The organism is Bradyrhizobium sp. UFLA05-125, from assembly GCF_059803515.1.
On sequence record NZ_JBANBJ010000053.1, the window covers coordinates 1 to 57,671 of the forward strand.

Consider the following 57,671-nt stretch of genomic DNA (forward strand, 5'->3'; position numbering starts at 1 on the left):
GCCCGATCTCTGTGCCCTCGCCGATCACGGCGCCGTCTTCCACGCGCGCGGTGGGATCAATCTTGCTCATTAAGAAGGTCTGACTATCCGTTGAAGTTGCTCGGTTTTCCGGTGGTTAGCGCGACTTTGCGTGATCTGTCCAGTGACGTATCATCTCGGCGTATTTCCACCTGATCGTCATTCCGGGATGCGTGCAAAGCACGCAGGCCCGGAATCCATCTCACCGCTCGCACCGCGACCCAATGGATTCCGGGCTCGCGACGGAGCCTGTCATCGGGCCGCGCTTCGCGCGGACCCGTTGGTCGCGCCCCGGAATGACGAAGAAAACAGGATAGTTCGAACGTAATCCGGCAAAGCGCAGCTTTGCTCAGTCCGTCAGCATCGCGCCGACGTCGGCTTCGGCAACGACCTGGCCGTTGACCTTGGCGTCGCCGTGAAACCACCACATCGCCTTGCGGCGGCCAATCGAGCGCATGTGGTATTCGATGGTGTCGCCGGGCAGCACGGGCTTGCGGAATTTGCACTTGTCGATGGTGAGGAAATACACCGCCCGCGGCTTCTCGGTACCATCGACCGACGTGATGCCGATCACGCCCGCGGTCTGCGCCATCGCCTCGATCATCATCACGCCGGGATAGACCGGCCGCTCGGGGAAATGGCCCTGGAACGCCGGCTCGTTGAAGGTGACGTTCTTGATGCCGATGCCGCTATAGTCCGTGCGGATGTTGATCACCCGATCGATCAACAGCATCGGGAAGCGGTGCGGAAGTGTGCGGAGAATCGCGTTGATGTCCACGAGCTCGAACCTGACCGGTGCTTCCTCCATTACTCCTGTCCCTCGTCCTTCGCATCGGCCTTGCTGTTGCGTACCAGACGCTCCACCGCGATGATTTCCTTGAACCACTGCTTGGTCGGCTTGGCAAAGAAGCCGCCCCAACGTCCGCCTGCCGGGATGTCGTCCTTGACGCCGCTCATCGCGGTGACCTGAGCCCCATCGCCGATCTTGAGGTGATTGTTGATGCCAACCTTCGCTCCCAGCGCAACGTTGTCGCCGATCGTCAGGCTACCGGCGAGGCCGATCTGAGCGGCCAGCAGGCAGTTCCGGCCGATGGTCACATTGTGGCCGATCTGGACCTGGTTGTCGATTTTGGTGCCCTCCCCGATCACGGTGTCACGCAACGACCCACGATCGATGGTGGTGCCGGCGCCGACCTCGACGTCGTTCTGGATCAGCACCCGTCCGGTCTGCGGGACCTTGAGGTGACCCTCGGGACCGAAAAAGACGAAGCCGTAGCCGTCCTGACCGATCGAGCAGCCGGGGTGGATCAGCACGTTGTTGCCGATCAGGGCGCACTGGATGGCCGTACGGGCACCGACGTCGCAGTCCCGGCCGATCTTGACGCCGGGGCCGATCACCGCGCCGACGCCAATCACCGTGCCACTGCCGATTTCGACCTCCGGGCCGATGACGGCCAGCGGATCGACCACGACGCCGTCCTCCAGACGCGCCGTCGGATCGATGATCGCCGACGGCGCGATGCCGTTATTGCCGACCGAGGATTGCGGCCTCAGCGCGTCGCCATGCCATTCCCGGGCGATCCTAACGAAGGCGCGAAACGGCTGCGCCACGCGCAGCGCGGCGACGTGGGCCGGCACCTGCGCCTCGAAGCGCGGGCTGACGAGGCACGCGCCGGCCTTGGTCGCCTTGAGCTGGTCGACATATTTGAGGTTGTCGAAGAACGTCAGGTGCATCGGACCGGCTTCGTCGAGCGAAGCCAGGCCCGTGATGATGTGGCCGGCCCGGGCCGGGTCGACCAGCTGAGCCTTCGTCAGCGTGGCGATATCAGCCAGCGCCGACGCAGGCGGCTTCTTGAAGAAGGACGGCTGTGCCATTCCACCCCGTCGAGGTCCGGCCGGAGATCGGCTTAGAACGACGTACCGCCGCCGAACCGGAACTGCTGCACGCGGTCATACGCGCCCTTGGTGAGCGGCACTGCGTAGTCGAAGCGCAGCGGTCCGAACGGAGACTGCCAGATCAGACCGACACCCACCGACGAGCGGACGACGTTACCATTGTCATACACCAATCCGGTACAAGTTCCAGCCGTGGCCGGGTTGACGGTCGACGGAGTACAGTTCGAGTTCTTCGTCGTCGTCGTTTCGCCGGTGAGCGCCCAGGTCGTCGGGCCCTGGTAGTCGTAGAGACCGCCGGCGTCGGCATAGACCGCACCCTTCAGGCCCACTTCCTTGGGCAGGAACCAGAACGGCATCTGCAATTCGAGCGAAGCGCCCCAATACTTCGTGCCGCCAAGCGCGTCCTGCGTGCCAAAGGGATTGAGGTCGCGGGGACCGATGCCGTTCGGCGCAAAGCCGCGGACGAGGTTCGGACCCATCTGGAAGTGATCGAGCATGCGCAGCTCGGTGCTGCCCCACTTGTTCAGGATACCGCCCTGCAAGTGGACCAGGCCGACGAGATCGGACACCAGCGACTGGTAGTACTTCGCATCGACCGCCGTCTTCAGGTAGGAGACGTCGCCGCCGACGCCGGCGAAGTCCTGCCGGAAGTCGACCAGGAGGCCGTCAGTCGGGTTCTTGTTGTTGTCGAGCGTGTTGTAGGTCAGCGTGTAGCCAAGCGCCGAAGTCAGCGTCGCGCCGTTCGCCAGCTCCTTGCGCACCGGCAGCGAGGCTTCGCCGTTCTGGTAGCACCCGAGGCCGTTCGTGGAGCTGAGATCCGGGACACCGCCGTTTGCGGCGGAGAAAGCCGGGCTTGTATTGGCCGCAGTGCCCAACGTGTTGTTACAGTCCTGCAAATAGGACGGCAGCGTGATTTCCTGACGGTAGACCGAGTAGCGCAGCTGCAAGGCCAGATCTTCGCGCAGGCTGAAGCCGAGCCGCGGGCTGAAACCCAGCGTCTTGGTGCCGTAGGAGATGTAGCTGTTGGACAGCTGCGTGCGCTGATAGAGGTCGAGGCCGAGCGCGACGCGGTAGTCGAGCAGGTACGGTTCGACGAACGACAGCGAATAGCCGCGTGCATACTGGCCGTAGGTGACCGCGGCCTTTGCGAACAAGCCGCGGCCGAGAAGGTTGCGCTCGGAGATCGAGACTTCGGCCAGCGCACCGTCGGTCGTGGAGTAGCCGCCCGACACCGAGAAGTCGCCGGTGGACTTTTCCTCGAGATCGACGATCAGGACCACGCGGTCGCTGGACGAGCCCGGCTCTGTAGTGATCTTGACGCTCTTGAAGAAGTCGAGGTTCTTCAGGCGGCGCTCGGCACGATCGACCAGCGCACGGTTGTAGGCGTCGCCCTCGGAGAGGTCGAATTCGCGCCGGATCACGTAGTCGCGCGTGCGGACGTTGCCGCGAATGTTGATGCGCTCGATATAGGTGCGCGGACCTTCGTCGATGTTGAACACGACAGAGACTGTGTGCGCATCGAAATTACGGTCGCCGCCGGGCCGAACCACGGCGAAGGCATAGCCGCGACGCGAGGCCTCGATCTGCATCTCCTCGACCGACTTCTCGACCGCTTCGACGTTGTAGAGCGAGCCGACGTTGACGCGCGAAAAGCTGCGCAGCACGTTGGGATCGAAGTTCGGGATGCTCGTGCGGAAGTCAACCGATCCGACGCGGTACTGCTGGCCTTCCTCGATCTTGAAGGTGACGAGGAAGCCCTTTCTCTCCGGATCGTATTCGGTGATCGCGGCGACCACCTGCACGTCGGCGAAGCCATGCTTGAGGTAGAAGCGGCGAATCAGGTCGCGGTCGGCCTCGACCCGGTCCGGATCGTAGACGTCGGCACTGCCGAGGAAGCTCAGGAGATTCGTCTCACGGGTCTTGATGACGTCCCTCAGGCGATAGCTCGAATAGGCAACGTTGCCGACGAAGTCGATCGACTTGATGCCGGTCTTGGCGCCCTCATCGATCGTGAAGACCAGATCGACGCGGTTGTTCGGCTGCTCGATGATCTCGGGCGTCACGTGCACGTCGTAGCGGCCGGAGCGACGATAGATTTCGGCGATGCGCAGCGTGTCCGACTGCACCACGGCACGCGAGAACGTGCCGCGCGGTTTGGACTGGACTTCGGCGGTGAGCTGCTCGTCCTTGATCTTCTTGTTGCCCTCGAAGGCGACGCGGCCGATGACGGCGTTTTCGACCACCGAAACCACGATCCGGCCACCGACGCGGTTGATCTTCACGTCCTGGAACAGGCCGGTCTCGATCAGCGCCTTGAGGCCGTCGTCGATGGCGGCCTGGTCAAGGCGTCCGCCAGGACCCGGCTTGAAATAGGAACGGATGGTCTCGACCTCGACACGGCGGTTCCCCTCCACCGAGATCGAATCCACGGTCTGGGCCGCAGCCGGCGACGACACGAAAGCGGCCCCGACCGGGGCCAGCACCGGCACGCCGAACATGATCAGGGTGGCGAGCAGGCCCCCCCGGACCTTCATACCAAAAATCATGCGCAACGACGCCCTTATCATTCCAGTGCCAGACCCAACCCCAACGCCGGTCTGGGAGATTCCCCAAGTTTCATGCCGCTTGTAGCTAATTTCACCGACGCCGCAAACGGCCGAGCGCGCCGTAATTTCATTTCAGTCCAAGACGTTGCCTAAGAGCAACGTCACAAAAAAGCCCGCTTCACGATGCCGCCAGATGGAGAATGTCGTTGTAGGTCGCAAACACCATCAACATCAGTACCAAGCCGAGCCCGATTCGAAACCCCATCTCCTGCGCGCGTTCCGACAAAGGCCGGCCCCGGACCGCCTCCACCGCGTAGAACAAAAGGTGCCCACCATCGAGCAGCGGAACCGGAAACAGGTTCAACAGCCCGATCGAGATCGACAGCACCGCAGCCAGGTGCACCAGCGCCGCAAGACCGATGGTCGCGACCTGCCCGGAGATCTGGGCGATTCGCAAGGGACCGCCGACCTGATCGGCCGCCTCGCGGCCCGTAAAGACCCCACCGATATAAGCGAGCGTGCGGTCGATCACGAACCAGGTTTCCTTCACGCCCAGCCACAGCGCCGTAGCCGGATCGACCCGTTCGGTGACCGTGTCACCGGCCGCTGTCTGCCGGGTGATTCCGAGCACGCCGAGCCGATGCACGTTGCCGAATGGGTCCTTCACCTCGCGCAGTTCCGGGGTCCCGGTCAGATCGACCTGCGAATCGCCTCGCTTCACGCTGAAGGTCAGCTTCTCGCCGGCATGCGTGCCGACGATCCGCTGCATGTCGGAGAAGCTTCCGATCTTGGTTCCGTCGATCGTGGTCACGACGTCGCCGACCTGGAAGCCGGCCGCAGCCGCGGCGCTGCCGGCCTCGACCTTGTCGACTCGCGCCGTCGTCGATGGCTTGCCGAAAAAGGTGAAAAGACAGGTGAAGATCACGATCGCGAGCAGGAAGTTCGCGATCGGTCCGGCCGCGACGATCGCAGCCCTCGGGCCCACCTTCTTGTGATGGAAGCTGCCGGCGCGTTCCTCTGCCGACATCGCAGCCAGCGTCTCGGCCGACGGCGTCGAGGCCTCGGTGTCGTCGCCGAAGAATTTGACGTAGCCGCCGAGCGGGATCGCCGAAATCTTCCAGCGCGTGCCATGGCGGTCGTTGAAGCCGACGAGCTCAGGGCCAAAGCCGAGCGAAAAGGTCAACACCTTCACACCGGCCCAGCGCGCAACCAGAAAATGGCCGAGCTCATGGAAGAAAACAACGATAGTCAGGACGAATAAAAAGGGGATCGCGTAGCCGATCAGCCCATGGCTCAACGTATTGAAGCTATGGAGGAAAAACTCAGTCATCGATTCCTCTTAACCCGGCGCCTCGCGGCCCCGGTTCCGAACCTACTAGGATGCCTTTGAGGCAATTTGAGGCAATAGGGTGGCCGCCCTATTTCGCGCAACATGGTCAACGGTGATCGCATCATCCGCGGAGGACAAGGGCGCCAGATTGCCACCCCTGATCCAGTCTTCGAGCGTCGCTTCGACCAGCCGCGCGATGGCGCCGAATCTGATCTTGCCGGCGATGAAGGCCGCCACCGCGACCTCGTTCGCCGCATTATATACCGTAGTGGCGCCGCGTCCCGTCCTTAAAGAATCGTAAGCGAGGCGCAGGCCCGGGAAGCGCTCAAAGTCAGGCGCCTCGAAGGTCAATTGCCCGATCTTGGCGAGGTCGAGCTTGGCGGCGGGTCCCTTGATGCGGTCGGGCCAGCCGAGGCAGTGCGCGATCGGCGTGCGCATGTCGGGGGCGCCGAGCTGCGCAACGACCGAGCAGTCGGAGAATTCGACCATGCCGTGGATGATCGACTGCGGATGGACCAGCACGTCGATCTCGTCCGGCTTCAAGGCGAACAGATAGGACGCCTCGATCACCTCGAGGCCCTTGTTCATCATCGAGGCGGAATCGATGGTGATCTTCTGGCCCATGCTCCAATTCGGATGCTTCAGCGCCTGGGCCAGCGTTGCCTGCTCGATGTCGGTGCTCTTCCAGGTGCGGAACGGGCCGCCCGAGGCGGTGATGATGACGCGCACGAGCTCGTCGCGATTGCCCGAGCTCAGCGCCTGGAACAGCGCGTTGTGCTCGGAATCCGCGGGCAGAATGCAGGCACCCGCCTTGGTGGCGCGCTGCATGAAGAAATCGCCGGCGCAGACGAGACATTCCTTGTTGGCGAGCGCGACATGGGCGCCGCGATCGACCGCGGCGAGCGCGGGCTTCAGTCCCGCCGCACCGCTCACCGCCGCCATGACCCAGTCGGCCGGCCGCGCACCAGCCTCGATGACGGCGCTTTCGCCGGCACCGCATTCGGTCTTGGTACCGGCGAGCGCATCCTTGAGCTCGGCAAGTTTGGAGGTGTCGGCGATGGCGACGAAGCGCGCGGAAAACTCCTTCGCAAGCTTTGCCAGCGCCTCGACGTTGCCGTTGGCGGTCAGCGCCTCGACGCGATAGCGCTCGGGCGAAGCGCGCAACAGATCCATCGTGCTGTCGCCGATCGAGCCGGTGGCGCCGAGGACGCTGACGCTGCGCACCGCAGATGCCGCGGGCTTGTTGTTACGCAAAGGGACTGGGCTCATTGTTTCACCAAACCATAAGACCGCTTCCCGCGCTATGCACACCATGGCGCAGGTAGCCGAAAATCCAGGCCACCAGAATGGCGGCGATGAAGCCGTCCAGGCGGTCCATCAGCCCGCCATGTCCGGGGATTAAGTGACTGGAATCCTTGACGCCGAACCGGCGCTTGACGGCGGATTCGAAGAGGTCGCCGGCTTGCGAGACCACCGACAAGATGGCGCTGAGGGCTAGCAATGGAACCGCCTTGCCGAACCCGGAGGCGGCAAAACCGCCTGCGACCGCCAGACTCGCGACGAAGCCGCCAATCGCGCCGGCCCAAGTCTTCTTGGGGCTCACGCTAGGCCACAATTTTGGACCGCCGATGCCCCGGCCCGCAAAATAACCACCGATGTCGGTCGCCCACACCACGAGCAGCACGAACATCAGTGCAACGAATCCGTTCACCGGATCCTGCCGCACCAGGATCGAGGCAAGCAGCGCAGCCACCGCATAGGCGAAGCCGGCCCCCGCCCAGGTAAACCTGTCTTTCGCCAGCAGCATGATCACGACGCCGCCGATGGCGCCAATCGCGACCGCAGCCTTGAGCGCCCCGAAGGCGACACAGAATCCCATGATGGCGAGGACGATCGTCCCGCACGCTGTCAGGACAACCCGCCCTGCCCCGACCACCGTCAGCCATTCCACGAACAACCCGATCGAGGCGAGCGTAACCAGGAACGCCCAGAGCCAACCGCCGGCATAGGCGAGCGCGATCGCCAGCGGCGCCAGCACGAGGGCCGCGAGGACACGCATCATCAGGTTGCTTGAAGCCGGCTTTGAGCCCGCCGGCGCGGCATCGTTTTCGGTCACGAGGCGGTTTTCGCGACCAGGCCGCCGAAACGGCGTTCGCGTCTGGCAAATTCGGCGATCGCGCCTTCGAGCGCAGCCTTGTCGAAATCAGGCCAATGGATCGGCACGAACACGAGCTCGCTATAGGCGGCCTGCCACATCAGGAAATTGGATAGGCGCTGCTCGCCGGAGGTGCGGATGATGAGATCGGGATCGGGAATCTCGGGTGCGTCGAGATAATGCCCGAGCGCTTCGGCATCGATCGAGGCCGGATCACGCTTGCCCTCGGCGACTTCGCGCGCGAGCTTTTGCGCGGCTTTCGCGATCTCCTGCCGCGAGCCGTAGTTGAACGCGACGATGAGAGTGAGACGCGTGTTGTTGCGCGTCAGCTCCTCGGCCTCGTTCAAGAGGGCGCAGATGTCACCTTCGAGTCCCTCGCGCTCGCCGATGATGCGCACCTTGACGCCATCACGGTGCAGGCTCGCGAGGTCGTTGCGGATGAAGCGTCGCAACAGGCCGAAGAGATCGCCGATCTCGCTCGCCGGACGCGACCAGTTCTCGGAGCTGAAGGAGAAGATGGTGAGATAGCGGATGCCGAGTTCATGCGAGGCACGGACGACGCGGCGCAACGCTTCCACGCCGCGGCGGTGGCCCTCGGCGCGCGGCAGGCCACGTGCAGCCGCCCAGCGCCCATTGCCATCCATGATGATGGCGACATGCGCAGGCGCCTCGGACCTTTCCGGTCCTTCCGTGACGGGCGCGGCGGCGTTGGACATGAAGGCGATGCCTTAGACGGTGAGAATTTCTTTTTCCTTGGCCGCCAGCAACTGGTCGATCTCGGTGATCGTGCCATCGGTCGCTTTCTGCACCTCGTCGGCGTGACGCTTCTGGTCGTCCTCCGACATCTCGTGATTCTTCTCGAGCTTCTTGAGCACGTCGAGACCGTCGCGACGGACATGGCGCGCGGCGACTTTGGCAGCTTCAGCGTATTTGTGCGCGACCTTGACCAGTTCCTTGCGCCGCTCCTCGTTGAGCTCGGGGATGCGCAGGCGCAGCACCTGGCCTTCGGTGGCGGGGGACAGGCCGAGATTGGAATCGACGATTGCCTTCTCCACCGGCTTGACCATCGACTTGTCCCAGACCTGCACCGAGATCAGCCGCGGTTCCGGCACGCTGACGGTGGCGAGCTGGTTGAGGGGCATGTGGCTGCCGTAGGCTTCGACCTGAACCGGATCGAGCATCGAGGCGGAGGCGCGCCCGGTGCGCAGGCCCCCGAGCTCGTGCTTGAGGGACTGGACGGCGCCCTGCATGCGGCGCTTCAATTCGTTGAGGTCGAAATTACCCGTGGCCATCACGCTCTCCCTTCAGATACTCGGCCGAACCGCGCGAGCTGCGCCCGGCGGCCGTCAGCCGGCGACGATCGTCCCGTGGCCGATGCCGCGCAAAATCGCCCCGATCGAGCCCGGCTCGGCGATCGAGAATACGATGATAGGCAGTGACGTCTCGCGGGCAAGCGCGAAGGCGGTCGCATCCATCACCTTGTAGCCGCCCTCGATCGCCTGCGAATGCGTCAGCCGGTCGAAGCGCTTGGCGGCAGGATCCTTCTTGGGATCGGCCGAGTAGACGCCGTCGACATTGGTTGCCTTGAGGACGGCCTCGGCGCCGATCTCGGCGGCGCGCAGCACCGCGGTCGTGTCGGTCGTGAAGAACGGATTGCCGGTTCCACCCCCGAGCAGCACGATTCGGCCCTCGGCCAGGTATTTGTGCGCCGCAGCGCGGGTGAACAGCTCGGAAATCTCGGGCATGACGAAGGCCGACAGGGTACGCGCCGGCGTGCCCTTACGCTCGATCGCCGCTTCCACCGCGAGGCAGTTCATCACGGTGGCGAGCATGCCCATGGTGTCACCGGTCGGGCGCGACACGCCACGGGAGGACACCTCCACGCCACGAACGATATTGCCGCCGCCGATCACCACTGCGACCTCGGCACCGAGATTGCGTGCGGCGATCAGATCGTCGGCAACCCGGTCAACCGTCGGCTGGTCGATCCCAAAACCCTGCTGTCCCGCGAGATATTCGCCGGACAGCTTGATCACCACGCGACGGTAAACCGGATCAGTCATGAGCACTTTCCCTCTCCGGGCGCCGCTTCCGGCGGCAGGCCGGAAGGAACCGTCCCGGCGCTTACTTCTTGCCGCTGGCGGCCGCGACTTCTGCCGCGAAGTCGCTTTCCTGCTTCTCGATTCCCTCACCGAGAGCATAGCGCACAAAGCTGGCGATCTTCACGGGCCCCCCGACCTTGCCCTCAGCTTCCTTCACCGCCTGCGCCACCGACTTGCCGGTGTCGTGAATGAAGGCCTGCTCGAGCAGGCAGACTTCCTTGTAGTAGGTCTTCAGGCCGGACTCGACGATCTTCTCGATCACATTCTCCGGCTTGCCCTGCTGGCGGTACTTGTCGGCGAGCACGTCCTTCTCGCGCTTGACGATCGCCGGATCGAGACCGGCAGGCTCGAGCGCGAGCGGGTTGGCGGCCGCGACATGCATGGCGAGCTGGCGGCCGAGCGCTGCGAGCTCATCGGCCTTGCCGGACGATTCGAGCGCGACGAGGACGCCCATCTTGCCGGCACCATCGATGACGGCACCGTGGACGTAGCTCGACACCACGCCCTGGCTCACTTCGAGCGAAGCCGCGCGGCGCAGCGTCATGTTCTCGCCGATGGTGGCGATCGCGTCATTGATCGCAGCTTCGACCGTGACGTCGCCGACCTTGCTGGCCTTGATCTTCTCGACATCGGCGCCGGCATCGAATGCGACCTGGGCAATCATCTTGACGAGGCCCTGGAACTGGCCGTTGCGCGCGACGAAATCGGTCTCGGAGTTGACCTCGACAACGACGCCCTTGGTGCCCTTGGTGAGCGCACCGATCAAACCCTCGGCCGCGACGCGGCCGGACTTCTTGGCAGCCTTCGACAGACCCTTCTTGCGGAGCCAATCCTGAGCCGCTTCCATGTTGCCGTCGTTCTCGGTGAGTGCGGCCTTGCAGTCCATCATGCCCGCGCCGGTCGACTCGCGCAGGTCCTTGACCATTGCAGCTGTGATCGTAGCCATCGTTGAAAATCCTTCTTGCCTGCCGGTTAACCCGCGGCGCGGCGCTGTCTCGCCCCACCGCGGTCCATCACAGGACGTCGCGTCAACTGAAATGGTGGCCGGAATGATCCGACCACCCCTCGACTGTTATTCCGCTTCCGCGGTGAGCGCCTTGGCCTTGGCCACCCAGGCATCCGCACGGCTGGGCAGACCAACCTCTTCGCCGATCTTGTGCGCGGTGGCGTGATCGAGCTCGGCGAGCTGCCAGTAGTGGAAGATGCCGAGGTCGTTGAACTTCTTCTCGATCGCACCCGACACGCCCGGGAGCTTCTTGAGGTCGTCGGCGGTGCCGCGCGGACCTGCAAGGCCCTGGAAACCGCTGGTCGACGGAAGCTCTTCAGCAGCCGGCTTGACCGAAGCGCCGATATCGATGCCCGCATCGCCCTGGGCGCGCGAGATGCCGTCGATCGCCGCACGCGCGATCAGATCGCAGTAGAGCGAGATCGCGCGGCCCGCGTCGTCATTGCCCGGGACCACATAGGTGATGCCCTTGGGGTCGGAATTGGTGTCGACGATCGCCGCGACCGGGATGTTGAGCCGCTGGGCTTCCTGGATCGCGATGTCTTCCTTGTTGGTGTCGATCACGAAGATCATGTCGGGTAGACCGCCCATGTCCTTGATGCCACCGAGCGAGCGGTCGAGCTTGTCGCGCTCGCGCTGGAGCGTCAGGCGCTCCTTCTTGGTGTAGGAGTTGGCTTCGCCACCAGACAGCACCTCGTCGAGATGACGCAGGCGCTTGATCGACGCCGAAATCGTCTTCCAGTTGGTCAGCGTGCCGCCGAGCCAGCGCGAATTGACGAAGTACTGCGCGCAGCGCTTGGCCGCATCGGCAACGCCGTCCTGCGCCTGGCGCTTGGTGCCCACGAACAGGATGCGGCCACCCTTCGCGACGGTGTCGCTGACGGCCTGGAGGGCATGGTGCAGCATCGGCACGGTCTGCGCGAGGTCGACGATGTGGATGTTGTTGCGGGTCCCGAAAATGAACGGTGCCATTTTCGGATTCCAGCGGTGCGATTGGTGACCAAAGTGCACGCCAGCTTCGAGCAGCTGACGCATGGTGAAGTCGGGTAGCGCCATAGTGATAATTCTCCGGTTGGTTCCTCCGGAAACGTGTGAGCAAGACGGAGCGTTCTCGCCCCGGCTGCCACCGGACGGCCTTTTGAGCCATGTTTCCGTGTGAGATGGCGCGCTATATAGCGCGATTTCGGCCAGAAGCAAGGAAATAAGGGCTTTTGGAGGGCGTTTTGGCGCCCTGCCTCGAGCCCTTTTTTCCGCAGTTCCACGCCTTCCCTAGCACTTTGGGTGGTTCGGGGGACATTTCTTCGGGGCTGCCGCCGCAGGATGCGGCGGAGCAGCCGGACGGGGCGGCGGAGCCGCGGCCACCCGCGGTGGGGGTGGCGGCGCCGGGTGGGCCGCTGGTGGCGGAGCCGGCCGCGCCGCAGCGACAGGCGGAGCCGCGGCGTGGGAGGGCGGCGGTGAGGCCGCTCGCGGCGACGGTGCCGAGGGCACGGGTTTCGCGACGGCTTGGGGATGGGCCGGCTTGGCCGCCTGCGGCGGCGGGGTGATCGCACGCTGATTCTGCGGCTTGACCTGCTCGCGCGCCGTGGGCTGCACCGCGCCGACCACGGGCTTGCCGGCTGCTGCGCCTGCGGGCGGCGGCGTGGTCCCCTGCTCGCGGATTGCCGACTTCGTACGGCTGTTCGGAGCGGTCCCCGCCGCCGTCCCGGCGACCGGCGGCTTGGGCGCCTGACCCGGCGCCGTGGTGGCGTTTGCGGTGGGCGCCGTCGTGGACGGCGCCGTTGCGGTGGCCGCGTTCGGATGCGTGCCGTTGACGGGCGCGGTCGCAGTCGGCGCGAGCCTGCCATTCGGCGTCTGGGCCGCGGTCGGCGCCGCCCCTGTCCCGGTGGGCGCGGGCGGCGTCCCACGGGTTCCGGGGACCGGCAGCGTGTTGGCCTCGGGCAGCCTGCTCGGCGGCGCGGCTGCGGTCGGCGCGACATTCGCTGGTGTCACAGCCGGTGTCCCCGGCCTCGCCGCCGGCGTGATCGTGGCGCTCTGCGGCATCGGCAGCTTGCCCTGCTGGATCAGGGCGGCGCGCTGTGCGACCGCCTGCGGCACAGCCGGTCCCGCCGCCGTGGCACGGCCGGCGACGGCCGGCGCGAGGCTGCCGGGCGCGAGACCCGCCGCGGTCGCCGGCGGCCGGTTGATGACGTTGTTGATCACCGTGGTGTTGTGAATGTTCTGGTAGATGATGTTGTTCGGCGGCGGCGCGACATAGATCGGCGGCCTGACGAACACCGGGATCGGCACGAAAACCGGCTGGGGCAGCACGAACAGTCCAACCACGGGCAGCGGCGGCGGCAGCACGATGAAGTCCGGCGGCGGCGGCGGGCAGAAATAGATCGGGGGCGGCGGCGGCGGCACGAAGCCGAACACGGGATCGCTGAACAGGAGCACCGGACGATCGACATAAACGATCTCTTCCGGCGGCGGCGGCGGCACGTCGTAATCCATCATGGCGAAGCTCGGCGGCGGCTCGAGCGGCGCGGTCAGGATCGCAAGCCTGCGCCGTGCATCGCCAGCATGCGGCCCGCGCGGATAGCGGCGCAGATAGGACCAGTAAGCGTCCGGCGTGTCGGCGCGATAGCTCCGCCGCCAGGTGATCGCCTCTCGGCGCGCCGCGACGATCGCCATCACGCGCTTGGCCATCGGATCGCCGGGATAGGCGGCGAGGAAATCCTCATAGGCCGGCAGCGTGTCGCGCTCGAGCGCGGCCGCATAAGCGTCCTGCACGCCGAGATCGCGGATCGGCTTGTTGCGGATCGCGGCGACCTGATCGGGCGCGGCCTGCGGCGGCGGTGCGTCAGGTCCGCGCTCGAAGAACGAGAACTGCGCACTGATCTTCTGATCGTCCCAAGGCACCTGCGCGCCCTTGCTGGTGTCGTTGACGCGCAGGCGCACGCGGTCGAAGACCTCGGGCAGCGACAGGCCCCCGGTGCGGATCATCTCGGCGAGCGACTGGGCGTAGATGCCATAGGGCCCCGGCTCTTCCGGCGCCACGGTGCCGGGCGCGGCGTTATAGGCGATCAGCATGTTCGCGTCAGGCTCGACCAGCGCGAGTCCGCTTGCGATCGGCTGGCCGCCCTCGATGAAGGGCTGCGCCCGGGCCGCATCGAGCACGACGATGTTTGCCTTCAGCGGCAGCGCGGCGAGCTGGCGGACGTAGTCGCTGATACGAAGCGCCTCGGTCGGAACATCGGTATCGCGCATGATGTTGGAATCGACCGGGATGAAGTAGTTCTCGCCGGCGAGTTGCACGCCATAACCGGCGAGATAGATCATCGCGACCGTGCCGGGTCCCGATGTCTGTGCCTTCTGAAGAAAATCGCGAAAGCTCTTGCGCAGCGTGTCGCCGTCGAGGTCGCGGGCGCCGACCACGTCGAAGCCGGCGGCCTGGAGCGTCTGTGCGATCAGGCCGGCATCATTGGCGGTCGTTGCCAGCGGCGACTTCGCGTAGGCGCCGTTGCCGACCACCAGCGCGATGCGCTTCTCCTGCTGCTGGGCGTAGGCCGGCTCGAACAGTCCACCTGCCGCGAGCAGCAGGCTCGGAAGAAGCAGACCGAAGAAATATCCAAGGAAAGATTGTCGTGTCCCACGCATGGCTTTCGCGCCCGCTAGTGTTGTTGAGCTTCCCACCGCACATGAGGCGCACGGCCGGCTGAACGGCGTTTGAACGAAAAGCGCTTGGAATGAGGCGACCGCATGACCGCTGGCCGCAGTCCGTCAGCTCCATGTCAGGTTCGCGATTGCGAGTTCCTGGCCGCATGATCCTGATCCTGGCCCCCTACCCCTGGGAGATCAGGTCGACGGTGCCCGTGGCCAGCCGGTAGATGCCGCCGACGACCTTGAGCTTGGCCTGCTCGGCCGCGGCATTGAGGATCGGCGCCGCAGACTTCAGCCTGGCAACATTGTCGATCACGTTTTGCCGGATCGCCTTGTCGAGCACGTCCCCGCCCTGCTGCATGGCCGCCTTGGCGGCGGGCGCGATCGCTTCGACCAGCTCGGGAATGTGTCCCGGCGGCGGCTTGTTGTCCTTGATCGCCTTCAGCGTCGCATCGACGGCGCCGCAACTGTCGTGGCCCAGCACCATGATCAGCGGCGTGTTCAGCACGGCCACCGCATATTCCAGGCTGGCGATGGTCTCGTCGCCGGCGAAATTGCCGGCCACGCGACACACGAAGAGATCACCGCGGCCGCTGTCGAAGGCGTATTCCGGCGCGATGCGCGAGTCGGCGCAGCTCAACACGGCCGCGAACGGATTCTGGCCGCCGACCAGCGCTTCACGCTCATGCTTGAAGTCGTGGCGCCGCGTCACGCCGTCGACATAGCGCGCATTGCCGTCCATCAGCCGCTTCAGCGCCGCATCCGGCGACAGCACGTTCTGCGGCTTGGGCGGCGTCTTCGTCTCCTTGGCGAAGGCCGTCGAACCGAACATCAATGCCGAAGCGGCGAACAGCATCATCGAGCGTCGCGAAGGCACGAGCGGATGATGCAAATAGTCAGAGCATTTGTCGCACATATCTTTCCCCTACCATCTCAGTACATATCTGCATGAATAGTACAGGACGCAAATGACAGCGACACTTCGCCGCCGACAAAACCATGTACCGGCACCGCCGGACTCGATCGGCGGATGCTACAATTGCTGCACGTCGACCACGCCGGCGACTGCCTTGATCGCGCCTGCGATCTGCGGCGAGACCTTGAAGCGGCCGGGCAACTTCATCTCCACCTCGGTTTCGAGATCGAGCATCATCACCAGCGAGACCTCGCCGTCGCCGTTGGAACGCGGCGCGATGCCGGGGCTGCCGACCTTCGGCGCTCCGCCGTTTGATGGCGCAGCGTCCGGACCTGACAGCCGCCGCGCGATCGATTCCAGCGGCTTGGTGTCGCGCAGGAAGATGCGCAGGCCTTTTTGCGTCTTGGCGGCGGCGTCATCGAGCGGTTCGGCGTGCAGCACGCGCGCACGCACGTCCTCGCCCTGCAATTCGGCTCCGAGCTGCAACAGCACCGCCGCGCCCGGCTCCAGCACGTCGCGATATTGCGCGAGCCCTTCGGAGAACAGCACCGCCTCGAAATGGCCGGTCGGATCGGACAACCCCATAATGCCCATCTTGTTGCCGGTCTTGGTGCGCCGCTCCATGCGCGACACCACCGTCGCGGCGACCTTGCCGGCGGTCGCGCCGGTCTTCACCGCGCGCGAAAATTCCGCCCAGCTCTGCACCCGCAGGCGCTTGAGGATCGTCGCGTAGTCGTCGAGCGGATGGCCGGACAGGAAGAAGCCGATCGCATCATATTCGCGCCGCAGCCGTTCGGCCGGCAGCCATGGCTCGATCTGCGGCAGCATGATGGTCGGTGCATCCGCCGCGCCTCCGAACATGTCGTTCTGACCGATGGTCGCGGCCTCATTCGCGCGCTGGCAGGCGGCGAGGATCGCATCCGCACCGGCAAAGACACGGGCGCGGTTCGGCTCCAGCGTGTCGAAGGCGCCTGCGGCGGCGAGACTTTCGATGATGCGCTTGTTGATCGCGCGCGGCGACACGCGCGCGGCGAAATCGGCGAGCGAGGTGAACAGCCCGTTCCTGGTTCGCTCTTCGATGATCTGCTCGACGGCCTGAAGGCCGACGCCCTTGAGCGCTGCGAGGGCGTAATAGATGGTCTTCTCGCCGACTTCGAAGGTCGCCCCTGAACGGTTGACGTTCGGCGGCTCGACCTTGATGCCGAGACGCTGCGCCTCGGAGCGGAATTCGGAGAGCTTGTCGGTGTTGTTGAGATCGAGAGTCATCGACGCCGCGATGAACTCCACCGGATAATGCGCCTTCATGTAGGCGGTGTGGTAGGACACCAGCGCATAGGCCGCCGCGTGGCTCTTGTTGAAGCCGTAATCGGCGAATTTGGCGAGCAGTTCGAAGATCGTCTCGGCCTGCGCCTTCGGCACGCCGTTCTTCACCGCGCCGGCGACGAAGATGTCGCGCTGCTTGTCCATCTCGGCGCGGATCTTCTTGCCCATCGCGCGGCGCAGGAGGTCGGCGTCGCCGAGCGAATAGCCCGACATCACCTGCGCGATCTGCATCACCTGTTCCTGGTAGATGATGACGCCGAACGTCTCCTTCAGGATCGGCTCCAGGACGGGGTGCAGATATTCCGGCTCCTCGTCGCCGTGCTTGCGCGAACAATAGGTCGGGATGTTCGCCATCGGGCCTGGGCGATAGAGCGCGACCAGCGCGATGATGTCCTCGAAACGGTCGGGGCGCATGTCGATCAGCGCGCGCCGCATGCCCTGGCTTTCAACCTGGAACACGCCGACCACGTCGCCGCGCGCGAGCATCTGGTAGCTCTCGGCATCGTCGATCGGCAGCGTCGCGAGATCGACATGGATGTCGCGCGGCTTGAGGAGCTTCACCGCGACGTCGAGCACGGTCAGCGTCTTCAGGCCGAGGAAGTCGAACTTGACGAGGCCCGCGGGCTCGACCCATTTCATGTTGAACTGGGTCACCGGCATGTCGGACTTGGGATCGCGGTAGAGCGGCACGAGCTCGCTCAAGGGGCGATCGCCGATCACGATGCCCGCCGCGTGCGTCGAGGCATGGCGCGTCAGGCCTTCGAGGCGCTGGGCGATGTCGAAGGCGCGCGCCACGACCGGGTCTTCATCGCGAAACGCCTGGAGCTTTGGCTCGCTCTCGATCGCGGCGGCCAGCGTTACCGGTGCGGCAGGATTCTGCGGCACGAGCTTCGTGAGCTTGTCGACCTGCCCATAGGGCATTTGCAGCACGCGCCCGACGTCGCGGAGCACGCCGCGCGCCTGCAGCGTACCGAAGGTGATGATCTGCGCGACCTGGTCGCGGCCGTAGCGCTGCTGCACGTATTGGATCACCTCGCCGCGGCGGTCCTGGCAGAAGTCGATGTCGAAGTCCGGCATCGAGACACGCTCGGGATTGAGGAAGCGCTCGAACAGCAGCCCGAACTTGATCGGATCGAGATCGGTGATGGTCAGCGCCCAGGCGACCAGCGAGCCCGCGCCGGAGCCGCGGCCCGGCCCGACCGGAATGCCCTGCGACTTCGCCCATTTGATGAAGTCGGACACGATCAGGAAGTAGCCCGCATATTTCATGCGGGTGATGACGTCGAGCTCGAAGGCGAGCCGCTTGTTGTAGTCCTCCTCGGTCGTGCCCTGCGACAGGCCGTGCACGCGCAGGCGGTTCGCAAGCCCCTCCTCCGCCTGCCGCTTCAATTCCCCCGCCTCGACCGCGGCCGCATCGGAGCTGCCCGCGGCGCCGACGGTGAAGAACGGCAGGATCGGCTTGCGCGTCATCGGTCGGAACGAGCAGCGCTCGGCGATCTCGATCGTCGAGGCCAGCGCCTCCGGAATGTCGGCGAACAGCACGGCCATCTCGGCGCGCGTCTTGAAGCGGTGGTCGGGCGTGAGCTGCTCGCGATCGCTCTCGGCGATCAGTCGCCCGCCGGCGATGCAGAGCAGCGCATCGTGCGCCTCGTAGTCGTCGGTCGAGGCGAAGTACGGCTCGTTGGTCGCAACCAGCGGCAGGCCTTTCGTGTAGGCGATGTCGATCAGCCCGCTCTCGATGCGGCGCTCCTTGTCGATGCCATGGCGCTGCAATTCGATGTAGAGCCGGTCGCCGAACAGGGCCGCGAGTCGCTCGCAGCGCGTGGCTGCGAGCTCGGCATGGCCGGCCCCGAGCGCAAGCGAGATAGGCCCGTCCGGCCCACCCGTCAGCGCGATCAGGCCTTCAGTCTCGCCGTCAAGCCAATCGAACTTGATGAACGGCGCGTGGCTGTCGGGAGTCTCGAGGAACGCGCGCGAGTTCAGCCGCATCAGGCTGCGATAGCCGCGCTCCTGCGCGGCCAGCAGTACGACCCGCGAGGGCAGAATCGCATTGCGCGCATTCGGATCCTGGTCGCCGAAATCGATCGCGAGCTCGCAGCCGACGATCGGCTGGATGCCGGAACCCGCCATCTTGTCGGAGAACTCCAACGCACCGAACATGTTGTCGGTGTCGGTCAGCGCCAACGCCGGCTGATGGTCCTTTTTCGCCAGCTCCGCGAGCTTGGCGATCTTGATCGAGCCCTTGAGCAGCGAATACGCCGAGTGAACATGAAGATGGACAAATCCGGCGGTCGGCATGGTCGCTTACGGCCTCTTGCATATGAGATGGAGCGGTCGCCGGCGCCGGAGGCATCCTGCACTCGCTTGCCCGACTCGCCTCACAATGGTGAGGCGTCGCCGCGCCAGAGTCCACGCCGGAGCGGCCGATCGGCCGCGTCGTCCCGCTTTTCCCCAAAGGCCACCCGCGAGGAACTCTCAACGGGGCGCCGAGCAGCGGTTTACAGAACCGCTGGCTAAAGCTGCGGAATCACCTGCGCCCAGATCGCGATCATCCCGACGAACAGCGTAATCGACGCCAGTGCAGCGGCTTCTTCCACGAAGATCTTCAACATGGCCTTGCTCCCTCACCAGAACATAGAGAGAACATTGTTCTATTTTTGTTCTGAGAGTCAAGCGCCGCAAACGCCGTCGCGGCCCGGCTTCGCACCCAATGGTTAACTCGGTGAATTCCTGAAAGAAAAAAGCCCCGGCACAAGGCCGGGGCTTTCGCGACCGCTCCGAAGGAGCGACCTTATCGGTAGTTGATATCAGTACTTGGCGATGATCGGGCCGCCGAACTTGTAGTTCAGGCGGACGAGACCCATGTCGACGTCCTGACGGATGCGGTCGGTACCCACGAGACCCGTGAAGGTGATGTCCTTGTCCTGCAGGAAGATGTGGTTGTACTCGACGCCAACCGACCAGTTCGGAGCGAAGCCGACTTCGAGGCCGGCACCGACCGTGCCACCCCAACGGGTCTGGCTGGTCGAGGCGAGCAGCGCGCCGGTCGTGGTGCTGTAGACGTCGAACTTGTCGCCGACCACAGCGGCACCGCCCTTGACGTAGACGAGCACGTTGTTCCAGGCGTAGCCGACCTGACCCGTGATCAGACCGAAGGAATCGATGCGGCTGCGGTTGCGATCAGCGAACAGCAGGCTGACGTTGTCGCCGGAGAAGTCGGCCCAGTTGCCCTGACCTTCCACGCCGAACACCCACTGGCCGGTCTGCCAGCGATAGCCGACCTGACCACCGACGGTGCCGCCGGTCGCGTTGTGCGAACCTTCAGTGCCCGTGCCGACGAAATCCCAGGTCGTGTGAGCCGAACCGCCACCGCCGTTGATACCGATGTAGAAACCGCTCCAGTCGTAGATCGCGGCGACCATCGCGGGCGGCGCCTTCGTGTAAGGACGCGCAGCGAGGTCAGCAGCCACCGCCGGCGCAGCCGCGCTGATCGCGACAAGGCTCGCAGCAGCAAGCAACACAGTCTTCTTCATTTGAATTCCCGTTCCAGTTTCTTCGTAAGGGCCCCCGGGCCATGGGCACCTCATAACAGCGATCGAAGGAATTGCTGTAACCGCAACGCAACAGTCCTATCGAAAGGACCTGCTAGGTAAATGAATGTTTCCCACGCCCGCCTGAAAGTCGTTTGGGTGCTATTTTTACAGTCGTTCCAGTGTTAATCGCGTCTCTCTGTTCACAGAAAAAGCGTTCACATCTTGGTGTGAACGCGAGTGTGGCGCGCCAACTTTTTGTCACCGCATTGATGCCACAATTGCGCCAGCGCTGTTCCACAATGCGGCTCGTTCACACCGCTCGCTCACACCGGAAGTGATTCTGGTCGAACGACGTCATTGGCGAGCGCGCCAAACAGTCTTGGCGAAACATCGAATCCAGGACCTTCTGGGATCTTGAGGTTGATGGATCCCCTCGTTCGATTTCTGCACCGGGGGCGTGGTCAGTGCCCCATGCCTGGCATCACCTTGCCGTTGAAGATTTCGGGGTTGGGGGGACCTTCGACGCTCAGGATGCCCGACAGCCCGCGCTCCACCCGCGCGAGCGCATGATCCACCAGCGTGTAGTTGCCCGGCACCTGTGCCCTAAATTCAGTGATAGCCGCTCCGCCCGGCGCCACGGTGACCGTCTGAATTCCCTCAAGCGGCGGGCTTTGAAGTCCGCCAGCCGTGTAGACTCTGTCGAAGATCGTCCCGATGACGTGGAATGACGATGTATAGTTCGGCCCGCCGACACCGAAAAAAACGCGCACGGTTTCGCCGACCTTTCCCTGCAAGGGGTGGAGACGAGACAGCGCTCCGACTGAGCCATTGAAGACGAAGTATTCCGGACGTTCGTTCAGAAGCTTCTCCACGCTGAACTCTGCGCTTCCCCGCTGGCCATAGGGCATGTCGGAATAGATTTCCCCCTGCATGATGTAGAACTCGCGATCCACTCGCGCCATGCCGCTCTCGGGCTCCACAAGGATCATGCCGTACATGCCGTTTGCAATATGCTCGGCGACCATTGGAGTGGCGCAGTGGTAGACATAGAGGCCTGGCACCAGCGCCTTCCACGTCATTGATTTCTCCTGGCCGGGATCGACCTGAAGTACCGCTGCGCCGCCACCCGGGCCCGTCGCGGCGTGGAAATCGACTGAATGGATCATCGAGCTGTCGGCGGAATTCTTCAGATGAATGTCGATGGTGTCGCCGACACGCACCCGGATCATCGGGCCCGGCACCTTGCCGTTGAAGGTCCAGTAGCCGAACGTCGTTCCTTCCGCGAGCCGGCCTTCGAGCTCGACGCTCAAGAGGTCGACACGCACGGTTTGCGGATCGCGTTTGCCGACCGGCGGCGGCACGTCAGTGGGCTCGCGCGAGATATCGGCTTCCACCACCGTCTGAGGCGGCGGGCGCGGGGTGACGAGGAACTGACCTTCCATGCCGGCTTGCCGATGGCCGGGCACGCTGCAAAAATAAACGAAGTCCCCGGACTTATCGGCGCGGAATGCGATCGTCGTGCTTGCGCCCTTTCCGGTAACGCGTGGCGAGGTGGTGTTCTGGTCGGGAAAGGCGATATCGTGCTGCGCCCCTTCGCCATTGATCAGAGTGAGTTGAACCACCTGTCCCTCAACGGCGGTCAGGACCGGATTGACCTTGCCGTCGATCGCGCCACCCTCGCCGATAAAGACCATACGCCCATCCGCAATCCCCGAATGCAGCGTGTATCGCGCGTCGGGAATGTAAGTGATGTCGGTGCCGGGTGCGCCTTGCGCCGCCTGCGTCTGGGCCGGCTGTGGCGTGGGCGACGCCGCAGCCTGCGAAGGTTGCTGCGCGGTGGCTGCGGGCTGCGCGCCGCCTGCGAGATACGCGATCACGTCGGCCCGGTCATGATCGGTCTTAAGGCCAGGAAATGGCATCTTGTTGCCCGGCACGACCTTCGCCGGGTCGGTCAGGTATTGGTCGAGCGTCTGCGCACTCCACACGATATCGGCCGATTTCATCGCGGGCGAATAGTTGTAACCGGCTTCCGTGCCGGCCTTGCGGCCGATGACGCCGGCCAGCGACGGGCCGAGCATGTTCTTGCCGGGCTCGATGGAATGGCAGGCCTGGCACTTCCGGAAAACCAGACGGCCTGCCGTAGCATCGCCGCCACCCGGCACGGCATTCGAGGTGGCGGTTGTAGCATTAGACGCGGGCGGCGGAGCGTTGGGGCCGGGCGCCGCAGGTGACTGTCCGGTCGTTGCGCTCACCTGCGGCCTGTTGCCCTGTGCCATATGGTCATGAGCGGATGGTGATGGGGTGACTGGCTGTGATGGCGCTGCGCCTGGCGACGGGGGGTTCGCCGCCATTTGGTTATCGGCGGAAGGCGAGGCAGCGGCGGCCGGAGATGGCGCGGCTGCGTTCGCGGATGGCTTTGGGGGCGGCGCGGGATTGTTCTGATCGGCCGGCGGCTGAGCAGGCGCCTTGCCCGATTGAGCGAGCTGCTGCGCAGGCTGCTTCGCGCTGGCGCCTTGTGGCGACGGCGTCTCGGTCGAGGCCACGGCAGGTTGGCCCCGATTGCGACCTTGATCCGACGAGGCGGCTTGATCCGAAGTGGGGGCTGCGGCAGGCGGCGGGTTCGTCGATGAAGACAGGCGTCCGACCAGATAGATCCCGCCCAAAATCACGGCCAGCCCGACAATGAAAACAGACGATGCCCGCCAGACGGCGCGAATTTGTTCCCACATCCTGAAACCTGCTGCTTTGTCCGGCGCTCGTCGGAAGTATCGCTGCAACGCATCGGTCTCGTTTGATCTAAATCAACGGCGCAGGGTCGCTCCGACCGATTGCAACGTGTCCGCTCGGCTTTCACACTTGGCCGTTGCCCCTACGCCCTAGACCGGCGTGTAGATGACGAGCTTCAACGCGGGATCGTCATTGGCCTGAAAGCTCGTGTGCTCGAAATGAGGCACCAGCTATTCGATCAGTTCATCGGCGCTGACCAGCAAACTTTCCGGCACATTCAGTCCGAGCGCCTTGGCTGTCTTTTGATTGATCGCAAGTACAAATTTGGCCGGCTGCTCGACCGGTAGATCGGCCGGCTTTGTCCCCTTGAGGATGCGATCGACAAAATAGGCCTGGCGTCGACTGGCAACCAGGATATCGGCACCATACGACATCAACATCCCGCCTTTTACGGCTTCCTTGTCGAAGAAGAGTGTCGGCAATCGTCTCTGCATCGCGACACGGGCAATCTGGTTGGAGAGTCCATCAAAAAGTGGAGTCGGCAGGAGGACAACGGCCTCTGCCTGCGCATTCGCTGCAGTCTCCAATGCACCATCGATGGCATCGGCATTGCGCGCTTCCAGGACTTGAAGATTGAACCCCAATCCTGTGGCAGCGGTCCGCGATTCTTCGACTGAGAAATGCGCCGCTGGATCGTCGGGGTTCCAGATCACTGCAACTCTGGTGATGCCCGGGACTGCTTGCTTGAGGAATTGGAGGCGCTTGCCGCTGACCTCCGGACCGAGCAGGCTGACGCCGGTGACATTGCCGCCGGGCTTGGCGAGACTTGCAACAAATCCGAGGCCAACCGGATTGGTACTCATCGTGACGATTGGAATCGTCTTTGTTTGGTTGAAGGCCGCGCGTGTTGTTTGCGAGCTGTTGGCTACAATGACGTCGACTTTGAGAGCGATCAATTCGGCGGCAAATCCGTCCAACTGGCCAGGCTTTTTGGCCGGGCCCCGATATTCGACGAAGAGGTTCTGTCCCTCGACATAGCCGAAGTCGCGCAGCCCATCGCGAAACGCATCCTCAATTCGGCTGTTCCCGATCGACAGCCAGCCGATCCGCGGCTGCCCCGGTGCTTGCTGTGCGCGAACCCCCGAGGATCGGGTAATGGCCATGCCGGCGAGGGCCACGATAAATTCGCGCCGCTTCATAACCCTTCCCCGTTGAAACTCATAAGACACAGCCTAAAGCATTTCACATTTCGTTCACATGACGGTTCTGTCGTAAATTCAGGCACCCGCTGTCCGAACTGGGGCGAAAGCGTCATCGCTCTGACTGATCGCAACAGTTCCGTGCAGCCTTCAGAGGGCCGATGCTTGGCCCTGGAGACCTTACGCCCTAGACCGGCGTGTAGATGACGAGCTTCAACGCGGGATCGTCATTGGCCTGAAAGCTCGTGTGCTCGAAATGGAGCACGCCCTTTGTGGGGTGAGACATTGTCTTGCGGCCCGAGGCGGTGCTGCGGATCTCGTGCGCTTCCCACCATTTGACGAATTCCGGACTGCCCTGCCGCAGCCGCGCAAGCAATTCGGCGAATGCGGGATCGCCTGCCCAGACGTCGTGGGTGGCGCGAAACATCGCCACCATGCCCTTGGCCACGTCCGCCCAGCTCGTACCGTAAGACTTTCGCGTCTGCTTGCTGGTCATCATGAGGAGCAGCGTGTTGCGATCCTCCTCACGAAGCCGCCCGAACGCAAAAACCTCCTCGGCGGCATCGTTCCAGGCGAGCACGTCCCAGCGTCGCCCGGTGATGTAGGCCGGCTGCTTCAAGCTCTCGATCAGCCGCAAGATCGGCGGCGGCACGACCTCACGCACGAACGGGCGCTTCTCGCCGTCGCGCGCCAGTGCCTTCAGATGCGCGTGCTCGGTCTTGCTGAGGCGCAGCGCGCGGGCCAGCGCATCGATCGTGGTGACCGACGGGCTCACGGTGCGGCCCTGCTCGAGGCGGATGTACCAGTCGACACCGATGCCTGCGAGCTGCGCCACCTCCTCGCGCCGCAGCCCCGCCGTGCGCCGCCTTTGGCCCAACGGAAGGCCGACGGATTTCGGCGTCAGCTTCTCGCGGCGCGAGCGCAGGAAATCGCCGAATTCGACACGTCGGGGATCGGCCATGATCTCACTCCGCCTGTTATGCAGGGCCTCCACAATACTAGGATAATACCAGGCCTTCATGTGCCTTCCAAGGCAGGCATATTCTGTTCAGCTCGAATGCGAGGTGAACAATCATGAAAGCCGCCATCCTCAAATCCCTGGGAACACCGCTCGTCATCGAGGAGGTTCCCGCTCCCGTGCTCGGCACCGGCGAGGTCATCGTCGACGTCGTCGCCACCCGCGTGCTGCCGTATCTGAACGAGGTCTTCAGCGGCGCGCGCAACTACGCGCTCGATCTGCCCGTGATCCCCGGCCCCGGCGGTATCGGCCGTGTCCGCGCCATCGGACCGGATGCAACGAAACTCGCCGCGGGCGACTGGGTGTTCTGCGATCCGACCGTTCGCTCGCGCGACGACGCGATCTCGCCCGACATAACGCTACAAGCCCTGAGCGCACGTGACGAAGGCGGCATGAAGCTGCAAAGGCATTTTCGTCACGGCTCGTTCGCCGAGCAGATGAGGGTGCCGACGGAGAACGTGAAGCGGCTCGGCGAGATCACCTCCGTCGAGGCCACGCAATGGTGCGCACTTGGCACCATGCTCGTGCCCTATGGCGGCTTCCTCGCGGCCGACCTCAAGCCCGGCGAGACCGTACTGGTCAGCGGCGCCACCGGGAATTTCGGCAGCGCCGCCGTGGCCGTGGCACTCGCCATGGGCGCGGCTTGTGTCGTGGCGCCAGGGCGCAACGAAAACATCCTCGCCGATCTCGTGCGGCGCTATGGCCCGCGCGTCAGACCCGTAAAGCTCAGCGGCAACGAGAGCGACGACCGCGAGCAGATGGAGCGCGCAGCGCCCGGGCCGATCGATTGCGTGTTCGACATCATGCCGCCCTCGGTCAGTCCCACGGTAGTGCGCGCGGCGATCATGACGGTGCGTGCCTATGGCCGCGTCGTGTTGATGGGCGGCGTCGGCATGGCCGGTGGACCCGGGCTGGAGCTGCCCTACCCCTGGATCATGCGCAATTGCGTCACCATCCACGGCGTCTGGATGTATCCGCCGGATGCGGCGGTCCGCCTGATCGCGCTCGTGCGCGCCGGGCTCTTGCGCCTCGATCACTACGAGACGACGTCGTTCGATCTCGACCGCGCCAACGAGGCGGTCGCGCACGCCGCGGCCCATGCCGGTCCGTTCAAGATGACGGTCATCCGGCCGTAACCCATCCCACATGCTGCGAGAATGGCATCTTGCCGGTGATTTGCCCGACGCGTCAATTGATTTCGTAAAATGCGAAAAGCGAACGCCGGCGGTCAGCGGCTACTTTGCATGGGGTTGTTTTCGAGATTCTAGTCGAGCTCGACCACCTGGCCGTTGGAAAGCGACACCCGCCGGTCCATGCGGCCGGCGAGCTCCATGTTGTGGGTCGCGATCAGCATCGAGACCTGGGTCGCCTTCACGAGCTGCATCAGGGCCTGGAACACGTGTTCGGCGGTGCCAGGATCGAGGTTGCCGGTCGGCTCGTCCGCGAACAGTACCCGCGGTGCATTGGCGACCGCGCGGGCGATCGCGACGCGCTGCTGCTCGCCGCCAGACAGCTCAGCCGGGCGATGGGTGATGCGGTCGCCGAGCCCGAGATAGGACAGGATGTCCTTGGCGCGCTTGACGCTCTCGGATCGCTTCAGGCCGCGGATCATCTGCGGCAGCATGACGTTCTCCAGTGCCGAGAACTCCGGCAGCAGCCGGTGCGACTGGTAGACGAAGCCGATCTCGGTGCGGCGAAGCTGTGTGCGCTCGATGTCGGGCAGTTGCGAGGTCGGGGAGCCCCCGACATAGACCTCGCCGGAGTCGGGCGCCTCCAGCAGGCCCGCGATGTGCAGCAGCGTCGACTTGCCCGAGCCCGACGGCGCCACCAGCGCCACCGACTGTCCAGGCCACAGCGCGAGCTTGGCGCCGTCCAGGATGGTCAGCACGTTCTCACCCTGCACGTACTGCCGCTTTATCTCGTGGAGATAAATGACTGGCACATCTTCCGCCCCCTGCTCCATCAGCCCCTCACTCGTACCGGAGCGCTTCGACGGGATCGAGACGCGCGGCGCGCCAGGACGGGTAGAGCGTCGCAAGGAACGACAGCGTCAGGGCCATGATCACGACCGCCGTGGTCTCGCCGACGTCGATCTCGGCTGGCAGGCGCGACAGGAAATAGAGCTCCGGCGAGAACAGTTCCGTGCTGGTGAGCCATGACAGGAACTGCCGGATCGATTCGATATTGAGGCAGATGACGAGCCCAACGAAGAAGCCGACGAGCGTGCCGACCACGCCGATCGAGGCGCCCGTGATCAGGAAGATCCGCATGATCGACCCTTGCGAGGCGCCCATCGTGCGCAGGATCGCGATGTCGCTGCCCTTGTCCTTCACCAGCATGATCAGGCCGGAGACGATGTTGAGCGCAGCCACCAGCACGATCATGGTGAGGATCAGGAACATCACGTTGCGCTCGACCTGGAGCGCGTTGAAGAAGGTCGAGTTGCGCTGTCGCCAGTCGACCAGGAACACCGGCCGACCAGCTGCCTCCGTTACCGACTTGCGAAACGCGTCTATGCGATCGGGATTGGTGGTGAACACCTCGATCGCGGTGACGTCGTTGTTGCGGTTGAAATAGGCCTGCGCCTCGGGGAGCGGCATGAAGACGAAGCCGGCGTCATATTCGGACATGCCGATCTCGAACACCGCGACGATCTTGTACGGCTTGATCCGCGGCGTCGTGCCCATCGGCGTGACCGCGCCCTTCGGCGCCACCAGGGTGACGCTGTCGCCGGCATGCAGCGACAATTGATCCGCGAGCCGCCGGCCGATCGCAACGCCCTGCCCTTCGTCAAAGTTCTCGATCGAGCCCTGCTTGATGTTCTTGGCGATCGAAGTGAGGTTGTTCAGGTCATCGGCGCGAATGCCGCGCACCAGCACGCCGGAGGCATTGAACGGCGAGGAGGCTAGCGCCTGGCCGTCGACCACGGGCGCGGCGAGCCGCACGCCGTCGACCATGCTGATGCGCTCGGCGACGTCCTTCCAGTCGGTCAGCGGCGATTCCAGCGGCTGCACCAGGATATGGCCGTTGAGGCCGAGGATCTTGTCGAGCAGCTCTTTCCGGAAGCCGTTCATGACGGCCATGACGATGATCAGCGTGGCGACGCCAAGCATGATGCCGAGGAAGGAGAACCCGGCGATGACCGAGATGAATCCTTCCTTGCGACGCGCCCGCAGGTAACGCGCCGATAACATCCATTCGAATGGCGCGAAGGGCGCGGTTTGCACAGACTCGGTCATGGTCTCATCCATCGCTCGATAATCCCATGATTCGGGGTCAATTGTGGCCGGATTGCCTGCCCCGCAATCGTGCGGTGGATAATATTCAGCCGATCAGGCGAGCGACCGCCTCGGCCGGCGACATGGTCTCGCGCGAGCCGTCGGCGCGCCGCTTGATCTCGACCTTGCCGTCGGCGAGCCCCTTCGGCCCGATCATGATCTGCCAGGGGATGCCGATCAGGTCGGCGGCAGCGAATTTGGCGCCGGCGCGCTGGTCGGTGTCGTCATAGAGCACGTCGACGCCCTTGGCCTGGAGTTCGGCATAGAGCTTTTCGCAGGCCGCATCCACGGCGGTATCGCCCTGCTTGAGGTTGAGCACGACGGCGCGGAACGGCGCCACCGCTTCCGGCCATTTGATGCCGGCCTCGTCATGGCAGGCCTCGATGATGGCACCGACGAGGCGCGAGACGCCGACGCCGTAGGAGCCGCCGTGGATCGGCACGTCGACGCCGTCGGGCCCCGCCACCATCGCCTTCATCGGCTCGGAATATTTGGTGCCGAAATAGAAGATCTGGCCGACCTCGATGCCGCGGGTATTAAGCCGCTTGGCTTCGGGCACCTCCTGCTCGAAGCGCGCGGTGTCGTGCACGTCTTCGGTCGCGGCATAGACCGAGGTCCACTGCTTGATGATCGGCGTAAGATCACTCTCGTAGTCGACGTCCTCACCAGGCACCGGCAGATCGAGCACGTCGCGATTGATGAAAACGCCGGACTCGCCGGTCTCGGCGAGCACGATGAATTCGTGACTGAGATCGCCGCCGATCGGGCCGGTCTCGGCACGCATCGGGATCGCCTTCAGCCCCATCCGTGCGAAGGTGCGCAAATACGCGACGAACATCTTGTTGTAGGCGACGCGCGCGGCCGCCTCGTTGAGATCGAAGGAATAGGCATCCTTCATCAGGAATTCGCGGCCGCGCATCACGCCGAAGCGAGGACGTTGCTCGTCGCGGAACTTCCATTGAATATGATAGAGATTGAGCGGCAGGTTCTTGTAGGACTTCACATAGGCGCGGAAGATCTCGGTGATCATTTCCTCGTTGGTCGGCCCGTACAGGAGCTCGCGCTTGTGGCGGTCGGCGATGCGCAGCATCTCCGGACCATAGGCATCATAGCGGCCGCTCTCGCGCCAGAGATCGGCAAGCTGCAAGGTCGGCATCAACACCTCGATCGCGCCGGAGCGATCCTGCTCCTCGCGCACGATCTGCTCGATCTTCTTCAGCACGCGGAAGCCGAGCGGCAGCCAGGCATAGATGCCGGCGGCCTCCTGCCTGATCATGCCTGCGCGCAGCATCAGGCGATGCGAGACGATCTCCGCCTCTTTCGGATTTTCTTTCAGGATGGGCAGAAAGAACCGCGACAACCGCATGGATACACTCGAAGAATCAGTGAGGGGTTGCAGTGAAACCGGATTGGGAGCGAAAACACAAGGCCGGGAATGAGGAAAACGCGCTAACGCGACGAAATTCCTGTCATTTTTCTGTTTCCTTGAGGTCCCGCATGAAGATGACCTTGCGCCGTTTCGGAACCCGGAGGCGAGGCCTTCAGCGCGGCGGGACCTCGAGCTCGTCCTCGAGCGTGATCTTCTCGAAATCGGTCACCAGCGCGTCGATGCGCACATGCCAGCGGCCGGCGAATGGCAGCTCGACCTTGCGCACGTGCCAGTAGCCGTCGGTGCCGAGCTCGGCGGCGTATTCGATCGGCTCGATGCCGCGCTCCGGCAGGCTCAGCGTCAGCGTCGCCTCCTTCGCCTGGAGAGGCGTCGCCTCCCCGGTCATGAGCTGGAGGACAAAGTCGTCGGTGCCGGTTTTGCCGGGCGACACGAGGACCTGGAACATCGCCTTCTCGCCGTGGATATGGATCGCCAGCGGCGTCTCCGGGACAATCGTGCGCGGCGGCGGCGTAAAGCGCCAACCGGCGACGAGGGCGAAGATGGCAAGCGCAAGCACGCATTCGGCTATGATCGAGCGCCTGAGAGCAGGGGCTGCCTTGAGGCTCTTGGCCAGTGCCGGCGTCAAGCGAAAGCGATTCAGTGCGGCGAGCGCCAGCAGCGCGGCGACCAGCGCGAGCTTGATCGAAAGGATGACGCCGTACCTGGTCTCGACCAGGGCAGTAAAGCTCTCAAGCTGAATGCTCGCCAGCGTCAGGCCCGTCAGCGCCAGGATGGCCACAACAGGCACGGCAACGCGGGAGAACCGGTTCAAGATCGGCAATGTGGCGGTGGTCGGTCTCGACACAAGGACGGCCAGCGGCGCCAGGGCGCCGGTCCAGAACGCGATGCCGAGGCCGTGAAGGAAGACCCCCGGCCGGGTCAGCGCCTCCGGCGGTGCAGTCGCGGCGTGGCCGGTGCAGGCGAGCGACAGGCCGACGCCGGCGAGCGCGATGGCCGAAAGAACCCGCGCGCCCTGCCCTCCGCGCAGCGCGATGCCAGCAACCAGCATCGCGGCCGTCGCGATCAGAAGCGCGGGGCCGGCACTCGTCGTGAATGCAACGAGGCGATCGCGCTCAGCACGCCTACGACAAGCGCCGCACGCGGCAGAAGCATTCCATTCGCCGACCGCGCGATCCAGACCGCAAAGAACACGCCGCCGACGCCCGCGAAGAGCCCGAGATAGAGCCCTAGCCGCGTCAGCCAGATCAGTGCGTTCACGCCGCCATCGGCAGCCGCGGGGACTTGCGTCGCGGATGGCGCGCCGATCGAGAAGATGACCGATCCCGCGACGGGATGGCCGTCCTGCGAGATCACGCGATAGCTGACGACCGAAGTGCCTTGCGGCAGATCCTGCGGCACCGCGATCGAAATGGTCTCACCGGATGCGCTGACGCGCGCCTCCTCGCGCGCCTTTCCGGTCCCGTCGATCAGCCGAATCGCGCCAGGCCTCACCGCCTCGTTGAAGCGCAGCTCGACACTCTTCGGCGCGCTCGCAATGATGCTGCCATTGGCCGGCTCGACGGAGACCAGCGCCGCATGCGCCCACGCACCGGTCGCAAACCCGATGCAGAGCAGCAGCGTCGCGAGCGCGGCGAGGACGCGCATCAGGGCTTTGGCAGCAGCTTCAGGCCGGGCGCGGGCGATTTGCCCTCATGCGAATTGGCCGCCCCCTCCGCAGGGATCTCGATCCAGCGGCTGACGCCCTTCTCGCACTCCTGCACGACTGGAAAATACAGCGTCGTGTTCGGCTTCAGGCTTTCGGTGAGAAATGTGCTGATCACGAACTCATCATAGTTGTGATCCGGTAACTTGCCGCCCGACCACACCACTTCCTTAGGCCCGGAAGAGACCTTGTTGCCGTGATAGTCGTATTCGCCCGCGTACTTGCCCTCGACGACGTCGACGCTCCAGCCAGCCTTTGGCATCGGCTTCACGGCGATGACGCCTTCAGGGATCTGCACGCGGATCTTCACCGTCGGCGAGCCGGCACAGCCATGCGGCACGGCAAACACGGCCTTGTAGGACGCGCCGACAGTCGCCTGCTTGGTCTCCAGCGAGATATGCGCGCTTGCGGACGAGCCCGCCAGCGCGCATGCCGCCATCGTGGTGGCGTAAATCAAACCTTTTCGCATTGGAGCCTCACTTGCTCACAGATTCATTGCAGCGCCAGCCGCCTTTGCCGCGGCTTCCGCTTCACGAATGAGGTCCTGCCGCCGCTTCAAGACGTCGCTCACCAGCGCAGGACCGGCATGCTCAGGCGATCCGGAATCGAAGGGCGGCTTAGGATCGTACTCGATCACCAGCTGGATTCGCCGCGCAGCCTCCTCGCCCGCAAGCTGCGCCGCGATCGCGAGCGCAAAGTCGATGCCAGCCGTCACGCCGGCACCTGTCACCCGGTTGCGATCCTCGACCACGCGATCCCTGCGTACGACCGCGCCCATATGCGCCAGCAGATCGCGAACGTACCAGTGCGAAGTGGCCTGATAACCCCTGAGCAGACCCGCAGCGCCAAGCAGGAGCGAGCCAGTACACACGCTTGCGACGAGGCGCGCGGCTTCACCCTGCTGCTTGAGGAATTCGACGGTCTCACGGTCCTGCATCGCAGCGACCGTTCCCTTCAGGCCTCCGGGCACGAACAACACGTCGAACATCTTCGGCGCGTTCTGGAAGCTTACCGTCGGCGCAACGGGCAAGCGGACATCGGTCGTGACCGGCTGCTCGGTTTTGCCAATCAGGTGGACCTCCGCCTGCATGATGCTGAACACGGTGAGCGGGCCGGCCAGATCAAGCAGGATCATGTCGGAATAGATCAACAGGCCCACGCGCGGGCGAGCGGGCGACGCCGGCTGCGCAAGCGCGGCCGGCGCGACGAGGTTGAGCAAGGACGCGGCCGCCAACGTCGTGTTGAATTCCCTTCGATCCATGCACTTGCTCCAAAAACGTCAGCGAACGAGGACGGGCGAGACGAGATCGACTTGATCCGCGTGCCGCAGAAGCGGAAAGGCTCAATGGTTTGATAAACACCACACCCTTACATCTTCATCCCTGAGTGATCCGGCGATTTCTGCATATCCATGCGTCCGCCATGCTCGCCACCCGGTGCTGGCGCGCCGACGGCCTGGACATCGAGGGTGACGGCTATCTTGCCGGCCTTCTCGAACTGAAGCGTGACCGGGACCTTGTCGCCCTGCTTGAGCGGCCCCTTCAGCTCCTGCATCATCAGATGATAGCCGCCCGGCGCCAGCTTCACGGTCTTTCCCGGCTCGATCGCGAGACCCTTGTCGAGCGGGCGCATTTTCATCACGCCGTTGTCCATCGCCATCTCGTGGACCTCGATTTTGCCGGCGATCTCGGCCGAGACGCTGATCAGCCTATCCGGCGCACTCCCCTTGTTCTCGATCGTCAGATAGCCGCCGGCGACCTTTGCTCCGCCTGGCGTGGCCCTGCTCCAGGCCTGCGTGATGACGAGGTCGCCGGCCTTGACGTCGTCGGCGCGGCCGGGTGTGCCGAACGCCAATGCCGAGAGCGCTGCAAGCGCGAGGATGCGTGAGAGCTTGTTCATGTGGCTAGCCTTTCTTTTCATCGTTGCGCCATCCCACCCGTCAGAACGCGTACTTGCCGGCAAGAACGAAGGTTCGTCCCGGAAACGGATGGAACAGGAAGTACTGGTAGTTGAAGAGATTATCGATGCCGAAATCGAACGAGAAATTCTTCGTCGCATTGTAGTGGATTTTCATGTCGACGACGAAGAACGGATCGAACGCCTGGTACACGTGGGGAACGACGTCGGTATTGTCGAGGGTCGCATACTGCTTGCCGGTGTAGCGCGCGGCAACGGTGTAGACCCAGCTCTCGTTCTGACGATAGCTGACGCCGACTTTCGCGCGCGAGTCCGGAACATAGGGCACGCGTTTGCCGATGACAGTGGTCGCTCCTGCCCAGGTTGGATCCGAAATGATCCTGGAATCGACGTAAGTGACGCTGCCAAAGAGCTGCAGGCCGCTGATCAGGAGGTTGTCCTTGTCGGCCGACAATTCGACGCCTCGCATGCGGATAGCGGCGACGTTGCTGACCGCCGTCTGAAACGACTGGTTTCCGGACACGTCAGTCACGGTGGTCGTCTGCGAGATCAGCGCGTTGTTCGTGCGTTCGCCGAAGACCGTGAACCTGATCCGGCCGTCCTGCCAACGTCGTTCGAGATTGAGTTCGCCGGTGAAATCCTGCTCGGGCGCGAGCAGCGGATTGGCAAGGTAAGTGATGTTGCTGACGGAAATGTTCTGATAAAGCTCCGTCACCGTCGGGTAGCGATACGCCTCGCCGAAATTCGCAGTGATGTTCCAATCCTTGTTGGGGTCATACGAGAGCGAGACCTTCGGCGAGAAGTTGGTCGACGATAGCGACGGCTGTTGCGTGGTCGTCACCGACGTGATGGCACCGGCGCCCGTCGCCGTCGTGTTGACGTTGAGGCCATCGAGGGCCTGCCAACTCTCCAATCGTCCGCCGAGAGTCAGCTTGACGTTCGGTGTGATCTTCCAGGCGTCATGAACCCAGAGCGCCTCGGTTCGCGTCTCGCCGACACCCGTTGAGTAGAGCAGCCCGTTCCCCGTCGAGGGAGCCGCATACCAAACCGTGGAGGCAAAGACAGGGTTCTCGAGCCTGTAGCGGTCGCCGTGAACGCCGAAGCTCACCTCATGCGAACCGTCGATCCCGTCGGGACGCCAGATGCCCTTGGCATCGGCGTTCTGCCAGTTGGTGCCGTCCATGCGCGTTACCTTGCCGTTCAGCGAGTAGCCGAGCCCGGGCGACGCGACGACGGTGTACGGGTTGAGAAGAGTATCCTGAAGGTAATTGTAGCTCGATGCCGAAAGCTCAAAATCGAAGACGCCCTTGGTATCGCTCCGGAGCGAGATGGCGTTGCTCACATGAAGCTCGTCCCAGGTGTATTTGTTGGGAGCAAATCCCGAGAGGCCCGCAAATGTCGGCTGGCCCGTCACGGTCGATCGCAGATAGGCCTGCGGCTCCGAGGTCTGGTGATTGTTCCAGACCGCGAACGAATAGGTCGCCTGCACCAGCGGGGTCAGGTCGTAGGCGAGCCTGACATTCCCCGACGTCTGCTGCGAGTGCGCCACCGCGCCGGCGCCGACGACATCGGCCACACCGCCGGTCCGGCTCGGTGCGATGAAGGTGCCTGTCGTCCTGGCCGGGACCGAGCCATTCGTCACATAGCTCAGCGGCTGCTGATAGCTGTCACGATAGTTCGCGCTGATGAGCCATGAAAGCGCACCGTCGCGATTGCCTGCAGCCGCACTGGTCTGGCTGGTGAGGTAGGTGCTCATGGTACCGTACTGGCTCCAAGGCATCACCGAGACCGTTTCCTTGGCTGTCGCAAACGGCTTGTCCGGCATCTTCGACGTGATCAGCAGCACGCCGCCGATCGAGTTGCCGGGATAGGCCGCGGCGAACGGACCGTTGAGATAGTCGACCCGGCCGATCGCCTCCGGCACGATCAGATTCCACTTCGGCGAGGCGCCCGAGTTGTTGTTTCCGATCAGCGCCGAAATCAGGAGATCGTCGTAATAGATCAGCGTGCGCGCGCTGGAATTGAGCCCCCAGCTTCGCGTCGCCAGCACCGCCTGGTTGTCGCCGTCGTGCCGTTTCCGCACGAACAGGCTCGGCATGTATTTGACGGCATCCTCGGGGTCTTTGAGGTTGATCGTCTCATCGATCTCCTTGGCAGTGATGCTGAACGAGGTTTGCGGAAGCTGATAGCGCGCCACGGCCGGCGGGGTCTCCAGCGAGGCGCGAGCGGTGCCCTGCCCGCTGGTGGCGACGGCCGCAGGCGGCCCTTCCACAGGGCTTGCAGGATTCGCGCTCCGGTTTCGCGCTGCCGCGGATTGGACGGCCGGCTTGGGCGGCTTATGTGGTGCCGCAATTGGCGCATCGACCGTCACCGGCGGCAATGCGTTTTCGCTGCTCTGGGCAGCGGCTCCGCCTATCGACGTAAGCAGCGCGGCCTGGACGGCAACGACACTCACGCCACAGCGGGCATGGCGAAGTAACATGGAAATGTCCTGACGCCGGCTTTCTCTCCGGCCAATCGACAGCATCAGCCACCGGCGGACGCGCCGCGGCGATCACAGGAGTGTCGTCAGGAAAATCGAGGTGGTGCGCGTGCCTGCGCGTTGGAGCCGCCGCGAGGCACGGCGACACGATCTGCCCCGTCGTGCCACACCACACATTCGGCAGATCGTAAAGATGTCGCAAAGACGGTCTGCGGCGCATCGAGAGATGCGCTCGCCTGTGCCAGGCAGCAGAGCGAGCAAGCGCCTGCATGTGAGCCGAGTGCACCGGTCCGGTCGTCAATGCCTGCACCTGAACCGCCGTTGGCATGGCAGATCACGGCGCTCTGAAGCGGATCGGCGACCGCAACGCCGGCTGCCCAGCAGGCGGCAATCGGCGCCAGCACCTGCATCGCCAATGCGATCAGGACCAGGGGTAAATATTTGTGCAGCCGCGCCCGCATCCGCCGAACCATTCGTTCGCTTACTAACTAGACGCCATTCGCCATGGAGTCGAGATCGCTCTTTCACGCGATTGACGCAGAACAACCATTCAATTCACCAAGTGTATCGCGGGATGCATTGTGCCAAGCCTCCCGACAATGCCGAGAATGGCAAGGCCAAGAGCAAGCTCGACGATGCTGGTTCGCGTAAGCCAGCGCAACGCGCCGCGCCCGGCTGGAGCAAGCCGCGGAGTCAGCACCAGCCGGTTGACCAGGGCGAGCACCAGCATAAACGTGAACAGGACAAGCTTGAGCAGCAGCAGCCGTCCATACTCGGTGACGACCAGCGCGTGAACCGAGCCCACTAGGATGGCGGCGTTGATGAATCCCGTGAGCAGCAGCATTGCCACGCTGACCATGCCCATGATCGAGAATCGGCCCACGACGTCACGGGTGAGCGAAATCGCCTTCTTTCGGCAGGCCGCGACCAGGAACAGGATTAATGACGCCAAGCCACCGATCCAGGCCGCGCTGGCCGCCAGATGCAGCGTATCCGCGGCAAGATGCAGGTACCCTGCCTCGCCGGCGATCGAGCCGGCATGGCCACACCAGGCAAGACTTGCGGCGAATGCGAGCGCGGCGGCAAATCCACCCCATCGCGCGATCGCCACGCGATCATAGACGAGGCAAGCCGCGAGACAGATCGCAAATCCTGCTCGAAGCATCGTCACCTGGCCGAACTGCGTTTCGTTGATCACCGTCGACAACACATCTGCGGACATTGCCTCATCGAGCGGCATCCCGCTCATCGAGGCGGCCTGAAGCATCAGCCAGATCGCGCCGGAGATCACCGCGAAGGCAAGACCGAGCCACGAGACCCATGAGGTGGGAGCACCGAACGACCCAGCCGCAGTCCCCTCCGAGCGCACGACCGGCGCAACGATGACGGTCCGAAATATCACGTCTCCAACCGTGATCGCGGTTGCCGCGAAGTGCACGGCGCGAGTTGCGACCAACGGCGCTTCTGCTGCTGACCAGTCCATCGGCGGTCAGGCCTTCATGGACCGACCTGGAAGGTGAAGCTGCCGTCCGTCGTGTGGGTGTCCACGGACAGCACGCGCCAGTTCACACGGTACGTGCCGGTCCCTCCCGACTTCAGCGGGACCGACATCTGGTTGCCACTGACGCGCGCCTTGCCTGCGTCGACGCGCTGGCCGGAGGGACCCGTGACGCTTATCGAGCTGAACGCGGCCTCCAGTTTCTGGGTAAACCAGAGCGTCACCTCGTGCGGGGGGCTTGCCACCTTGTTGCCGACACGCGGCTCGGCATGGTCGAGAAACGCGTGGGCGGTCGCTTCGCCGGTCGAGAACAGAACAAGCAGCGGGACGATTGAAACCAGAGATAAGTGCCGCATCGGTCAATTCCTCGGGAAGGGGCTGGCGGGTTGGACCGGGCCGCCGAACAGCGGCTTGCCGATACCGCGCGGATCGATGTCGTCGAGATACATGTGCAGCTGAGCGATCACGCCCACATTGGTCCCGCTTTGCCGGTTGATGGGAATCAGCGCCTCCAAGCCGACCTGAAACTGATTGCCGACCCAGATAACCCCCGGATTGATGGTCCCTGTCGTCGTTGTCCCTGAGGTCAGCGTGTTCGCCACTGGGGTCTGCAAGGTTGCTTCCACCAAAGGGATCAGGTGATTTACGAAATCCGGCAGGCCGAGATCCATCACGGCAGATTTCAGATAGGGCATGCTGTATTGGATGGTTCCACCCCAGTTCAGCACGCGCGGATTGAATTCGGTATCGGCCGTCAGCGCGCCCGTATCCGGATCTATTCCGAACGTAGTTGTGAAATTCCGGGCCGGGATCGCGTAGCCGACCTGGCCCGTGATCGCCACCGGCCTCAGCCACGACAGTGTGTCCGGCAGATCGCCAAAGCCTTTGCCGAAATAGATGGTCGGCGTGTAGGCGTTGAAGGGATCGGCGCCGACATTCGCCGCACCGGTACCGCCCCATTCGACGCTAAGGCCGACCGACATCACGAACTCATGCACGGGGTCTTTGAAAACCCGATACTTGAAGGTGGTCTCCAGGTTCTGAAATCCGTTGGCTCCGGGTGCTGTTGGATCGATCGGGCCGAGAAAGGTGTAGGTTGTCCCAAACGAGATCGCGAAATCCTCGGTGATCCGCTTGGAAAATTCGCCGGACACGTCCCGCTGCCGAACGGGCGGAATGTCGCCGGTTTTGAAGCTGTCGACCGTGGGAAGCGATAGTTCGTCGTTTACGCCGGGATCATCGATCCCGAGCGTTGCCGGAAAGAAGCGGTTGCCAACGATCTCGTGGGCAACGCTTCCCGAATGAGGGACGAGCGCGAGGACGAGCCCCAGAAGGCTCGCACGCGTATGACACATGGACATTTGAGAACCTCCGCGATGCTGACGTGCGAATTCGGCGACCGGTTGGCCGCCAGGCTCACGTCAATTGCGGAGGCGCTCGTGCGCGGGCGTTGGATCCGCCGTGCGATGGGGCCGCGGGGGCAGTCTGCTCATGCCACACCACAGGTTCAACGAGCCAGAACGGATTCGCGAAGGTAGCCTGCGGCGAATCAAGCGACGCATTGACCTGCGCCAGGCAGCAGATCGAACAACTGCCTGTCTGCGCACCGGCCTGACCGTCCGCGCCTGCACCTGATGCATCGGTGCTGTGGCAGATCACCGCATTCTGAAGCGGATCGGCGACCGCAAATCCCGCGGCCCAGCAGGCAGCAACCGGCGCCAGCACCTGCATCGCGAGAGCGAGCAGGACCAGGGGCAGGTATTTTTGCAGCCGCGCGCGCATTCGCCGAACCATTCGTTCGGCTAGCAACTAAACACCGCACCGAGTACGAGTCGAGGTCACTTCAGCCGTCTGCTTGGGCGATCACAAATATCTCGAAAACTGTGGTCAGCGCGCCAGGCCGAAGGCTGACGATCCGGCATTTGAGGCAGATGCGGGGCAACCGCATATCCACAGATTTCTTATATTTGTCATATGCTTAGGAAGAAAAAGCCCGATCATTTCGTTAACTGCTCGAATTTTGAACAATCGTTGCCGAAAATGATGACAAGTGAGAAAAGTTGATCTAGCATCTCTTTGCTCAGGCTGGCCGCGAGGTCGAAGTCTGGTGGTCCAAGTCTCGGGAGGAGCCCCTGGCGCGCAAAACGCAGCGTCGCCCCGTTCAATCAAGATCAAATCTCAGATATCGGGGATAATAGGGTCGACACAATTTTTGAGCGGGGCTAGGGCCCCGCTCTCTTTTTTTGTGTGGACACCCAACGCGGATGAACGCCCCAGCAACTTGATCGAGAGAAGCTTCGAGCTTGCAGGGCTGCGACGATCTGACACCAACCTATATCAGCGCCTGTTTGCCGAGTATCCCGGGACGCAGGCGATGTTTCGCAAAAACGGCGGGGCGGTGCGCGCGCTCACGATCGAGGCGATCCTCGATTTCGCTGGCGAGCGTCGCGGACATGTCCGCATGGTCCAGCGCGAGTCATCCTCGCATGACCGCCTACGGCACACCACGAGAGTTGTTCATCAAGTTCTTTCGCGTGATCCGTGATGTGCTGCGTGAACTGCCGGGCGACGAACGGTCCCCTGATACGGATGAGGCCCGGAAGAAACCACTCTGTGCGGCCGCGGGCCTTGCCAGCATTCCTACCTAACTCTCTTTGCGTTGCACCAAGGCGCTGCGTCACTGTCGCGATTGCAGAACGGGTAGCGTGAACTCGTCGATTGTGAGACACTGCCTGTCTTGGTAGCGCAAACAATGACGCTGCCAACGATAAAATCATGGGAGCGAGCGATGTCCGAGACGAAAGATTTCTCGACAACCAGGCGCGATCTTCTTCAGGCGGCAACGACCGCCGGCGCCGCGGCGGCCATCCTCGGCGGCATGGGGATCAACCCTGCACTTGCAGCCGAGATGGGACGTTCGGAGAAGCCGTTGAAGGCGGCATTCTCCAATGCAGGCCTGCAGGCCACCTGGTGTGCGCAGGGCAAGCAGGCTGCGGAATTCTGGGGCAAGCTGTTCAATGTCGATGTGACCTGGTTCGATGGTCAGCTCGACGCGGTGAAGCAACGCGCGGCCATCGACAACATGGCCTCGCAGAAGTGGGACTTCGTGGCGATCCAGGCCTTCGGCATCGGCACCCTCACCCAGCCCGTGCAAAAGATGATCGATGCCGGCACGCCCGTCATCGACATGGACACGCTGATCGCGCCGCTGGATCAGATCAATGTGCATTCCTTCCTCGCCCCTGACAACGAATTCATGGGCGCCTCGGTGACCCAGGCGCTGTGCAACGCCATGGGCGGCAAGGGCAAGATCATCATGACGCAAGGAGCCCTCGGCCACACCGGCGCGCAAGGGCGTGCGAAGGGTTTCAACTCGGTCGTCAAGCAGTTTCCCAACATCGAGGTGCTCGACACCCAGCCGGCCGATTGGGACGTCTCCAAGACTGCGCGCCTATGGGAGACCTATCTGACGAAATACCCGCAGATCGATGCGGCCTTCTTCCACAATGACGACATGGCGCTCGCGGCCGCCAACATCATGAAGGCGCACAACCGTACCAACATCCTGATCGGTGGCGTCGACGCCATGCCACCCGCGATCCAGGCGGTGAGCGAAGGGCGCATGTACGCAACCGTTCGCAATCCCTCCTGCCGCATCCATGGCGGCGCCATCATCGCCGGGGTTGCCGCGGTCGTCGGCGGCGAGAAGAGCGGCCAGGGCATTCCGAAGAGCGTGGTGACGGATGGCCCGGTCGTGACCAAGGCGAACGCCGCCGGCATGCAGTGGATGGAGGATCACTTCCTGATCTGATTCCTCCATGCCTGAAGGCCGTTCGCCGATCCTGGAACTGCAGGGCATCACGAAGAGCTTTGGCGGCGTCGAAGCACTTCGTGGTGTAGACTTCGCGCTGTACGCCGGCGAGATCCATGGTCTCGTCGGCGAGAACGGCGCCGGAAAAAGCACGCTGATGAAGATCATCGCCGGCGTGCACCCGGAATTCTCGGGCCGCTTCCTGCTGGACGGCGTGGAGACCCGGTTCCGCTCGGCCCGCGATGCGCATGCGACCGGCATCGCCATGGTACATCAAGAGCTCAGCGTCGCGCCCGACCTGACGGTCGCCGAGAACGTTTTCCTCGGCAACCAGCCGACCAACCGGCTTGGACTGGTGCAATGGCGGCGCATGGCGCGCGAGGCCGGCGAGCAGCTCGCCCGCTTCGGCATCGACGTCGATCCGATGACACGGCTCGGCGATCTTCCAATCGGCCTGCAGCAGCTCATCGAGATCGCCCGCGTGCTGTTCTCAGGCGCGCGCATCGTCATCCTGGACGAGCCGACCTCCGCCCTCTCCCCACCCGAGGTCGAGCGCCTGTTCGCGACGCTGCGCCGCCTGCGCGACGAGGGCACGGGCATCGTCTTCATCTCGCATTTCATCGAGGACATTTTGCGCGTCTCCGATACGGTGACCGTGTTCCGCAACGGACGAAAGGTCGCCGAGACAGCGGCTCACGCAACCACCAAGGGCGCCCTGATCGAGGCGATGATCGGCCGCGGCGGCGAAGCGCTCGAGCACAGCTACACCGACGACCTCATGCTGCCCGCCGCCAACGGTGGCTCGGTCGTCCTGAAGGTCGACCAGTTGTCGCTTGCACGCAGCCTCCAGGACATCTCGTTCGAGGCACGTTCCGGCGAGGTGCTGGGCATTTACGGCTTCATGGGCTGTGGACAGCAGGAGCTGTCGCGCATCCTGTTCGGCAAGCTCAAGCCTGACAGCGGCGCGCTCATCGTCGACGGCGCGCCAAAGTCCTTTGCCTCGACCGCGGCCGCGCGACGTGCGGGCGTGGCGCTCGTCCCGGAGAGCCGGCGCGCCATGCTGTTCCACCAGGAGCCGGTCTACAAGAACATCTCGATCAGCATTTTGGATCGCATTTCGGCCATGCTGCTCAAACCGGCGCAGGAGCGCGACATCGCTCAGCGCCAGGTCGAGCAGCTGCAGATCAGGCCGCCCGTGGTCGGCCTCGACCTCGGCATGCTGTCCGGCGGCAATCAGCAGAAGGTGGCGCTGGCGAAATGGCTGACCTATCCGCCTCGTCTGCTCGTGCTGTGCGAGCCGACCCGCGGCATGGATGTCGGCGCCAAGAATGACGTCATCAACATCGTGCGCGACCTCCGCGCCAAGGGCCTTGCCATCATCGTGCTGTCGACGGAGCCGGAGACGGTGCTGTCCCTGGCCGACCGCATTCTCGTGCTCAAGCGCGGCGCAGTGGTGCGCGAATTCAAGAACGAACCGGTCAGCAAAGACCGCCTTTTGGAGGCGGCGTGACGGAGAAGCCCAATGGCGAGCAGTGAAGCAGTTTCCGGAGCGGCCCGCCGGCCCCGTGGTCTCGGCTCCTTCCTGCGCTCGCAGATGCGCAACATCGCGCCGTTCCTGACGCTGATCTTCCTCAGCCTGTTCTTCGCCTTCGCAAGCCCCTCCTTCGCCACGCTGGACAATCTCGGCAACATCCTCACGCAGGTCTCGGTGACCGGCGTGATCGCCGTCGGCCTCACCTTCGTGATCCTCTGCGCCGAGATCGACCTCTCGATCGCCAGCATCGCCAACGTGACGGGCATTGCGGTCGCCTATTTCACTATGCAGGAATCCTACGTCAACATCGCCAACGTCCCCCTCCCCGGCGCCGCCGCAATCCTGCTCTCGCTGCTGCTCTGCGCGGCTCTCGGGTTCGTCAACGCGCTGGGGCTGACCGTGATCGGCATCCCCTCCTTCATCATGACGCTTGCGATGATGCAGATCGCGGCCGGCATCTCCGCGCTGCTGGTGCGCGGCCAGATCGCCTACAAGGTGCCTGATCTGATCGCCACCCTCGGTTCCGGCTCGATCGGCGGCATTCCCTGGATCGTGATCGTCGCCGCGGTGATGCTGCTCGCAGGCCATCTCGTGCTGACCTACACGCGCTTCGGGCGCTACGTCTACATGGTCGGCGGAAACCGCGAGGCGGCCGAATATTCCGGCCTCAACGTCAAGCTGATCCTCGGCGTCGTGATGGTCATCTCGGCGGTCTGCGCAGGGATCGGCGGCATGCTCGGCGTCGCCCATTTCGGCAGCGCGCAGCAGAACGAGTTCGACACCTATTTGCTCGACTCCATCGCTGCCGTCGTGGTCGGCGGCACCAGCCTGTTCGGCGGCCGCGGCGGCATCGGCAACACCATCGTCGGCCTGTTCGTGCTGGGCGTGCTCAACAACGGCCTCGACCACGTCAACATCGACAGCTTCCTGAAGATCCTGATCCGCGGCCTGATCCTGCTGGCGGCGCTGATCATCAACGTCTATGCACAGCGGTTGCGTGAGAAGGCGGCGGATTAGCCGGCGCGATAGCCCTCACTTCAAAATGTCGAAAACAACCCCATGCAAAGTAGCCGATGACGGCTGGGGTTGATTTCGCGTTTTACGAAATCGCTTGACGCGTCGGGCAAATCAGTGGCAAAATTCCATAATGGCGCCGATGACCACATTTCACGGGAAGCCGGGAAGCAATGAGTTCAGGGTTGCGCACATCCGCAAACTTCGTCCGCTCGCAAAATCCGACGACGACCTCCAATTTGAGCAACATGGGCAGGCGCTGCCAAAGGCCCCCGTGCACGTCCTCATGCTCACGTAACTGGGCCTATCTTGTAGGCTAGCCCCGGCCAAGATCGCTCCACGGCCCTGAAATACAGGATGAACGCGATCCACGCACCTTCGTTACCCCACGAGGGGACGAGCAGCCACTGCCCCACGACTGCGAAACGCCAAGGCGAGAAACGAAGACATGCATAGGAATGGCATTAGCCAAGCGATTTGCGTTTGCATCGATACACCAAAATCCAGAAGAACGCCCATAAGCGTAGGGCCAAGCCCCGTTAGTATGATCCGCGTTCCGTCAAAGCGCGCCTTTGAGTGAGCTAAACGCTCAACGCCAAATAACGTGGACAGTGCAGGCGTTTGCAGGTTGAAGTCCAGACCTGCCGATATTGCCGTAAAACCGAGATAGAACGGAACGACCCACAAGGAAGAGAACAAACAAACCAGTGCCAGTGCCATAACTTGAGGGATAAGCAAGAACGGTAGGATCTTCAGCGGACCCAAGCGATCAACAACCGGCCCGGCGACAATCGTTGTCAATATCTGAATAGCTGAGAATACGATGAAGCACGCCGCGACCCATTCCAGAGGCCAATTCATGTCTGCTGCCAAGCGAGCTTGATGGAATATCAGTGCAGACACTATGAAGGACTCTGCGAACAATGCAGGCAGAAGAAAAAACGCTTTCCAATCAGTTGGACCGACGCAGGATAGCTTAACGGCATGGCCGTGAAGTTCCTTGTACTTGCTCGCGTGATTTTCGTCCGGGAGCAGTAGTACAGCCAAGATGCCTCCTGCGAAGACACAACACGCGACTATCGCCCAGGTCGGTCTCCATCCAAACATAAGGATGCTGCCAACGATCATACTCGGAAGTGCCGATTGAGCCACCGACAGCCCCATGAGTACCGCTCCGACTGCCTTTGCGCTGGCCGCCGGTAGTCTTAGTGCCGGAATAGTGAGTGAAACGTGGACAAGCAAACCCTGCCCGCCAAGTCGCGCGAGATACAAGCTAAAGAGGAAAATCGGAATATTCGGGCTGATCGCGATTGCAACGGCTGCGCCAGCGAGCAGGGCCGCTGATGCCAGGGTAAATCTGCGCTCATTATGAGGCGTGAGCAAGGATCCAAGCACCGGCAATGTTGCGGCACTCAGGAACGTCACAAGCGCGAAATCTACGGCAAACTCACCATCAGTAATCCCAAATGTGTCTCGAAACTGTGGTGCGAACAAAGCGATAATGTACGTCTGCCCGAAACTAGATAGGCCGATCAAAATACATCCGAATAGGAGCAAACGTAGATTGGCTCGGATGAAAGCCGGATACTCTTTGAACGCCGCCAACATGTGCCAGCTCAAGCCATTGGAGCGCCATCGCGAGAGAATGCGTCAGAACGCTCTTCCTCGCATCGGAGCAACAAGCTACCTCGCCGATAAGATGCGATCCTACGTATCGCGTTCTGTGGTTGCAGACAAACTTTTTATGACTTATCTAATGAGAAGACTTTTCCAAACTGATGCATTTCGCGTTTCTCGCCGCGCGATCGTCAAACGCGTCATAGACCACTGCCTGTCGCGACGATTGTTGCTCGGGAGTAGCAGGTCCCATAGTTGACCAACTGGGCGCACTCTGCGCGTGGGACTCTGGACGAGATCGTTGCGATGATCCAACAAGGATACGTCCACATGCTCGTCAGGCGAGCTCAGATGGAAGATGCCCACCAAGCAATCGACGTCGTGCGACGGTCGATACTGGAACTATGCGTCCTCGACCACCAGGGTGACCCAGCCACCCTGTCGATGTGGCTGAGCAACAAGACGGCGGACAACATGCGGCAGTGGATCGATGCTCGCGCAGTCCTTGTGGCGAGTGAGAGCGAACGTATCGCTGGCGTTGCAGCCATCCGGGCCGATGGCTACGTTTTGCTGAACTACGTGGCACCCGAGACGAGGTTCAAGGGGACGAGCAAGTCCTTGATCCATGAGATCGAGGTCTGGGCATCACATCGCGGCCTCAAATGGCTTACTCTCGACAGCACGGTCACCGCACTTCGATTCTATCTATCGTGCGGCTGGACCATGACCGGACCGCCGCAGCCTGGATTCGGAGTGACGACGAGACATCCGATGGGCAAGGCCGTGACGTTCGCACCCTAGCTATCTCGCGAAATCGGGCTGCCAATCGCGCGCCTCGCGCGCTGCCTTGATCACTGCACCGATCGCCGTGAAAGACGGCGCCTCCACCATCATTCTGCGCGCCAGGCGGAGGCTGCGCGCTTCGCAAATTGCGCGCCGCTTTTCGTCGGCGATCGCTTCGAAATCGAGATTATGCGCCAGGCCGAGAATGCGCCGGATGGTCTTCGCCGCGGCGAAGCCGACGGTGTCCTGAAACAGCCGCGCCATATAGGCCTGCCGTTCCGTATCGAGCCGCGCACCTCCGCCCTCGCCTGCGAACAGCGATACGGGATAGCCATCCCCGGTGGCGTCGCTTCGCCAGAGCGCCTGGAATTTACGCGCGAACTCGTTCCAGACGCCCTCGATCGTTTCCAGCACCCAGGCCTCGAACGCAGCCCGGTCGCCCGGCGAGCGCTCGTGTCCAGATGAGGCCAGATAGGCCATCAGGAGGTTCGCGATCACGGCCCCGATGTCGAATCCCATGGGGCCATAAAATGAGAATTCCGGATCGATCACCTTGGTCTCACGCTCCGTGACCATGACCGAGCCGGTGTGGAGGTCGCCGTGGATCAGCGCCTCCGGGCTCGCCATGAATTTCAGCTTCAGTCGGGAGATCGCGACATGCAGGTCAAAATCCTCGCGGAAGCTTGCAGCCGTGGCATCTAGCCAAGGCGCGGTCCAGCGGTTCTGCTCCGCGATCCGATAGGGATCGGTGAAGATGAGATCCTCGGTGATCTTGCAGAGTGCGTGATTGCCGGCAAAGGCCGCGATACCCTCCTTCTTCGCTGCGGCGGTGAGCGCGAGATCGGAGGTGAAGAACAGCGTCCGCGCCATGAAGGTCGTGATGTCGTCCACGAAGCGTGGATACCGCGCGCCTGCGATCAGCCCCTTGCGCATGATGATGTGCGGCTCGAGCAGCTCCATCACCGTGAGCGCCAGCGCTTCGTTGTGATACAGCACCGACGGCACGAGCCCAGGCGCGAGCTGCGCCTGCCGGGTCAGAGCCAGATATTCGTAGTGCGCGCGGGACAGTGGCAGCGGCCAACTTTCCCCGACCAGGCGGACGTAGGGCAGCGCCTGCTTCACGGCGACGCCGCCGAGCGCTCCCTTCACGATGAAGACGAGATTGAGATTGCCGTCGCCGACTTCCGTGATCGACCAGTCGCCCGGCGCACCGCCAAGGACGGCCACCAGCTTAGGACGGCCCGCGAGATAATCCCGCAGGTCCGCCTCATGCAAAATTCGATAGTTCTCCGCCTGCGCTAGCGTCATGACGATCCCTGCCCCATGGTTATGGCCGGATCGTCAGTCGCGCTCCGGGAAGCTCGAACCGATGTCGGCCCTTCTTTTGATCGGATCGTAATCGCAATAGACGCCGTCCGCCACCAGCGCGTAGCTCGCAATCACCGTATATTTGTCGAGCTTGATGGAGTGCAGGCCCGCTATCGCAGTGCTTTTGCCGTCGCAGGAGTATGAGATGGGCTATGACGCCAACGTGTCGACCATGACTTTGGCCTTCTTCAGATCGTCGGTGTCGAATCCTTCGCTGAACCAGTTATAGACCGGAGTGAGCAGGTCGCGAGCCACGTCGCGTTTGCCCTGGTCGCGCCAAAGCCGCGCCATGCTCGTCGCGGCGCGCAGCTCCCAGGACCTCGCCTTTTGTCGACGTGCAATCTCGAGCGCGCGCTCGAAGTCGACCTCTGCCGCAGCCATGTTCCCAATTCGCAGAAACAGTTTGCCCTGGATCCGATAAAGCTCGGCCTCGCACCATTGTTCTTTGGTGCTCCGGGCCATGGCGATCGCGCGGTCGATCACGTCGAGCGCCTCGTCGTGCCGCTCAAGCTGGGAATGTGCCATGGCGAGATATGACATCACGAATGGAATATAGATCGTGGCGCCCGTCGCGTGATAGGTCTCAATCGACGAGGCCAGGATGTGAACGGCTTCGGACGCACGCTCGGTCTGCGCCATCAGGCAGCCTTGCCACATCAGCCCGTTCGCCATCCAATAGGACGATCCCTTGTCTTCGGCGAGCGCGACGAGCTCCCTCGCACGAGCACCCGCTTCGGCAACGTCGCCCAAGAGGATCAGTGTGGCGGTCGAATGCGCCAGGGCATGCATCAATGTCGCGGCTTGATCAATTTCCCGGGCGCAGATGAACGACCCGTTGGCATCCCTGCGCGCTGCCAGGGGAAAACCAAGAAGCCAGTTGGTCCGCGACCGCCACTCCAGGATTGCGACCTGGGCATCCGTGCCAAAACGCGTTGCCAAGGCGCGGTGCTCCCGAGCATCATATAGCGCGATCGCCTGATCGAGATGCTCCCTCCCCGTTACGGGGACGCCGACCGACATCAATGTCACTCCCATCATGCGATGGGCGAGCAGGAGCGGGCCAGAGTTGGGTTGCTTTGTCGCAAGCTGCATGAATTGGTCGGCGAGTTCGCGGGCGGCGTCACCGTTGAACCCGGCGATGTTGACCACCCAAAAACCATAGATCACCGAGAACAGCAGCAAGGAGTCTTCGGGCGGCTCCCCGATCGCCTCCGCCTGCTCGATGAGGATGCGGGCACGCTCGGCGGCGGCTTTGGTTTGTTCGGCACCGTAGCCCTTGGTGTGCATGAGAACGGTCAACAGTTCGACCTGGAGCGCAATCTGCTCGCGGCGCAGCGACGGCGTCGACGGCAAGGTCCCGATCAGGCCAAGCGCCCGGCTCAAATGAGCCTCAGCCTCCGCCAGCGCCGAATGCGCGTGCGAGCGTCGTCCAGCCGCGCCCCACAGCGCCGCCGCGCGCTCGAGGGCGCCGGCCTCCGTATAGTGATGCGCGAGACTTTCGGGAGATCCCTGGACGACATCCGGCCTCTGCTGTTCGAGGGCACGGGCGATGCGAAGGTGAAGCTCCCTGCGGGCTGGGCGCAGCAACGTGCCGTAGGCTGCGTCGCGCACGAGCGCATGCTTGAAGACATAATTTTCTCGTGACGGACTTCCCTGTCGGAAGACCAGTCCGGCTTCCACCAGTTTTTCCAAAGGCTGCTTCAGCTCCTCGTTGCTGAGTGACGCCACTGCAGCCAACAATAAGTGCGAAAATTCTCGTCCGATCGCCGCGCCGATCTGCGCGATCGCCTTGACCTCCGTACCCAGCCGATCGAGCCGGGCCATCAAGGAAGCATGTAAACTGGCGGGCACCGCCAGCGCTGGAGCGGAAACCGCGGCTGCAGTCTTCGCCGCTCCCCACTCTCCCCCGGCCTCCAGCATTGCTTTCGTCATCTCCTCGACGAACAGTGGGATGCCGTCGGTGCGCTCGATAATCTCCGTTCTGAAGTCCGCCGACAGCGATTTGTCGCCGACGACGCAATCGATCATGCTGCCGACCTCGCGGTATCCGAGCCGATTGAGCGCAAGAGCGGTCACATGCGGTTGTCCAGTCCAGGGGGGATCGAACTCAGGTCGGAAGGTCACGATCATGAGTACGGGAAACGTTGCGATCAGATCTACCATGCGACCGAACGCTTCCAGGCTCGTGGGGTCGCCCCAATGCACATCCTCCACGATCATCAGCACGGGGCTGGAGCTCGCAAGGCTCCTTAATTGGAAGCCGAGCGCTTCCAGCGTTTTCTGACGCTGTTGTTCGGAAGCAAGCTCCAGAGCGGGGAAGCGGCCGTCATTGGGAAGTGACAGCATCTCGGCCAACAGCGCAGCGTCCTGCCGGGACGTCCGGCTCTGTGCCAGCAGGAGATCGAGCTTTTCGAGCTTTGTTTGCGGAGTATCGCCGACCGCATATCCGGCGGCATGCTGAATCTGTCCGATGATCGGGAAAAAGGCGCTGTCCGTGTGTTGAGGCGAGCAGAAATAACGTAACCGCGCGTGCGGTTCGGTTGCGATCCCCTCCACTAAAGCCGTCGAGAGCCTTGATTTGCCTATCCCGGCCTCGCCCGATAACAACACCAAATGGCCTTCGCCTCTCTTTGCTCTCGCCCAGCGTTGCAAAAGCAGCCCAAGCTCTTCTTTGCGTCCGATCAGTTCAGTCAGCCCGCCGGGGTGCATGGCCTCAAAGCGGCTCTCGATAGAACTTGCCTGGAGGACGGCGAAAGCTCTCACCGGTGCGGCGATTCCCTTGAGCTCCTGCGGTCCGAGGTCCCGCAGGTCGAAGAGGTTGCCGAGGAGCCGACGCGTGTCCTCGGCAACGACTATCGTGTTCGGCTCGGCAACGCCTTGCAGGCGAGCCGCAAGATTCGGCGTCTCGCCGACGATGCTGCGCTCCTGCGCTTCCCCAGAGCCGACGAGATCGCCAACAACCACCAGCCCAGTCGCGATACCGATGCGGGTCCGTAGCGGAACGGACAATTCGAGCGCGCCCACTGCAGCAATCATTTTCAGAGCGGCGCGCACGGCCCGCTCGGCGTCGTCCTCGTGCGCATGCGGATAGCCGAAATAAATGAGAGCGCCGTCGCCCATGTATTTGGCGACGAACCCTCCGTAGTGGCATACGGTGTCGGCGACGCACGTCTGATAGGCCGAAATGACCTCGCGCAGATCCTCTGGGTCCATGCGCGTGGATAGGGCAGTCGAACCGACAAGGTCCGAAAACATCACTGTGACCTGGCGGCGCTCAGGATTGTCCTTGAATGGCTTGCAGGTTGTCTCAGGAGACTCGGAAAGGCGTTCCAATTTGCCGGCTTCAGCCCGCAAGGCCGCAATGGCATCGAGCAGCTTACGGCGATGCCCGACAAGTCCGACACCAAGATCCTTCAAGTCCTCCGCCGTCAAGTTTGGCAGGACTGTGTCGTCGATCGCGTTCTCGCGGAACGCCGCCTCATATCGTTCGAGACCGAGCCTCCGCAGCCAACCCCCGAGGTCCATGGCGGCGCCCCAGTTTGCCTAGCCCGCAATGATCCTCCAGGCACGACAGGCTGTCTAGAGTATCGTTTTTCGAACGGCCGGTTTGGCTCATTTTCGACCGAGGCTGCTGATGTCGTCTCGCATTTGACGTCCGCTTTACCCCAAAACAGCGTCGATCAGTCTGTCGCTTCGCTCGCATCCTTCCGTGTTAAAACAAGCCAACGCTCACCATGATGTCACCGATGTGAGTAATCGTAAATTAGGCTGACTAATCCAGCGCCGCCGCGCGGCGCTCCCAAGGGCCAATAAACGACATCGGTCACTTGCCTCTTCGCCAGTGACGTGGCACCGGTCAAAATTGAAACGGACTGACCGAAATGGAAATCTTGCCGTCCGCAGCTCGTTCTACCTTAAAGTCTACCTCCTTTTGCGCTGTCACATCCTCAACGGTCACATACAACAATCCAGTACAACTAACTGCTCGCTTGGCTTTGCCTCTCGAATTTGTGCGTATCGTATCATCCAGCCTATATGCGGCACCTTGTCTCACCTTTTCCAGAATGGCTAATTTTTCTGCCTCCGTGTTCGTATTACTTATCATCGCCGCAACAGCTGTCGAATTCTTGACAGCGTAGCTGACAAGCGCGTTGTTGCTGTCATCCGAAACGATCTTAACCACTGCAGTGCGCGTGTCCAAAGACTCACACTCGAGCGTCGCCCCGCCACAACTGCTCAGCAAGAGTAAAACAGGGAGACACCCTAAAACCGGCTGTGCTTCCCGAAAATGCTTCATCGGAGTCGTCACGAGGATCTTTCCTATTCCGACAAGAAAGAATTCGTCCGTTACCTGCCGTGTTGCTGCTGGGAATCCGCCCTTAGGTAATTGCGACCGAGGCTCTGATATTACCTGCCATTTGACGTGCGCTCCTATCTCAAAGCAGCGTCGATCAGTCTGGCGCTTGCGTTGATGAGTCCACGTCCTAGAACGGCATTCCCATCAATTTCGACAAGCGTTCGATCGAGAGATAGCCGGCATGATAGGCCGCCATGCCGATCGCAAAAACGACAGCCGAGAGAAGCGTGGTCCAGATCAGCTTGCTGCGCATCCCGGTCAGGATCGGCGCGCCGGGATCGGTGCCGGGCGCTCCGACGCCGTCCTCGTGCTGGCTGCGCACGCCGAAAGGCAGGGTCACGAACAGCGTGACCCACCAGAGCACGAAGTAGATCGCGAGTGCGGTGGAGATCTGGTAGGCCATGGCCCGGCCTTACGCCTGCTCGATCTCGACCAAGGCGCCGGAAAAGTCCTTCGGGTGCAGGAACAGCACCGGCTTTCCATGCGCGCCGATCTTCGGCACGCCATCGCCGAGCACCCGCGCCCCCTCCTTCACCAGCACGTCGCGCGAGGTGATGATGTCGACGACTTCGTAGCAGACGTGATGGATGCCGCCGTCGGCATTGCGCTCGAGGAACTTTGCGATCGGCGAGGTCTCGCCATAGGGCTCGATGAACTCGATCTTGGTGTTGGGGAGTGTCACGAACACGGTGGTCACGCCGTGCTCGGGCAATGCGATTGCCTCCGATATCTGTGCCCCGAACGCTGCGCCGTAGATCTTGGCGGCCTTCACGGCATCCTTGGTCGCGATCGCGACGTGGTTGAGCCGGCCCAGCATGGTTCTCTCCCTTGGAGCATGATCCGGACCCGAAGGGCCGCGTTAGCGCAAAGTGTGACGCGGTTTTCCGAAGAGATCACGCTCAAAAATTTTAGACCGTCAGTACATGTACCAGACAGGGGGGCTTTTTGCCCCAATGTTCGTTGATCACGGCCCGCACGGCGCGTCGCACCGACTCAGCCAAAGCATCGGGATCGCGGCGGCGCGGTTTTGGCAGGCCTTCGATGGTCGAGACCACGGCGTCGAAGACGAGGTCGTCGAACGCCTCGCCCGCCTTGTTCTTCTCGGGAATGCCGACGAGATCGACCTCGGGTTCGTCGGCAAGCTCGCCCTGCGCGGTCATGGCGATGGCGACGAAGGCACAACCGGAGAAAGCCATCCGGCGCCGCTCGACCACCGCGCGGGACTTGGAATCCTCCAGGATCGTGCCGTCCTTGTAGAGCCGCCCGGAAGGCACCTCGCCGACGATGCCTGGGTCACCCGGGCCGAGCTTGACCAGATCGCCGTTGCGGCAGACCAGCACCCGCGGCACGCCCGCGGCGCGCGCGAGCTTGGCGTGCTCGTGCAGATGCAGGGCCTCACCATGGACGGGGATCAGGAGCTGCGGCCTGGTCCAGGCGATCATGTCGCGCAATTCGTCACGGCGGGGATGGCCGGAGACGTGGACCAGGTGGTCGCGGTCGGTGATAACCTCGACGCCCTGGAGGACCAGATTGTTGATGATCGAGCCGACCGCCTTCTCGTTGCCCGGAATGGTGCGCGAGGAGAAGATCACGCTGTCGCCGCGGTTCAGCGTGATCTCGGGATGGTCGTCATTGGCGATGCGCGCCAGCGCTGCGCGCGGCTCGCCCTGGCTGCCGGTGCATAGCGCCAGCACCTTGTTCTGCGGAAGATGGCCGTAGACCTCGGGCGAGCGGAAATTCTGCACGCCGTCGAGATAGCCGGTCTCGCGCGCGACCTGCACGACGCGGTCCATGGCGCGGCCGACCACGACGACCTCGCGGTCGGCGGCGCGAGCGGCGTCCGCCACCGCCTTGATGCGCGCGACGTTCGAAGCAAAGGTCGTCACCGCGACGCGGCCTTTGGCTTCCTTGACGAGTTCGATGATGGTCCTGGCGACTTCGGCTTCCGAGGGCGAGCGTCCCTCGCGCACCGCGTTGGTGGAATCGCCGATCAGGGCGAGAACGCCCTCCTCACCCAGTTCGCGCAGCCGCCTCTCGTCGGTGGGACGGCCGATGGATGGGGTCGGATCGATCTTCCAGTCGCCGGTGTGCAGCACCGTGCCGGCTTCGGTATGGATCGCCAGCGCATGGGATTCCGGAATCGAATGCGCGACCGGAATGAACTCGACGTTGAACGGCCCGATGTCGACGCGGCCGCCGGACGGGATCACGGTGACCGGGATTTTTGGCGGATTGCGCTCGGCCGCGCATTTGGCCTCGAACAGCGCCGCACTGAACTGCGTCGCGTAAATCGGGCATTGCAGCTTCGGCCAGAGATCGATGATCGCGCCGAAATGGTCCTCGTGGGCATGGGTCAGCACCAGACCCATCAGGTTCTTGCGTTCCTTCTCCAGGAAACTGATGTCGGGCATGATCAGGTCGATGCCCGGCAAATGCTCCTCGTCGCCGAAGGAGACACCGAGATCGATCGCCAGCCAGGCGCGCTGGTGGCGGTTGCCGAGGCCATAGATCGACAGGTTCATGCCGATCTCGCCGACGCCCCCGAGGGGAGCAAACACCAGTTCGTCGGGCCTTGCCATCATGCCGCTCCCACGGATGCGGCCGCGCCGAAGAACACTTCGCCTGCCGCTACCGGCACGCGGCGGCCATCGGCGGTGCGGACGATCAGGCAACCGGTATCGTCGATGGTGTCGAAGATGCCCTCGAGCGTCGCGCTCCCGGTCTGGATCGCGACCTTCTCGCCGAGGCCGGCGGCGCGCTCCAGCCAGAGGCGGCGGATCTCCGCAAAGCCGCGGCCATCGTCCCAGAGGCCCCGGAACTCGACCCAGGCGTCCGACAGCGCGGTGAACAGCTCCTCCGCGCTGATCTGGACCCCGAGGGCGGCCAGCGACACCGCGGGCGTCGGCGTGCCCTCGGGAGCCGCGACGACGTTGGTACCGATGCCGACCACGACGGCAAGGCGGTTGCCGATGGCCTCGGCTTCGAGGCCGATGCCAACGAGCTTCTTGCCGCCGGCAAGCACGTCGTTCGGCCATTTCAGGGTGTATCGGGGCCGGTCGGGACCGAGGCGAAGCGCTGCCTCGACGCTGACCCGCTCCAGCGCCGCTTCCTCGGCGAGCCCCGCAGCAAAGCCGAGCGTGGCGGCGACAGCCGGCGCGACGTCCATCACCTCGAGGATGCTGGCCGCCAGATTGCCGCGCGGCGCGATCCAGGCGCGCTGGCGGCGGCCACGCCCCGCCGTCTGCTCCGAGGTCACGAACCAGATCGGGCCGCGCTCGCCCTGGCGGGCGCGCTCCAGGCCTTCCGCATTCGTCGAGCCGATCTGATCGAAGGCTGCGAGGCGGTAGCCCGCGCTGAGAGCTCGATGACCGAGCGCGAATCCCATCCCTAGAACAGCGACTTTGCCGCTGCGCTGGCGACACTCACGACGGGTCCCGCAAACAGCGCAAACAGGATGGTGAACAGGCCTGCCACCGCCAGCACAGCCCGCACCTCGACGCGGACCGGATCGACCTGCCCGGCAGGCTCGTCGAAGTACATCGTCTTGACGATGGCCAGATAGTAGTAGGCGCCCACCACGCTCGTCAGCACGCCGATGACGGCGAGCGTGAACAGGTTGGCCTTGATCGCGGCGACGAAGACGTACCACTTGGCGAAGAAGCCAGCGAGCGGCGGAACGCCCGCGAGCGAGAACAGCAGCATCGCAAAGAAGAAGGCGAGCAGCGGGTTGGTGCGCGAGAGGCCGGCGAAATCGCTGATCTGCTCCACGGCCTGGCCGTTGCGCTTCATGGCGAGAATGACGGCGAAGGAGCCGAGCGTCATCGCAATGTAGATCACGAGGTACATCAGCACGCCCTGCGCGCCCTCGACCGTGCCGGAGGCAAGGCCGACCAGAGCAAAGCCCATGTGCCCGATCGAGGAATAGGCCATCAGGCGTTTGATGTTGGTCTGGCCGATCGCGGCAAAGGAGCCGAGCGCCATCGAGGCGATGGAGACGAACACCAGGATCTGCTGCCATTGCGAGACGATGCCGGGGAATGCGGTCAGCGTCGCGCGCGTGAACACGGCCATGGCCGCGACCTTCGGCGCCGAGGCGAAGAAAGCGGTCACCGGCGTCGGCGCCCCCTCATAGACGTCGGGCGTCCACATGTGGAACGGCACGGCCGAGACCTTGAAGCAGAGGCCGGCGAGCAGGAAGACGAGGCCGAAGACCAGGCCGACGCTGCCGGTCGTGGCAGATGCCGCGATGCCGGCAAAGCTGACGGTGCCCGTGAAACCATAGATCAGGGAAGCGCCGTAGAGCAGCATGCCGGACGACAGCGCGCCGAGCACGAAGTACTTCAGACCGGCTTCGTTGGACTTGGCGTTGTCCCGGTTGGACGCCGCGACGACGTAGAGCGCCAGCGACATCAGCTCGAGGCCGAGATAGAGCGAGATCAGGTCTCCGGCCGAGATCAGCACCATCATGCCGAGGGTCGAGAGCAGCACGAGGATCGAATATTCGAAGATGCGTCGCGACGGATCGGACAAAAACTCCGTCGACAGGATCAGCGTGACCGCCGAGCCGATCAGCGCCAAAATCTTCAGGAAGCGCGCGAAGTCGTCGACGATGAAGCTGCCGCCGAAGGTGACCTGCTTGCCCGCCGGCAACAGCAACACCAATACGCCGGTCACGATGAGGAGGAGGATCGCGAGCGTGGTGACCGCCTTCGTCGTCCCCTGCCCGCGATACGCACCCAGCATCAGCAGCGCCATGCTGCCGACAGCGAGCACGAGCTCGGGCACCACCGGCGCCAGTTGATAACCTGCAGTCTCAAAGCTCATGGCGATATCCTGACCTGCCCGCTCATTGGAGCAGTGCGGCGGCCTTCACGGCCGTCACCGCGGTGTTGTAATTGTTGACGAGTTGCTGGACCGAAGCCGCCGACATGTCGAGCACCGGCTTCGGATAGACGCCGAACAGGATCGTCAGCGCGACCAGCGGGAACAGCGTGATGCACTCGCGCAAGGTCATGTCCTTGATCGTCATCAGCGTCGGCTTCACCAGAGCGCCGAACACGACTTTCCGGTACAGCCACAGCGCATAGGGCGCCGACAGGATCAGGCCCGTCGCGGCGAAGAAGGCGGTCGGGATCGACACCTTGAAGGTGCCGAGCAGCGTCATGAATTCGCCGATGAAGCCGGACGTGCCGGGTAGACCGACATTGGCCATGGTGAACACCATGAACACCAGCGCATAGAGCGGCATCCGGTTGACAAGGCCACCATAGGCCGCGATCTCGCGCGTGTGCATGCGGTCGTAGACGATGCCTACGCAAAGGAACAGCGCGCCCGAAACGATGCCGTGCGAGATCATCTGGAACACGCCGCCGGCGACACCCTGGATGGTGCCGGCGAAAATGCCCATGGTGACGAAGCCCATATGCGCCACGGAGGAATAGGCGATCAGCTTCTTCATGTCCTCCTGCATCAAGGCCACCAGCGAGGTGTAGATGATGGCAATGACCGACAG

General features: G+C 63.3%; 47 protein-coding genes and 1 pseudogene (1 of these 48 running past the window's edge). 6 read left to right on the top strand and 42 right to left on the bottom strand.

The genetic code is table 11. The features are described 5' to 3' along the window. Positions 1-367: 367 nt before the first annotated feature. The 18 genes from fabZ to SO156_RS32695 form a co-directional block, all read right to left on the bottom strand. The gene (gene fabZ, locus SO156_RS32610) at positions 368-826 is read right to left on the bottom strand and encodes a 3-hydroxyacyl-ACP dehydratase FabZ (RefSeq protein ID WP_027523862.1); all 459 of its coding nucleotides are present in this window, start codon (positions 824-826) and stop codon (positions 368-370) included. After that, positions 826-1,893 carry a UDP-3-O-(3-hydroxymyristoyl)glucosamine N-acyltransferase gene (gene lpxD, locus SO156_RS32615; RefSeq protein WP_498537631.1) on the bottom strand — a complete coding sequence of 356 codons (1,068 nt, stop codon included), beginning with the start codon at positions 1,891-1,893 and terminating at the stop codon, positions 826-828. Before lpxD ends, fabZ begins: the two co-directional genes overlap by 1 nt. Positions 1,894-1,925: 32 nt before the next feature. Then, positions 1,926-4,460, bottom strand: a complete 2,535-nt coding sequence (bamA, locus tag SO156_RS32620; RefSeq protein ID WP_458147254.1) for an outer membrane protein assembly factor BamA — start codon at positions 4,458-4,460, stop codon at positions 1,926-1,928. A gap of 178 nt (positions 4,461-4,638) precedes the next feature. Next, a complete protein-coding gene (locus tag SO156_RS32625; protein WP_458147255.1) occupies positions 4,639-5,790 on the bottom strand; it encodes a M50 family metallopeptidase in 1,152 nt (383 codons plus the stop codon). A 45-nt stretch (positions 5,791-5,835) separates the two neighbouring features. Next, positions 5,836-7,059, bottom strand: a complete 1,224-nt coding sequence (gene dxr / locus SO156_RS32630) for a 1-deoxy-D-xylulose-5-phosphate reductoisomerase (protein WP_498537632.1) — start codon at positions 7,057-7,059, stop codon at positions 5,836-5,838. Between the two features lie 4 nt (positions 7,060-7,063). Then, positions 7,064-7,906: a phosphatidate cytidylyltransferase gene (locus SO156_RS32635; RefSeq protein WP_458147257.1), complete on the bottom strand. Its 843-nt coding sequence runs from the start codon at positions 7,904-7,906 to the stop codon at positions 7,064-7,066. After that, entirely contained in the window at positions 7,903-8,661 is a 759-nt protein-coding gene (locus SO156_RS32640; protein ID WP_458147258.1) for an isoprenyl transferase, read from the bottom strand. Before SO156_RS32640 ends, SO156_RS32635 begins: the two co-directional genes overlap by 4 nt. 12 nt (positions 8,662-8,673) lie before the next feature. Next, positions 8,674-9,237, bottom strand: coding sequence for a ribosome recycling factor (gene frr, locus SO156_RS32645; protein ID WP_254095528.1), 564 nt, complete (start codon positions 9,235-9,237; stop codon positions 8,674-8,676). A gap of 54 nt (positions 9,238-9,291) precedes the next feature. Then, entirely contained in the window at positions 9,292-10,008 is a 717-nt protein-coding gene (gene pyrH, locus SO156_RS32650) for a UMP kinase (protein WP_458147259.1), read from the bottom strand. Between the two features lie 61 nt (positions 10,009-10,069). Continuing rightward, positions 10,070-10,993, bottom strand: a complete 924-nt coding sequence (gene tsf, locus SO156_RS32655; RefSeq protein ID WP_498537633.1) for a translation elongation factor Ts — start codon at positions 10,991-10,993, stop codon at positions 10,070-10,072. A gap of 126 nt (positions 10,994-11,119) precedes the next feature. Continuing rightward, positions 11,120-12,109 carry a 30S ribosomal protein S2 gene (locus SO156_RS32660; RefSeq protein ID WP_458147261.1) on the bottom strand — a complete coding sequence of 330 codons (990 nt, stop codon included), beginning with the start codon at positions 12,107-12,109 and terminating at the stop codon, positions 11,120-11,122. Positions 12,110-12,322: 213 nt separating this feature from the next. Then, positions 12,323-14,689 (bottom strand): caspase family protein, encoded by a 2,367-nt coding sequence (locus tag SO156_RS32665; RefSeq protein WP_498537634.1) that lies wholly within the window; start codon positions 14,687-14,689, stop codon positions 12,323-12,325. Positions 14,690-14,873: 184 nt separating this feature from the next. Further along, positions 14,874-15,608, bottom strand: coding sequence for a carbonic anhydrase (locus SO156_RS32670; RefSeq protein WP_498537635.1), 735 nt, complete (start codon positions 15,606-15,608; stop codon positions 14,874-14,876). A gap of 117 nt (positions 15,609-15,725) precedes the next feature. After that, on the bottom strand, positions 15,726-19,229 hold the full coding sequence (gene dnaE, locus SO156_RS32675; protein WP_498537636.1) for a DNA polymerase III subunit alpha: 3,504 nt from the start codon (positions 19,227-19,229) through the stop codon (positions 15,726-15,728). Positions 19,230-19,738: 509 nt separating this feature from the next. Beyond that, positions 19,739-20,464, bottom strand: coding sequence for an outer membrane protein (locus SO156_RS32680; RefSeq protein ID WP_458147265.1), 726 nt, complete (start codon positions 20,462-20,464; stop codon positions 19,739-19,741). 461 nt (positions 20,465-20,925) lie between these two features. Next, the gene (nirK, locus tag SO156_RS32685) at positions 20,926-22,716 is read right to left on the bottom strand and encodes a copper-containing nitrite reductase (RefSeq protein ID WP_498537637.1); all 1,791 of its coding nucleotides are present in this window, start codon (positions 22,714-22,716) and stop codon (positions 20,926-20,928) included. Positions 22,717-23,421: 705 nt separating this feature from the next. Then, complete coding sequence (locus SO156_RS32690) at positions 23,422-24,390, bottom strand: ABC transporter substrate-binding protein (protein WP_498537638.1); 969 nt, start codon at positions 24,388-24,390, stop codon at positions 23,422-23,424. 187 nt (positions 24,391-24,577) lie between these two features. Beyond that, positions 24,578-25,351: a helix-turn-helix transcriptional regulator gene (locus SO156_RS32695; protein ID WP_498537639.1), complete on the bottom strand. Its 774-nt coding sequence runs from the start codon at positions 25,349-25,351 to the stop codon at positions 24,578-24,580. 113 nt (positions 25,352-25,464) lie between these two features. Between SO156_RS32695 and SO156_RS32700 the strand changes: the two genes are divergently transcribed. Then, positions 25,465-26,544, top strand: coding sequence for an alcohol dehydrogenase catalytic domain-containing protein (locus SO156_RS32700; RefSeq protein WP_498537640.1), 1,080 nt, complete (start codon positions 25,465-25,467; stop codon positions 26,542-26,544). Between the two features lie 128 nt (positions 26,545-26,672). On the opposite strand, the gene SO156_RS32705 is transcribed toward SO156_RS32700, so the two are convergent. The 14 genes and pseudogenes from SO156_RS32705 to SO156_RS32770 all read right to left on the bottom strand — a co-directional run bounded on the left by SO156_RS32705 (position 26,673) and on the right by SO156_RS32770 (position 40,130). Further along, positions 26,673-27,374, bottom strand: a complete 702-nt coding sequence (locus SO156_RS32705) for an ABC transporter ATP-binding protein (protein ID WP_458147325.1) — start codon at positions 27,372-27,374, stop codon at positions 26,673-26,675. A 4-nt stretch (positions 27,375-27,378) separates the two neighbouring features. After that, the gene (locus SO156_RS32710) at positions 27,379-28,659 is read right to left on the bottom strand and encodes a lipoprotein-releasing ABC transporter permease subunit (protein ID WP_458147270.1); all 1,281 of its coding nucleotides are present in this window, start codon (positions 28,657-28,659) and stop codon (positions 27,379-27,381) included. 73 nt (positions 28,660-28,732) lie between these two features. After that, a complete protein-coding gene (gene proS, locus SO156_RS32715) occupies positions 28,733-30,052 on the bottom strand; it encodes a proline--tRNA ligase (RefSeq protein ID WP_498537641.1) in 1,320 nt (439 codons plus the stop codon). A 175-nt stretch (positions 30,053-30,227) separates the two neighbouring features. Further along, positions 30,228-31,720: pseudogene (locus SO156_RS32720) on the bottom strand (copper resistance CopC/CopD family protein). Then, a complete protein-coding gene (locus SO156_RS32725) occupies positions 31,720-32,247 on the bottom strand; it encodes a YcnI family copper-binding membrane protein (RefSeq protein WP_458147273.1) in 528 nt (175 codons plus the stop codon). The pseudogene SO156_RS32720 and the gene SO156_RS32725 overlap by 1 nt, the downstream one beginning before the upstream one ends. Positions 32,248-32,262: 15 nt before the next feature. Continuing rightward, positions 32,263-33,039 (bottom strand): DJ-1/PfpI family protein, encoded by a 777-nt coding sequence (locus SO156_RS32730; protein WP_498537642.1) that lies wholly within the window; start codon positions 33,037-33,039, stop codon positions 32,263-32,265. A gap of 107 nt (positions 33,040-33,146) precedes the next feature. Next, entirely contained in the window at positions 33,147-33,677 is a 531-nt protein-coding gene (locus SO156_RS32735; protein WP_498537643.1) for a copper chaperone PCu(A)C, read from the bottom strand. A gap of 40 nt (positions 33,678-33,717) precedes the next feature. After that, positions 33,718-36,177, bottom strand: coding sequence for a TonB-dependent receptor (locus tag SO156_RS32740; protein WP_498537644.1), 2,460 nt, complete (start codon positions 36,175-36,177; stop codon positions 33,718-33,720). An 86-nt stretch (positions 36,178-36,263) separates the two neighbouring features. Further along, complete coding sequence (locus tag SO156_RS32745) at positions 36,264-36,650, bottom strand: DUF2946 family protein (RefSeq protein WP_498537645.1); 387 nt, start codon at positions 36,648-36,650, stop codon at positions 36,264-36,266. Positions 36,651-36,727: 77 nt separating this feature from the next. Next, complete coding sequence (copD, locus tag SO156_RS32750) at positions 36,728-37,633, bottom strand: copper homeostasis membrane protein CopD (RefSeq protein WP_498537646.1); 906 nt, start codon at positions 37,631-37,633, stop codon at positions 36,728-36,730. A gap of 41 nt (positions 37,634-37,674) precedes the next feature. Then, on the bottom strand, positions 37,675-38,031 hold the full coding sequence (locus SO156_RS32755; protein WP_498537647.1) for a copper resistance CopC family protein: 357 nt from the start codon (positions 38,029-38,031) through the stop codon (positions 37,675-37,677). 3 nt (positions 38,032-38,034) lie between these two features. Beyond that, the gene (locus SO156_RS32760) at positions 38,035-39,036 is read right to left on the bottom strand and encodes a hypothetical protein (RefSeq protein WP_498537648.1); all 1,002 of its coding nucleotides are present in this window, start codon (positions 39,034-39,036) and stop codon (positions 38,035-38,037) included. Between the two features lie 55 nt (positions 39,037-39,091). Continuing rightward, positions 39,092-39,457, bottom strand: a complete 366-nt coding sequence (locus SO156_RS32765; RefSeq protein ID WP_498537649.1) for a DUF2946 family protein — start codon at positions 39,455-39,457, stop codon at positions 39,092-39,094. Between the two features lie 550 nt (positions 39,458-40,007). Continuing rightward, positions 40,008-40,130, bottom strand: coding sequence for a hypothetical protein (locus SO156_RS32770; RefSeq protein WP_458147282.1), 123 nt, complete (start codon positions 40,128-40,130; stop codon positions 40,008-40,010). Between the two features lie 31 nt (positions 40,131-40,161). Between SO156_RS32770 and SO156_RS32775 the strand changes: the two genes are divergently transcribed. The 4 genes from SO156_RS32775 (at position 40,162) to SO156_RS32790 (ending at position 44,037) form a co-directional block, all read left to right on the top strand. After that, positions 40,162-40,323 carry a hypothetical protein gene (locus SO156_RS32775; RefSeq protein ID WP_498537650.1) on the top strand — a complete coding sequence of 54 codons (162 nt, stop codon included), beginning with the start codon at positions 40,162-40,164 and terminating at the stop codon, positions 40,321-40,323. A gap of 140 nt (positions 40,324-40,463) precedes the next feature. Next, positions 40,464-41,486 carry a sugar ABC transporter substrate-binding protein gene (locus SO156_RS32780; RefSeq protein ID WP_458147284.1) on the top strand — a complete coding sequence of 341 codons (1,023 nt, stop codon included), beginning with the start codon at positions 40,464-40,466 and terminating at the stop codon, positions 41,484-41,486. Between the two features lie 7 nt (positions 41,487-41,493). Then, complete coding sequence (locus SO156_RS32785; protein ID WP_498537651.1) at positions 41,494-42,996, top strand: sugar ABC transporter ATP-binding protein; 1,503 nt, start codon at positions 41,494-41,496, stop codon at positions 42,994-42,996. A 12-nt stretch (positions 42,997-43,008) separates the two neighbouring features. Further along, on the top strand, positions 43,009-44,037 hold the full coding sequence (locus SO156_RS32790) for an ABC transporter permease (protein ID WP_458147286.1): 1,029 nt from the start codon (positions 43,009-43,011) through the stop codon (positions 44,035-44,037). A gap of 378 nt (positions 44,038-44,415) precedes the next feature. Here the strand turns inward: SO156_RS32790 and SO156_RS32795 are convergent, their stop codons facing one another. Beyond that, positions 44,416-45,642 carry an MFS transporter gene (locus SO156_RS32795; RefSeq protein WP_498537652.1) on the bottom strand — a complete coding sequence of 409 codons (1,227 nt, stop codon included), beginning with the start codon at positions 45,640-45,642 and terminating at the stop codon, positions 44,416-44,418. A 360-nt stretch (positions 45,643-46,002) separates the two neighbouring features. Here SO156_RS32795 and SO156_RS32800 point away from each other — a divergent pair, with 360 nt between their 5' ends. After that, positions 46,003-46,452, top strand: coding sequence for a GNAT family N-acetyltransferase (locus SO156_RS32800; protein ID WP_498537653.1), 450 nt, complete (start codon positions 46,003-46,005; stop codon positions 46,450-46,452). On the opposite strand, the gene mtnK is transcribed toward SO156_RS32800, so the two are convergent. The 9 genes from mtnK to SO156_RS32845 form a co-directional block, all read right to left on the bottom strand. Continuing rightward, the gene (mtnK, locus tag SO156_RS32805; protein WP_498537654.1) at positions 46,453-47,742 is read right to left on the bottom strand and encodes an S-methyl-5-thioribose kinase; all 1,290 of its coding nucleotides are present in this window, start codon (positions 47,740-47,742) and stop codon (positions 46,453-46,455) included. Positions 47,743-47,952: 210 nt separating this feature from the next. Continuing rightward, on the bottom strand, positions 47,953-51,327 hold the full coding sequence (locus SO156_RS32810; RefSeq protein WP_498537655.1) for an adenylate/guanylate cyclase domain-containing protein: 3,375 nt from the start codon (positions 51,325-51,327) through the stop codon (positions 47,953-47,955). Positions 51,328-51,658: 331 nt separating this feature from the next. Continuing rightward, positions 51,659-52,111 carry a hypothetical protein gene (locus tag SO156_RS32815; protein WP_498537656.1) on the bottom strand — a complete coding sequence of 151 codons (453 nt, stop codon included), beginning with the start codon at positions 52,109-52,111 and terminating at the stop codon, positions 51,659-51,661. Between the two features lie 175 nt (positions 52,112-52,286). Further along, positions 52,287-52,562, bottom strand: a complete 276-nt coding sequence (locus tag SO156_RS32820) for a DUF1467 family protein (RefSeq protein WP_458147291.1) — start codon at positions 52,560-52,562, stop codon at positions 52,287-52,289. A gap of 9 nt (positions 52,563-52,571) precedes the next feature. Next, complete coding sequence (gene mce / locus SO156_RS32825) at positions 52,572-52,976, bottom strand: methylmalonyl-CoA epimerase (RefSeq protein WP_458147292.1); 405 nt, start codon at positions 52,974-52,976, stop codon at positions 52,572-52,574. Between the two features lie 91 nt (positions 52,977-53,067). Continuing rightward, on the bottom strand, positions 53,068-54,738 hold the full coding sequence (locus SO156_RS32830) for a ribonuclease J (protein WP_458147293.1): 1,671 nt from the start codon (positions 54,736-54,738) through the stop codon (positions 53,068-53,070). Further along, positions 54,738-55,544 (bottom strand): biotin--[acetyl-CoA-carboxylase] ligase, encoded by an 807-nt coding sequence (locus SO156_RS32835; RefSeq protein ID WP_498537657.1) that lies wholly within the window; start codon positions 55,542-55,544, stop codon positions 54,738-54,740. The genes SO156_RS32830 and SO156_RS32835 overlap by 1 nt, the downstream gene beginning before the upstream one ends. Before the next feature lie 2 nt (positions 55,545-55,546). Next, a complete protein-coding gene (gene nuoN / locus SO156_RS32840; RefSeq protein ID WP_458147295.1) occupies positions 55,547-56,983 on the bottom strand; it encodes an NADH-quinone oxidoreductase subunit NuoN in 1,437 nt (478 codons plus the stop codon). Positions 56,984-57,005: 22 nt separating this feature from the next. Beyond that, positions 57,006-57,671 carry part of the coding region annotated (locus tag SO156_RS32845; RefSeq protein ID WP_498537658.1) for an NADH-quinone oxidoreductase subunit M on the bottom strand (this coding region is incomplete at its 5' end). The annotated region continues 283 nt past the right edge of the window, so 666 of the 949 annotated nt are shown.

What these genes read in the sequence shown, in the direction of transcription:
- fabZ (WP_027523862.1), bottom strand. Translation starts at nt 826, where the DNA reads ATGGAGGAAGCACCGGTCAGGTTCGAGCTCGTGGACATCAACGCGATT.
- lpxD (WP_498537631.1), bottom strand. Translation starts at nt 1,893, where the DNA reads ATGGCACAGCCGTCCTTCTTCAAGAAGCCGCCTGCGTCGGCGCTGGCT.
- bamA (WP_458147254.1), bottom strand. Translation starts at nt 4,460, where the DNA reads ATGATTTTTGGTATGAAGGTCCGGGGGGGCCTGCTCGCCACCCTGATC.
- SO156_RS32625 (WP_458147255.1), bottom strand. Translation starts at nt 5,790, where the DNA reads ATGACTGAGTTTTTCCTCCATAGCTTCAATACGTTGAGCCATGGGCTG.
- dxr (WP_498537632.1), bottom strand. Translation starts at nt 7,059, where the DNA reads ATGAGCCCAGTCCCTTTGCGTAACAACAAGCCCGCGGCATCTGCGGTG.
- SO156_RS32640 (WP_458147258.1), bottom strand. Translation starts at nt 8,661, where the DNA reads ATGTCCAACGCCGCCGCGCCCGTCACGGAAGGACCGGAAAGGTCCGAG.
- frr (WP_254095528.1), bottom strand. Translation starts at nt 9,237, where the DNA reads ATGGCCACGGGTAATTTCGACCTCAACGAATTGAAGCGCCGCATGCAG.
- pyrH (WP_458147259.1), bottom strand. Translation starts at nt 10,008, where the DNA reads ATGACTGATCCGGTTTACCGTCGCGTGGTGATCAAGCTGTCCGGCGAA.
- tsf (WP_498537633.1), bottom strand. Translation starts at nt 10,993, where the DNA reads ATGGCTACGATCACAGCTGCAATGGTCAAGGACCTGCGCGAGTCGACC.
- SO156_RS32660 (WP_458147261.1), bottom strand. Translation starts at nt 12,109, where the DNA reads ATGGCGCTACCCGACTTCACCATGCGTCAGCTGCTCGAAGCTGGCGTG.
- SO156_RS32665 (WP_498537634.1), bottom strand. Translation starts at nt 14,689, where the DNA reads ATGCGTGGGACACGACAATCTTTCCTTGGATATTTCTTCGGTCTGCTT.
- SO156_RS32670 (WP_498537635.1), bottom strand. Translation starts at nt 15,608, where the DNA reads ATGTGCGACAAATGCTCTGACTATTTGCATCATCCGCTCGTGCCTTCG.
- dnaE (WP_498537636.1), bottom strand. Translation starts at nt 19,229, where the DNA reads ATGCCGACCGCCGGATTTGTCCATCTTCATGTTCACTCGGCGTATTCG.
- SO156_RS32680 (WP_458147265.1), bottom strand. Translation starts at nt 20,464, where the DNA reads ATGAAGAAGACTGTGTTGCTTGCTGCTGCGAGCCTTGTCGCGATCAGC.
- SO156_RS32690 (WP_498537638.1), bottom strand. Translation starts at nt 24,390, where the DNA reads ATGAAGCGGCGCGAATTTATCGTGGCCCTCGCCGGCATGGCCATTACC.
- SO156_RS32695 (WP_498537639.1), bottom strand. Translation starts at nt 25,351, where the DNA reads ATGGCCGATCCCCGACGTGTCGAATTCGGCGATTTCCTGCGCTCGCGC.
- SO156_RS32700 (WP_498537640.1), top strand. Translation starts at nt 25,465, where the DNA reads ATGAAAGCCGCCATCCTCAAATCCCTGGGAACACCGCTCGTCATCGAG.
- SO156_RS32710 (WP_458147270.1), bottom strand. Translation starts at nt 28,659, where the DNA reads ATGGATGAGACCATGACCGAGTCTGTGCAAACCGCGCCCTTCGCGCCA.
- proS (WP_498537641.1), bottom strand. Translation starts at nt 30,052, where the DNA reads ATGCGGTTGTCGCGGTTCTTTCTGCCCATCCTGAAAGAAAATCCGAAA.
- SO156_RS32725 (WP_458147273.1), bottom strand. Translation starts at nt 32,247, where the DNA reads ATGCGAAAAGGTTTGATTTACGCCACCACGATGGCGGCATGCGCGCTG.
- SO156_RS32730 (WP_498537642.1), bottom strand. Translation starts at nt 33,039, where the DNA reads ATGGATCGAAGGGAATTCAACACGACGTTGGCGGCCGCGTCCTTGCTC.
- SO156_RS32735 (WP_498537643.1), bottom strand. Translation starts at nt 33,677, where the DNA reads ATGAACAAGCTCTCACGCATCCTCGCGCTTGCAGCGCTCTCGGCATTG.
- SO156_RS32740 (WP_498537644.1), bottom strand. Translation starts at nt 36,177, where the DNA reads ATGTTACTTCGCCATGCCCGCTGTGGCGTGAGTGTCGTTGCCGTCCAG.
- SO156_RS32745 (WP_498537645.1), bottom strand. Translation starts at nt 36,650, where the DNA reads ATGGTTCGGCGGATGCGGGCGCGGCTGCACAAATATTTACCCCTGGTC.
- SO156_RS32755 (WP_498537647.1), bottom strand. Translation starts at nt 38,031, where the DNA reads ATGCGGCACTTATCTCTGGTTTCAATCGTCCCGCTGCTTGTTCTGTTC.
- SO156_RS32760 (WP_498537648.1), bottom strand. Translation starts at nt 39,036, where the DNA reads ATGTCCATGTGTCATACGCGTGCGAGCCTTCTGGGGCTCGTCCTCGCG.
- SO156_RS32765 (WP_498537649.1), bottom strand. Translation starts at nt 39,457, where the DNA reads ATGCGCGCGCGGCTGCAAAAATACCTGCCCCTGGTCCTGCTCGCTCTC.
- SO156_RS32770 (WP_458147282.1), bottom strand. Translation starts at nt 40,130, where the DNA reads ATGTCCGCGACGCTCGCCAGCGAAATCGAGGATCGCCTCGATCGTGAG.
- SO156_RS32775 (WP_498537650.1), top strand. Translation starts at nt 40,162, where the DNA reads ATGACCGCCTACGGCACACCACGAGAGTTGTTCATCAAGTTCTTTCGC.
- SO156_RS32780 (WP_458147284.1), top strand. Translation starts at nt 40,464, where the DNA reads ATGTCCGAGACGAAAGATTTCTCGACAACCAGGCGCGATCTTCTTCAG.
- SO156_RS32785 (WP_498537651.1), top strand. Translation starts at nt 41,494, where the DNA reads ATGCCTGAAGGCCGTTCGCCGATCCTGGAACTGCAGGGCATCACGAAG.
- SO156_RS32790 (WP_458147286.1), top strand. Translation starts at nt 43,009, where the DNA reads ATGGCGAGCAGTGAAGCAGTTTCCGGAGCGGCCCGCCGGCCCCGTGGT.
- SO156_RS32795 (WP_498537652.1), bottom strand. Translation starts at nt 45,642, where the DNA reads ATGTTGGCGGCGTTCAAAGAGTATCCGGCTTTCATCCGAGCCAATCTA.
- SO156_RS32800 (WP_498537653.1), top strand. Translation starts at nt 46,003, where the DNA reads ATGGAAGATGCCCACCAAGCAATCGACGTCGTGCGACGGTCGATACTG.
- mtnK (WP_498537654.1), bottom strand. Translation starts at nt 47,742, where the DNA reads ATGACGCTAGCGCAGGCGGAGAACTATCGAATTTTGCATGAGGCGGAC.
- SO156_RS32810 (WP_498537655.1), bottom strand. Translation starts at nt 51,327, where the DNA reads ATGGACCTCGGGGGTTGGCTGCGGAGGCTCGGTCTCGAACGATATGAG.
- SO156_RS32820 (WP_458147291.1), bottom strand. Translation starts at nt 52,562, where the DNA reads ATGGCCTACCAGATCTCCACCGCACTCGCGATCTACTTCGTGCTCTGG.
- mce (WP_458147292.1), bottom strand. Translation starts at nt 52,976, where the DNA reads ATGCTGGGCCGGCTCAACCACGTCGCGATCGCGACCAAGGATGCCGTG.
- SO156_RS32830 (WP_458147293.1), bottom strand. Translation starts at nt 54,738, where the DNA reads ATGGCAAGGCCCGACGAACTGGTGTTTGCTCCCCTCGGGGGCGTCGGC.
- SO156_RS32835 (WP_498537657.1), bottom strand. Translation starts at nt 55,544, where the DNA reads ATGGGATTCGCGCTCGGTCATCGAGCTCTCAGCGCGGGCTACCGCCTC.
- nuoN (WP_458147295.1), bottom strand. Translation starts at nt 56,983, where the DNA reads ATGAGCTTTGAGACTGCAGGTTATCAACTGGCGCCGGTGGTGCCCGAG.